The sequence below is a fragment of the Rathayibacter sp. AY1A2 genome, from assembly GCF_002930935.1.
Classification (GTDB): Bacteria; Actinomycetota; Actinomycetes; order Actinomycetales; family Microbacteriaceae; genus Rathayibacter.
This window is the reverse complement of sequence record NZ_PSTP01000009.1, coordinates 1-53,534: the sequence shown is the minus strand read 5'-3', so window position 1 is coordinate 53,534 and position 53,534 is coordinate 1. Positions and strand designations below refer to the sequence as shown.

Here is a 53,534-nt window from a genome sequence, read left to right as displayed (position 1 = left end):
CTGCTGCTCGGAGGTCTGCGCGAGCTCGACGGCGGCGCGGCGGAAGCGGTCGGCGGAGGAGGGCATGCCTCCATCCTGAGGGAGCGGCGGAACGGTGCCCGCATGCGGGCGGAGGACCTGCGCGCCGGGCAACGGCCCCGCCCCAGCGGATGTCGGTGGTCGCCGGTAGAACGGACTCATGTCCGACACCGCTCCGAACCCCGCGTCCGCGCCGGTCCGCGAGCGGCGCCTGCTCGACATCCGGCGGATCTACGCCGAGCCGGCCGCGCTCGAGCTGCCCCGCGGGCAGGAGGTCGTGGCGCGATGGCCGGGCGCCGAGATCGTTCCCGTCGAGTCGCACTGGCTGATCCCGGAGGTGCACGGCGACGAGGCGAACGTCGCGCGCTGGGTGCGCATCAAGACGGAGGCGCTCGTGCTCGGGGTGAAGAAGTCGCTCGTCACGCGCCCGAACGGCCGCTCGGCCGACTTCATCGCCCCCTCCACCGCCAACGGCTGCGCCATGGCGTGCGTCTACTGCTACGTGCCGCGGAGGAAGGGCTACAGCAACCCGATCACGCTCTTCACGAACATCGAGCAGATCCAGCGCCACCTCGCCCGGCACATCGCCAAGCAGGGCCCCAAGGCCGAGGCGAACCAGTGCGACCTGGAGGCCTGGGTCTACGACATCGGCGAGAACAGCGACTGCTCCGTCGACGCGCTGCTGAGCGAGAACGTCCGCGACCTCTGCGAGCTGTTCCGGATGTCGCCCACCGCCAAGGCGTCCTTCGCGACCAAGTACGTCAACCGCGAGCTCCTCGAGTGGGACCCGCTCGGGCGCACGCGCATCCGCTTCTCGCTGATGCCCGCCGAGACAGCGAAGGTCACCGACATCCGCACCTCGCCGATGGCCGAGCGGATCGCGGCGATCAACGACTTCGTCGACGCCGGCTACGAGGTGCACGTCAACTTCTCGCCGGTGATCCTCACCGAGACCTGGCAGCAGGACTGGACCGAGCTCTTCGACCAGCTCGACGCCGCCCTCCACCCGCGGGCGAAGGCGCAGCTCGCGGCCGAGGTGATCCTCCTCACCCACAACGAGGGCCTGCACGAGGTGAACCTCGGCTGGCACCCGAAGGCGGAGTCGCTGCTCTGGCAGCCGGGACGCCAGGAGCAGAAGGTCTCCGAGAACGGCGCCGTCAACATCCGCTACCGACGCGACCTCAAGCGCGCCGCCCTCGACCGCTTCCGCGCCCTCCTCGCCGAGCGCCTCCCCTACTGCCGCGTCCGCTACGCCTTCTGAGCTTCGGCACCCCCGCCGGAGCGGTGGCGCGACGACTCGCGCAGGAGCGCACCCTCCTCCTCCCGCACACGCCGAGACACCGCCGTCTCGCCGGGACACCACCGCCGAGGCGGCGTCTCGCGCACGAGCGCGCCGTCTCGACGCAGCCGCACCGCCCACCGGCGGCACCCCGCAACTGAGCCCCGGAGTCGCCCGGCTGGGAGTCCGCCCGGCGGCCGGGGCCACTGCTTCGCATTACGGATAGCGGCACGTGCCCTCCGAACGAGGGGCGTACTTTCGGAGAACAGCCGGAGGGACGGCCCGACCGCCCGACTCCACGGGCCTGCAGAGCAGGCGTCAGCGGGGATCGACGGCTCGGCGCGACGGCATCCGGACTCGACATCCCGGAGCCCGGCACCCCCGGCTCGACACTCCGGACACTCGACTCGGCGGCACAGCACACCCCGGGTCCTGCTCCCCACGAACACCCCCCACCATCTCGCACTCCCCCTCCCGGCGGCACTCGCCGGGGCACCTCACAGTCGCGGTCGGCACCCGCGACACAGCACAGAACGGCGGCACGCACCATGGGCGCTCTCCTCTACGGCACTCCCCCCACCTCGCACGAGATCGACGACCGCGCGCTCGCGCACCTCCAGATCGTCATGATCAACAAGTTCCGTCGCGACGAGGCGTTCGCCTTCCAGCTCGACGCCTCGAGCGCGCACGGCACCGGACGCCAGACGCTCTGGCTGCACCCGACCATCCCTCTCCAGTTCTCGTTCCACGGAAGCCGCATGCCGGCGATCAACGCCACCTGGGTGCGCGCACTGATGGAGGAGGCCAACAGCGGCCGGGGCCTGCGGATCGTCACCGAGCCGGCGCAGCAGCCCGAGTCCTCCGGGCTCACGCACGCTGCCTGAGCGCGCCGTGTCCAGGCGCGACGACGACGAGCCGATGGAGGTCACCGACTTCGTCGAGCTCGCCGGTGCGGTGCACGACGACGCGGGCTTCGAGTGCTCCTCCACTGTCGACGGTGTGACGGGCGCGCTCTGCGTGCTGCCCGACTCCCTGGTGCTGCGGAGCGCCGGCACCGGCGACTCGACCCGCGTCGGCACCCGCGACATCCGCTCCTGGCGGGCCACTCCGGCGGGCGCCACCTTCTCGCTCGCCGTGGAAGCCGGAGCGCGGCACACCGTGGTGCTGCTCACGCAGTTCCACGCGGCGACCGTCCAGGCCATGACCCGCGCCGCCGGACCCGCGACTGGTTTATCCGCTTAACGAATTCCCCGTTCGGGGCACGCGGCGAGGAGCGCTCCTCGTGCGACCCTGATCGGGATGAACGAGAAGGACGAGGTCATGCGCTCCGACATCGGCGGGCGTGACATCGAGCAGGCGCGGGCCCTCTTCGAGCAGTCGTACAACGGGCACCGCTTCGTCGTCGAGCCCGGCGAGGACTTCTCGTACCGCTACACCTCCGTCGGCGACGGCGACGTGACGCTCCGCGGCAGCCAGTTCGCCGGCTCCGTGCAGGGCTCGATCCAGACCGAGGGCGAGTACGTCGTCTCGTGGCTGACCGCCGGCGCGGGCGTCACCGATCTCGACGGCGACGCGGTGACCCTCGGATTCGGGCAGCCGGCGATCTTCGTCAACAACCGTCCCAGCCGGTTCGAGTTCCACGACTACCGCCAGAACCTCATCCACTTCGACGGCGCGTACCTCGAGGGCATCGCGGAGGAGGTCGAGGGCACCCGCGGCCCCCTCCTCTTCGACACGACCTCACGGCCCGAGGGCGCGGCGCTGCGGCGCTGGTCGGCGACCGTCGCGACGGTCGCCCGGGTGATCTACGACGCCGACAGCTCGCCGCTGCTGCGCCGCGAGGCCGACCGCGCGGTCGCCGTCGCCCTGCTCGAGACCTTCCCGCACTCGACGCTGGACACCCCCGGCGACCTCCGAGTACCCCGCTCGGGGCGCCTCCGCCAGGCTATCGAGTACATGTACGAGCACGCCCACGAGCCGCTCCGGACCGAGCAGATCGCCGACGCGGCGGGCATCGGCCTGCGGACGCTGCAGACCGAGTTCCGGCGCGAGTTCGGCTTCACCGCGGTCGACTACCTGCGGCGGATCCGGCTGGACGGCGTGCAGAAGGAGCTGCGGGCGGGCGAGTCCAGAGTCGTCAGCGTCAGCGAGGTCGCACGGCGCTGGGGCTTCGCGCACCTCGGCCGGTTCTCGGCCTCGTACGCCCACCGCTTCGGCGAGCGCCCCAGCACCACGCTCGACACCTGAGGCGTCAGAGGTAGTCGGTCCCGCCGTCGTCCTCGCTGTCGTCGCCCTCGCCGCGCGGCTGCACGGTCGGCCGCGCGGGCTGGAGCCGTCGGGTCTTCTCGCGCATCGACTCCACCGCCTCCGGGTCGTCGAGGTCGACGCCGCGGTCGAGCGCCGGGCTGGTGAAGAGCTGGCTGGCCGGTCCGACCAGGAGACGGGTCTCGCCTCGCAGCCCCTCGTCCGAGAGCGACGGCACCACGACCAGGTCCGACTTCCCCACGTTCGCCAGCGCCTGCGCGTACTCGACGACCGCCGAGCACACCTCGTCGCCCAGCAGCACGAATCCGCTCGCGTAGTACAGCTTCTGCATCTCGCCCTCCCCTGGATCCCGGACCGCCCCTCCGGTCGGCCCGTCCCCGACGCTAGGACGGCGCCGACCGGGCGCCCCACCCCTTGACGGGGGTGGGGCGGAGGGGTCAGAGTCCGCGCGGAACGGGCAGTCGCAGCGCGGTCGCGAGCGCCTCGACGACGCGGGTCGCGCGCACGTCGCCGACCCCCTCCATCCGGTTGGTGAGGAACGCGAAGCCGACTCCCGCGTCCGGGTCGGCGAAGGCGACCTGTCCGCCCGCGCCGTCGTGCCCGAAGCCGCTCGGAGTGAGGCGGCCTACCAGGCGGTCGCGGAGGCGGGGCTCTCGATCCCCGGCGACGTCGCCGTGGTGTCGTTCGACGACGACGAGCTGGCCGCCTACCTCCGCCCCGGGCTGACGACCGTGGCGCTGCCGCACGAGGAGATGGGCCGCCGGGCGGTCGAGCTGCTGCTGAGCGGCGCGCTGGGCGAGCGGGTGCTGGTGCCGATGCCGCTGGTGGAGCGGGCGTCGACGCGGGCGGCACCGGAGTCGCCCTGGTAGTCGTCGGGCGAGAGGGTCATGCCGCTCGCGACGAAGTCGGCGGTCGCCGCGCAGTCCGTGACGACGACGTCGCCGTCGGAACGCGCGAGCCCGTAGAGGCAGACGGACTCGTCGGCGAGCTCCGCGGCCGAGAAGGAGTCGAGGCTGAGGGTGGCGAAGTAGTCGACTCCGGCGATGCTGCCCAGGTAGCGCGTCGGCCCCCAGTGGAAGACGCGGAGGCTCGCGAGGGTCGACAGCGGGCGCGTGGCGACGTCGTCGGGGACGGCCCAGGGCTCGGTGAAGACCTCCAGCGACGGGCGAGGGGCCAGCGCGACGGAGGCGGCCGTGCCGAGGGCGGCGAGCCCGAGCACGGCGACGAGGGCGGCGATCACCCCGAGGCGGCGGCGCGGGCGGGGCGTGGCGGAGGTGCGGGAGTCGGCGTCGTCGCCTCCGGTGGTCTCGCCGGTCTCGTCCCCACCGGTCCGGTCGCTCGCCGTCTCGCGGCCGATCCGGCCCTGGGCCGCTGCGGGCCCGACGGACGCGGCCAGTCCCGCGACCGCGGCGTCGAGCGCCTCCTCCCGCTCGCGGCGCTGCGCCCGCAGCAGTGCCAGCTCCTCGAGCGCCGCGGGGTCCGCCTCCGCGCTGAACGCCCGGCGCTCGAGCGCGGCCCGCTGCCTCCGCTCCTCCGGCGACGCGCCGTCGCGGCGCCGCTGCAGGGCGGCCCGGCCCCGACCGCGACCGCCCAGGGCCGCGTCGAGCGCCTCCTCCGTCGCGGGATCGAGCTCGTCGAGCAGAGTCGCCGCGCGCGCAGGCGTGACCGCGGTGCCGACGGACGCCGGCACGTCAGCCCCGGTCGCGGACGGCGCGCGCCAGCGACTCGAGGCGCTCCCGGTACTCCGGCCACCACTCCTCCGGCACCGGCGGGAGGTTGTCGCCGGGCGTCCGGAGCCCGACCCGCCCGTCGACCAGCTCGCGGACGATGTCGGCGTGGCCCGCGTGCCGGTGCGTCTCCGCGGTGATGTGGACGAGGATCCGGTGCAGCGTCACGTCGCGGTTCGTCCACCAGGGGACCTGCCCGGGAGCGTCGAGCGGGAGGGCCGCGACCGTCGCGTCGGAGTGGGCCCATACGCGGCGGTACAGCGCGACGACGTCGGCCAGGGACTCGTCGGCCGTCGCCCACATGTCCGAGTTCGGCTCCGACTCGTCCTCCATCCACGGCATCGGCTCCGGGAACGGCCGCCCGAACACGGCGCCGAGGTAGCCCGCCTCGGTGCCCGCCACGTGCTTCACCAGGCCGAGCAGGTTCGTGCCCGTCGAAACCAGCGGCCGCCGCACGTCGTACTCGTCGAGCCCGTCGAGCTTCTGCAGCAGGGCGTCGCGCCCCTCCTGCAGGTAGCGGAGGAGGGTCTGCTTCGCGTCGTCGCTCATCCCCCCAGCCTGCCGCGCCCGTCCGAGCCGCGCCAGAGCGGTACCGGAGCCGCGCCGTGCTCAGACCGCAGGAAGGATCGCCCCGCGGGCACCGGGATCCGCGGATCCACGGCCCGCCGGAGCGATCCTTCCAGCGTTGTGCACGGGTCAGGCCGGGACGCCCGCTCCCGCCCGCTGGACCCGCGTGCCGACGAGGCGCTGCGAGGAGGCGTCGACAGCGGCGGCCGGGCCGACCAGCTCGAGCGCCGCCTCCGTCTCGCGCGTCGCGCAGTCCGGGCCCACCCACAGCTCGACGCGGCCGGGCTCGACGATCCGCACGGCCTCGCGTCCGGTGAAGGCCAGGCGCGCGGCCGGGACCTCGAAGCGGACCTCCGCCTCCTCGCCGGGCTCGAGCGCGACCCGCGCGTAGCCGAGCAGCTGCGCCACCGGCCGGGTCACGCTCGCGAACACGTCGCGGGCGTACAGCTGCACCAGGTCGGTGCCCGCCCGCTCGCCCGTGTTGCGCACGCGCACGGTCGCCGTGAAGGAGCCGTCCGTCGGGGCGGACTCGTCGACCGCCAGCTCCGTCCGGGCGAAGGCCGTGTACGAGAGGCCGTGGCCGAACGGCCGCACCGGCGTGCTGTCGGCGGAGGTCACGTCCGACGGCCCGCCGAGGATCGGGTGCAGGTACGAGAACGGCTGCGCTCCGGCGGAGCGCGGCAGCGAGACCGGCAGGTGGCCGGAGGGGTCGACCCGTCCCGAGACGACGCCCGCGATCGCGCCGGCGCCCTCCTCCCCCGGGAAGAACGCCTGCAGCACGGCGGCGGGAGCCGACGGCCCGTCGAGCGCCCAGCCCACGGCGTAGGGGCGGCCGGTCAGCAGCACGAGCACGACCGGGGTCCCCGTCGCCACGACGGCCTCGACCAGCTCGCGCTGGCGGCCCGGGAGCTCGAGGCTCTCGACGTCGTTGCCCTCGCCGACCGTGCCGCGGCCGAACAGGCCCGCCCGATCGCCGACGACCACGATCGCCACCTCGGAGTCGGCGGCCGCCCGGACCGCCTCGGCGATCCCGGAGGCGTCGTCGCCCTCGACCGAGCAGCCCTCGGCGAGCAGCAGCTCGGCCGAGCCGAACTCGCCGGCCAGCGCGTCCGCGACCGTCGGGATCTCGAAGCCCAGCGGCACGCCCGGGTGGTGCGCCAGCACGTGGTTGGCGAAGGAGTAGCAGCCCATGAGCGCGGGCGCGCTGTCGGTGTTGGGACCGATCAGCGCGAGGCGGCGCGGCGCAGCGAGCGGCAGGACGCCGTCGTTGGCGAGCAGCACCACCGACTCCTCGGCCAGGCGGCGGGCGATGTCGCGGTGGGCCGGCGAGTCGAGGTCGATCGACTCGGGGGCGTCGTCGAAGCGCGCGTCGAGCAGTCCGAGCCGCTCCTTCTGCGCGAGCACCCGCAGCACGGCCCGGTCGACGAGCGCCTCGTCGGCCTCCCCGGCCCGGATCCGCGCGGCCAGCGGAGCGAGGAACGCGTCGCCCGTGGGCAGCTCCACGTCGATCCCCGCGGCGAGCGCCAGCTCGGCCGCCTCGCCCAGATCGGCGGCGACCGCGTGCATGAGGTGGAGGAACGCGACCGAGAAGTAGTCGGCGACGACCACGCCGTCGAAGCCCCAGCGCTCGCGCAGCACGCCCGTGAGGTAAGCGGGCGTCGCTCCGACCGGGTCCCCGTCGATCTCGGCGTAGGAGTTCATCACCGAGCGGGCGCCCCCGTCGCGGATCGCCATCTCGAACGGCGGCAGCAGCACGTCCGCGATCTCGCGCGGTCCGGCGTGCACCGGCGCGTGGTTGCGGCCGCCGCGGGAGGCGGAGTAGCCGATGAAGTGCTTCAGCGTCGCGTCGACGCCGGTGGACTGCAGCCCCTGCACGTACGCGGTGCCGATCGTGCCGACGACGTACGGGTCCTCGGCGATGCACTCGTCGACCCGGCCCCAGCGGGGGTCGCGGATCACGTCGAGCACGGGCGCCAGGCCCTGGTGGATCCCGAGCTCGCGCATCGAACCGCCGATCACGGCGCCGAGCTCGGCCACGAGCTCCGGGTCGAAGGAGGCGCCCCAGGCGAGCGGAGTCGGGAACGTCGCGGCCTGCCAGGCGGCGAGCCCGGTCAGGCACTCCTCGTGGACGATCGCCGGGATGCCCAGCCGCGTCTCCTCGACGAGTCGGCGCTGCTCCGCCCACAGCCAGCGGGCGCGCTCGAGCGGATCGACGGGGCGCGTGCCGTAGACGCGGGTCAGCTGGCCGATCCCCTCGCGGGTCGCCTCGGCGTACCCGGTCGAGGTGGCCATCTCTCCGGCGAGCGGGGCGACGACCTCGCCGCCCTGGTCGACCCAGTAGCCGACCAGCTGGGAGAGCTTCTCCTCCAGCGTCATCCGGCCCAGCAGCTCGGTGGTGCGGGCGGACGGGGCCTGGGGATCCTCTGGTGCGTGCGGTGCGGTCACGGTGCGACCCTCTCTGCGGGTGGGGCGACGGGTGCGGGCGGGACGGGGGACGCGGCGGACGGGCGGAGCGATCCGCTCATCCCTTCACCGCCCCCGTCAGCCCGCCGACGATGCGGCGCTCGAAGACGCTGAAGAAGATCAGCGCCGGGATCATCGACAGCGACACGAAGGCGAGCACCTTCGCCGTGTCGACCGAGTACTGCGACGAGAACGCCTGGACTCCGAGCGGGAGCGTGAAGGTGGACTCGTTGTTGAGGATGAACAGGGGCAGCAGGTAGCTGTTCCAGCTCGCGATGAACGCGAGGATCCCCGTGGTGATCACGCCGGGCATCGCCAGGCGCACGACCATCCGGAAGAAGAAGCCGATCCGGCTGCAGCCGTCGATGAAGGCCGCCTCCTGGATCTCGTCCGGGATCGCGCGGAGGAACGGCACCAGGATGATGATCGTGGTCGGCAGGCCGAACGCGATCTGCGGCAGCACCACTCCGGCGAGCGAGTTCATCAGGCCGAGGCTCTTGATCACCAGGTAGAGAGGAGTGATCGCCACGGTCATCGGGAACATCAGGCCGGCGGCGAAGAGCGCGTAGAACACGCCGCGCCCGGTGAAGTCGTAGCGGGCCAGGACGTAGCTCGCCATCAGGCCGAGCACGACCACGCCGAGCGTCGTCGCGAGGCCGGCGATGGTGGAGTTGCCGACCTCCTGCCAGAAGACGCCGCCGGTGATCACGTCGAGGTAGTTCTGCACGTTCCACGGCGAGGGCAGGCCCGCCGGGTCGGTGGTGATCTGCGCGTTCGTGCGGAAGCCGCCGAGGATGATGTACGCCACCGGGGCGAGCATCAGCGCGATCACGACGATCGCCACGACGTAGGCGATCGTGGTGCCGCGGCCCAGGGGCTGCCGGCGCTGCTTCACCGCGAGAGGCCGAGGGGTCTCCGGAGTGATCGGCGGGGCCGTCATCGTCGTGCCGGTCATCGCTTGTCTCCCGTCAGTGCGCCCGCCGTGTCGCGCCGGAGCACGAAGCGCTGGTAGAGCAGCGCCACCACGAGCGAGATCAGGAACAGGACCACCGCGACGGCGTTCCCGTACCCGTAGTTGCCGGCGTTGCGGCCGTTGGTGACCAGGTAGATCGCCATGGTCGAGGTGCCCGCGGTCGAGGACACGTACTGGCCCCAGATGATGTAGACGAGGTCGAACAGCTGCAGTGCGCCGATGATCGACAGGAACGCCCAGATCCGCAGGGTCGGCGCGAGCAGGGGCAGGGTGATCCGCCGCTGCACCTGCCAGTAGGAGGCGCCGTCGATGGCCGCGGCCTCGGACAGCTCCTCGGGGATGCCCTGCAGACCCGCGAGGAAGAGGATCACGGCGAAGCCGATGTACTTCCACGTGATGATCAGCATCAGCGTCCAGATCGCGATCGCCGGATCCGAGAGCCAGTCCTGCTTCAGCGCGCCGAGGCCGACCTTCTCGAGCAGGCCGTTGACCGCGCCGCTGGTCTGGAGCATCAGGCTCCAGCCGGTGCCGACGACGACCTCCGAGATCACGTACGGCACGAAGATCAGGACGCGGATGATCGACTGCCCGCGCAGCTTGCGGTTCAGCAGCAGCCCCAGGAGGATCGCGACCGGCCCCTGGAGCACGAGCGAGAGCACCACGATGATGCCGTTGTGCGCGAGGGCGTCGTGGAAGGTGGGGTCCTGCAGGATCGTCAGGTAGTTGCGGAAGCCGACGAAGTCCGTCGGCACTCCGTAGCCCTGCCAGCTGAAGAAGCCGTAGTAGGCCGCCATCACGACCGGGAAGATCACGAAGGCGAGGAAGACGATCAGCGCCGGGCCGACCAGGAGCGCGATCTCGAAGCGCCCAGCCCAGCCCACGCTGCGGCGGCGGCGGCGCACCGGAGGCGTCGAGGTGACGCCTCCGGTGCGCGCGGTCCCGCGGGGCTCATCCACTCCGAGGAGCGGGCTCTCGCGGAGTGCCATGGTGGCTAGGCCTTCGCCGCGGCGGCGTTGACGGCCTCGACCAGCTGCTCGGGGTCGCTCTTGCCGGCCAGCAGGTCGACGACTCCGACGTTCAGCGCGTTGCCGACGTTGAGGCCGTAGACGGTGTCGAGCCACTGCGAGACGTACGGGGCCGAGTTGTAGGCCTCGAGGATCTGCTGCAGGTACGGCTCGGTGACCGCCTCCTGCGCCACGGTGTTCACCGGGGGCGCGTTGAAGGCCGCGTAGTACTCCTTCTGCACGTCGGAGGTGGCCAGGTAGTTGAGGAAGTCGACGCACTCGTCGGGAGCGCCCGCGGAGCAGGAGTAGCCGTCGACGCCGCCCATGATCGCGCCGGCCTCGCCGTCGCCGCCGTCGATCTCGGGGAACGGGAACCAGCCCAGGTCGGGCAGCGGCTTCTCGTCGGGGGTGAGGGAGGCGATCACGCCGGGGTTCCACGCGCCCATGAGCTCCATCGACGCCTGGTGGTTGGCGAGGAGTCCGGCCGAGCTGCCCGCGCCCTGCTGGGCGGCGGTGGTGAGGAAGCCCTCGTTGAACGGCTCGGTGGCCGAGAAGTCCTGCAGGTCCTCGCCCGCGCGGACCCAGCAGTCGTCCGAGAAGTCCTTGGTGTCGGCCGCCTCGGCCATGGTGTCGGCGCTGCACTCGCGGAGCGCGAAGAAGTAGTACCAGTGCGCGGCGGGCCAGGCGTCCTTCGCGCCGAGCGCGACGGCCTGGGCTCCGCTGCCCTTGATCTTGGTGATCGCGGAGTCGAGCTCGTCGATGGTCTTCGGGGTCTCGGTGACGCCCGCCGCCGTGAAGAGGTCCTGGCTGTAGAACAGGCCGCCCGGGAGGACGGCGACCGGCATCGCCCAGACCTTGTCGTCGAGCGTGTTCGCCGAGAACGAGCCCTCGGGGATCTCGCTGCGCGCCTGGTCCGAGATGCCGTCGGTGAGGTCCTTCAGCTGTCCGCCCGCGACCATGGCGGCGAGCTTGCCGCCTCCGCGCTGGAGGAAGACGTCGGGGGCGTCGCCCGAGTTGAGCGCCGTCTGGAGCTTGCCGTCGAGATCCTCGTTCTGGATGGCCTGCGACTCGATGGTCACTCCGGGGTTCGCGGCCTCGAAGTCCGCGATCGTCTTGTCCCAGAACTCCTGGCCGGGGCCCGTGGTCGAGTTCTGCCAGAGGGTCATCGCGACGGTGCCGTCGCTCGATCCCGAGTCCTGGGCCGAGCAGCCGGTGAGGGCCGCGACCGTGCCGAACAGGGCTGCTGTCGCCACTGCGATCTTCCTGAACTTCATCGTCCAACCGTTCTCTTCATCGAGGGCGCCGCCTGGTGCACCGGCGCCGTGGGGGTTCCCGCCTTCGCGGGTGGAGTCAGTGTCCGCAGTGCTTGCGAAAGTGGTCAAACGTTTTCGAAATGGTTTTCGAAGCACGGGTTACAGTCGGCCACATGACCACCCGACCGACCATCCACGACGTCGCCGCTGCCGCCGGCGTCTCGGTGGCGACGGTGTCCAAGGCCGTGAACGGCCGCTACGGCATCGCCCCGTCCACCGCCACCCGCGTGCTGGAGGTCGTGCGCGAGCTCGGCTACGAGTCGAGCCTGGTGGCGAGCAGCATGCGCTCCCGGCGCACGGGCGTGATCGGCGTGCTCGTCGCGGGGTTCGAGCCGTTCAGCGCCGAGATCCTGAAGGGCGTGGGGTCGGTGCTGGCGGAGTCGCGGTTCGACCTGCTCGCCTACTCCGGCTCCCACGAGGGCGAGCAGGAGGGCTGGGAGCGGCGCTCGCTCAGCCGGCTCAGCGGCACCCTCATCGACGGGGCGATCATGGTCACGCCGAGCGTGGTGAGCGCCCCCTCCGAGATCCCGCTCGTCGCCGTGGACCCGCACACCGGCCGCGCCGACCTGCCGACCGTCGAGTCCGACAACTTCGGCGGCGCCCTGCTCGCCACCCGCCACCTCGTCGCCCTCGGGCACCGCCGCATCGGCTTCGTCGCGGGCCGCGGCGACCTGCGCTCGGCGAGGCTGCGCGAGGCCGGCTACCGGGCGGCGCTGGCGGAGGCCGGCATCGCCTTCGACGAGCGCCTGCTGCGGGTGGGCAACTACCACCGCGACACCGCCCGGCGGCCCGCCTCCTCGCTCCTGTCGCTGCCCGACCGCCCGACCGCGGTCTTCGCCGCCAACGACGTCTCAGCGCTGGCGATCATCGAGACCGCCGCGCACCTGGGCCTCGCCGTGCCCCACGACCTGTCGGTGATCGGCTTCGACGACGTGCCCGAGGCCGCGCGCTTCGATCCGCCGCTGACCACCGTCCGCCAGCCGATGCAGACGCTCGGAGCGACCGCCGCCGAGATGCTGATCGCCCTGATGGCCGGGCGCGAGCCGCGCTCGCTGCACGTGCAGCTGCCGACGCAGCTCGTCCGCCGCGCGACGACGGGACCGCCGGCATGAGCGGCGACGGGACCGCCGGCACGGGCGACGAGCGGGAGGACGACGGCCCGACCGCGGTGCACGCCGCCCTCTTCGACGCGCTGGAGCTGGTGGACCTGCCCGCGCTCGAGGCGCTGCTCGACGAGCGCTTCGTGATCGAGCACCCGACCGGCCTGGTGCAGTCGCGGGAGGAGTGGCTCGCCGACATCGACGAGGCGCGCAAGGAGTACCACGAGATCGACCACGTCGAGAGCGCCCTCTCGGGCGGCGCCGCGCACCCGGTGCTCACCTCCCGCACCATCACCGAGGCGACCATCGGCCGCCTGCACGCGACCTGGCGGCTCCAGCTGACGAGCCGCCTCGTCCGCCGCGACGAGGGCTGGGTGATCACGCGGACCGTGGTGACGAGCTGGTGAGGCGGGCGGACCGGCGCGTCCGTGGCCGGCTGCAGGCGCGGCGGGCAGGATCGACACCGTGCTCCTCCAGGTCGTGACCCGCTCCGCCCGCCCGGCCGCCGAGATGTTCGACCGGGCGCGCGACATCGATCTGCACATGCGCTCGCAGGCCGGCGCTCGCGAGCGCGCGGTGTCCGGGACGACCACCGGGCTGATCGGGCTCGGCGAGCACGTGACCTGGAGCGCCCGGCACTTCGGCGTCCCGCTCCGGCTGACCAGCGCCGTCACCGCGCTCGACGCCCCGCACTCCTTCGTCGACGAGCAGACCCGCGGTCCCTTCGCGACCTTCCGGCACGAGCACCGCTTCGAGCCCGACGGCTCCGACTCCGGCTCCGGCTCCGGCTCCGGCTCCGGCTCCGGCTCCGGCTCCGTGATGATCGACCGGCTCGAGTACTCCGCCCCGCTCGGCGTCCTCGGGCGGATCGCGGAGCGGCTGGTGCTCGACCGGCACCTGCGGCGGCTGCTGGAGGAGCGCGGCGCGTTCCTCGCCGGAGGCGACCGGTGAGCGTCGCGGTCCGGACCCTGCTGACGCTCGTCGCCGTCGCCGGGGTCCTCTCGCTCGCGACGACCTCGGTCCTGTTCGCCCTGTCCTCCCTCGACACCGGCCGGGACCCCGGCGAGCTGCTCCTCCCGCTCGCTCGAGCACTCCTGGCGACCGCCGTGACGGCGGCCGTCGGCGGGCTCCCCTACTCCGCGGGACGGGGTCGCGCGCCCTGGCCGGTCCTCTGGTCGGCCTCCACGGTCTGCATCCTCGCGATCGCCTGGATCGTGGTCTCGATCGCCGCGTGGACCGAGGCGGGCGACGGGACGGACGCCGTCGTCGCGCTGCTGACCGTGGTGCCCGCCGCCTGCTGCTCGATCGCCGCGGTGCCGGTGACCGAGCTCGTCCTCCGGGTGGGAACGCGCAGGATCGACGCCCGCTAGCGGATCCGTCCCGCCGCTTGACCTTGACGTTGCGTCAACCCGTACCGTCGCTTCCATCGCCGCCGGAGTCCCCGGCGACGCGGAGACGGAGGGCGCTGTGGAGCAGGAGTGGACCGTGCACGAGGTGGCGCGGCTGGCCGGCACGACCAGCCGGACGCTGCGGCACTACGGGGCCGAGGGGCTGCTGCCGCCGAGCCGGGTGGGCGCGAGCGGCTACCGCTACTACGACGCCGCCGCGCTCGTGACGCTGCAGCGGATCCTGCTGCTGCGCGACCTCGGTCTCGGGCTGCCCGAGATCGGGCGGATCCTGCGGCGCGACGCGGAGCCGGTGGCCGCTCTCGAGCGGCACCTCGACGTGCTCCAGGAGGAGCGCCGACGGCTCGACCGCCGCATCCGGGCGGTCACCGGGACGATCACCACGATGAGAGAAGGGAACGGGCCGATGGCCGAGGAGATGTTCGACGGGTTCGACCACGCGGAGCACCGCGAGGAGGTGGAGCGCCGCTGGGGTGCCCCGGCGTACGCCGTCGGCGACCGCTGGTGGCGCTCGATGAGCGCGGAGGACCGCGAGCAGTGGCAGCGGCGGCAGGCGGACCTCGCCGATGCGTGGACCGCCGCGGCGGCGAGCGGGGCGGATCCGACCGGGGAGGAGGCGCTCGCGCTGGCCGAGCGGCACCGCGCCTGGCTCGCCGAGGTGCCGGGCACGCCCCGCGACGCGACCGGCGGCCCGAGCGACGATTACCTGCTCGGGCTCGGCGAGATGTACGTCGACGACGAGCGGTTCTCGGCGCACTACGGCGGAGTCGCCGGCGCCCGGTTCGTCCGCGACGCGCTGCGGGCGCTCGTCGAGCGGCGGGGATGACGGAGGTTCCGTCGGCCGGGCCGCGATCCCGCTCCGGAACGGCATGATCGCCTGATGGGACGCATCCGATTCAGCAGTCCGGGCTGGGACGAGGACACCGATCGGGGGCCCGCGCCCGACCCCGGCCGCGGCCGGTACTCCCGGGACGACGGGGCGAGGTTCACCGCGATCACGCTCACCTGCCTGTCGGTCCTCCCCGCGATCGTCCTCACGGCCGCGTTCCTCCTCGTGCGGCTCCCTCCGCTCGACCGCGACGACCAGCCCGACTGGACGGCGCCGGGCGCGGAGGTCCTGGCTCCGTGGCTGCTGCTGTTCCTGCTCCCGCCGCTGGTCACGGGGCTGCTCGCCCGTCTGGTCGGCGGGCGGGACTCCTCCCACGGGTTCGGTCGCTCCGCCGCGGTCTGCCTCGTGGTGATGGCGCCGTTCCTCGGGCTCTCGGCCCTCTCGCTCCTCGGTTAGGCGCCGCTGCCTCTCACGCCTGCAGGACCACCGCGCCGTAGTGGGTGCCGGCGCCCGTGCCCACCAGCAGCACCGACTCCCCCGGCTGCACGCGCGAGCGGTGCAGGGCCAGCGGGATCGCGCTGCCGATCGTGTTGCCGACCTCGCCGAGCGTGATCGTCATCCGGTCGCGACCCCAGAGGCGGGCCATGCCCTCGAGCCCGGCCGCGCTGGTCTGGTGCGGGACCACCCGGTCGATGCCGGGGAGCCCGCTCGAGAGGCCCGGCCGCACCTCCTCGAGGAACGCCGGGAAGTGCCGCAGCGCGTCGACGAGCAGCGCCTTGCCCTGCATGTCGAAGCGGAAGTCGGCGAGCCGGTCGGGCGCCTCCTCGATGCGGATGCGCGAGCCGAAGCCGCGCAGCTCCGCGTGGCGCACACCGCTCGGGCGGGTGCGGAAGTGCGTGGTGACCAGGCCCTGGCCCGGAGTCTCGGCGCGGCCGATCACGACGGCGGCGGCCGCGTCGCCGAAGAGCAGGGCGCTCTCGGGCTGGCCCGGGTCGATGCCGCGGCTGCCGCAGTCCGTCGAGACGATGAGCACGGTGTCCGCGCGACCCGTGGCGAGGAGGAACCCCGCCTCCTGCAGAGCGAAGAGGAACGACAGGCAGGTGGCGCCGACGCTGTACGCCGAGACGTCGTCCAGGCCGAGTCCCGCCGTGAGCAGCGCGCCTCCGTCCGGGATCGCCTGCAGCTGAGTGCCCGAGGCGTTGAGCACCACGTCGACCGTGTCGAGCCCGGCCGCCGCGAGCGCCCGGCGGGCGGCGAGCAAGCCGAGCTCCAGCGGGTCCTCGTCGTCGGTGACCCAGTGGCGGGTGCGCACGCCGGAGCGGCGCTCGGCCTCGTCGGCGGGCAGGCCGCAGAGCGCGGCGACCTCGGCGGTCGTGACGATCCGCTCGGGCAGCGCTTCGCCCGTGCCGAGGACGCGGAGCGGGAGGAGGTCGGGCACGTGGGCCCCTTCCTGCCCCGGGACGTGCGGAGCGAATCCCTGTATAGCGCGCCTCTGCACCTCCGCGCGCACTGTTCGGCGCGGTTTGACGGCACGGGCCCCCGCCGACACCATGGTCCCGGAGCGGGGGACGGATGGACGCGCGCGGTTTCTGGGTGGTCGTGCCCTTCCTCGACGAGGAGAAGCTGCTCGGCGGCGCCCTCGACGCGCTCGCCCGCCAGACCGATCCGGACTTCACCCTCCTGCTCGTCGACAACGGCAGCACCGACGGCTCGCGCGCCGTGATCGAGGAGTTCCGCCGCCGGTGCCCGGAGCGGCAGGTCGCCGTGATCGACGAGGCGCAGAAGGGCACGGGAGCCGCCTCCGACACCGGCTTCCGCCACGCGATCGCCGAGGGCGCGACGGCCGTCGCCCGCACGGACGCCGACTGCCTGCCGAGCGCCGACTGGGTGGCGCGCCTGAAGACCGACCTCCGCGGCGGCGCCCGCTTCGTCGGCGGCCGCCTGTCCCCGCGGCGGGACGAGGCCGTCTACCGCTGGTACGACGGCGTGCTCGGCACTGCGCTGATCCGCCTGATGGAGCACGCGCCGGGCGTCTTCTACCGCCGCCGCGGCCAGCGGTACCGGATGTTCATGGCCGCCGGCTGCAACCTCGCGATCGACGCCGCGCTGTACCTCCAGGTCGACGGCTTCCCGCGCTCGAGCATCGACGACACCGACGAGGACCTGGAGCTGCACCTGAAGGTCTGCCAGGTGATCGGGCGGAGCGAGGCGCTGCTCGACAAGGACGCGGTCGTGCTGATGTCGATCCGGAAGGGCAAGGCGCTCGGGTACCTGGGGATCCTGCTCTGGTACTGGGGCCGCAAGCGCGGGCTGGAGGTCGTCGATGTCCGATGAGCGCCGGCGCCGCGTGCTGATCACCGGGGCGACGGGCTTCCTCGGCGGCTACGCGGTGCGCGAGTTCCTGGCCGCGGGCGACGACGTGCTCGCCACCGGTCGCGCCCCCGAGGCGCTGGCGCGGCTGGAGGAGGAGGGCGCCACGGTCCTCCGCGCCGACCTCGCCGAGCTGGGCGCGACGACCGTCGAGGCCGACGTGCTCGTGCATGCAGCGGCGCTCTCGAGCCCGTGGGGCACGTGGAGCGAGTTCGAGCGCGCGAACGTCGCGGGGACGGAGTCGATGATCGCGCTGGCCGAGCGCTGCGGGATCCGCCGGTTCGTCTTCGTCTCGTCGCCGAGCATCTACTCCGCCCGGCGCCACCAGTACCTGGTGCGGGAGGAGGAGGTCGACGCCGGCAGCCGGATGAGCCTCTACATCCGCAGCAAGATCGAGGCGGAGCGGCTGCTGCAGGAGGCGCACCGCGCCGGCCGGATCCCCGAGCTCGTGATCCTGCGCCCCCGCGGCCTGATCGGCGTCGGCGACCCCAGCCTCCTCCCCCGCTTCGTCGCCGCGAGCCGCCGCCGCGGCATCCCCCTCTTCGACGGCGGTCGGAACCCCGTCGACATCACCTGCGTCGAGAACGCCGCGCACGCGCTGGTGCTCGCGGCCGACGCTCCTGTGGCCGACGGCGGCGTCTACAACATCACCAACGGCGAGCCCGCTCCGCTCGGCGACCTCCTCGAGCGCTTCTTCGCCGCGATGGGCGAGGAGCCGCGCTTCATCCGGGTGGACCTGCGCGTGCTGACCGGACTCGCCGAGATCCTGGAGCGGGTCTACCGGCTGCTGCCCGGCCGCGAGCCGCCGTTCACCCGCTACACCGTGGCGACCCTCGCCTACGCGCAGACCCTCGACATCTCGCGGGCGCGGACCGAGCTCGGCTACGAGCCGACCGTGCCGCTGGCCGAGGGCATCCGCCGGGTCGGCGAGCACCTGAGGGGGACGCGTGGCTGAGTCGTCGCTGCAGGTGATGGCGTGCGGGAGCACCGTCTTCCCGCTGTCCCGGGTGTTCCGCGGGAAGGGGCTCCCCCGCCGCGTCTTCCCCTCGAACGTCTTCCTGTACACGCACGCGAGCGGCCGACGGGTGCTCGTGGACACGGGCTACCCGCCGACGTTCCGCGGAACGGGCCTCGTCGGACGGCTGTACGAGCGGATCCTGCCCGCGACGGTGCCGGACGACGAGACCGTCGACCAGCGGCTGCTCGCTCTCGGCCTGACCCCGGCCGATGTGGAGTTCGTGGTGCTCACGCACCTGCACCCGGACCACGTGGGCGGCGTGCGCTGGTTCCCGGACGCGACGTTCGTGCTGTCGTCGGGCCAGGTCGCCTCCGTGCGGCGGAACCGCGTGCGCGAGGGGATCTTCCGCGCGCTGCTGCCGCCGTGGTTCGAGGCCGGGATCGTGGCGGACGAGCAGCCCGTGACGACGATCAAGGGGCTGACCGGATTCGACCTGTTCGGCGACGGGTCGCTGCTCGTGGTGCCGCTGCCGGGGCACGCACGCGGTCACCTGGGGGTGCTCGTCGAGGGGCGCGTGCTCGTGGCCGGAGACGCGGCGTGGGGGCGGGAGTTCCTCGGCTGGTCCGGGCGCCTGCGCCGGCTGCCGCGGTTCATCAGCGACGACGCGCGGGCGCACGAGCGGACGTCCGAGGTGCTCGAGCGTGTGGAGGCGGCGGGGGTGCGGCTGCGCTTCTCGCACGACGCGTATCCGGAGGGGGATGTGGCGCTGGGTGGGGCGGCGACTGGCCTGGCTTCACGCCACGTCCCCGAGGAGCTGGTCACTCGGAGGCTCGGAGCCGCGGCCTCGGTCGCGAAGAGTTAATCGCGGTCGCGGCGAAGTTCGTCGCCGCGACCGCGATAAAGGCTCCGCGCTGTCCTATTGCCGGACGCGCCGGATTCTCAGGAATTATTGCAACCGGGACGAGGTCGATTCTAAGGGGTGAGATTGTCGTAAACCGAGGCCGATTCAGACACACTGAGACGAAAAGTTATCAGCCATTCGCGAAATCGAAACAACTGAGAAGCACTGCAGAGGAGCACAAATTTTGAAACGTAGCAACACGACACCCAAAGAAGCTGGCCTCAGGGATGCATTGGCAGAAAACCTGAACGTCGTTGGCGAGGAGTTGTCTCTAATAAAGGTCGAATATCACTTGCGGAATACTAATGGCGCATCTGGATCGATCGATATTCTTGCTCGTGATGGACGCGGCGACCTTGTCATCATTGAGCTGAAACGAGCCGATCAAACCGCTCGCCAAGCCCTGCACGAACTTGAAAAATATGTCGCACTTCTCGCGCAAAATCACGGCATCCGTACAGACCAGTTACGTTGCATATTGATTTCAACTACCTGGCATGAACTTGCTGTTCCTTTTTCAAGATACCAAAGCCATGCCGATTTCTACCTTACTGGGCTTGAGCTCATTCTGGATAGTAGTGGCACTATTCTTCGTTGCGACCCTGTAATCCCTAGCAAATTATCTGCCGGCCTTGACCTATGCCCCTCCTATTTCGGAATGCTTTTCGAGAGCGCTGAAGCCCGTGATCTGTCCGTAAAGCAGGCCAAAGATGCACTCTTGCTCTCGGATGTGGAAGATTTTATTCTACTTAGCCTCGATTACTCCGGCTCGGACGAGCGCGTTATTTTCCCGTACGCTAATTTCTTAGCCCTGTCTAAATTTGACCAAGCAATGCGAGAGCATATTAGTCTTCATTTTTCAGAGGACGCGATCGATGAATTCGAACCGGAGGACTACTGGCAAGAAGAGTTGGTCCAAACTCATCTATCTAGGATCATTGAATGCGACGAAGTCTCAATAAGCACGCCCTACCAACTAGGAGTACTCGAAACATGGAGCCTGGTAGTCACAGAAGGATCGGGGGTATTTGCCGACCCGCTGGTATGGCCGAGCGAGCGTCTACTCGAACTCGTGTCGGGAAGTCGCAGCAGATATGCGATGAACTATTCGGACCAAGTCGTTCCTGCTAATCGTCCCGCGTGGCTCAAATTACTAGGGAACGTGGACCAGGTTACTCGGGGAACGGACCCCTGGCCCCAAATCATCCACAGCTGGCTTGAGGAGGCGGAGCATATCGGCGCAGAGGTTCGACTGAATATCTACTGTCCGCAGTCCATACTATATGGCTTGTTCAAAATTGCCCGCGACCGCGATGCATCCTTCATCCCAGAGATAACACTGGCTCGAAAGCATAGGGTTACCGGCACTCTTGTTCGAGGAAGCATTGCCTGGGACGGCATCGTTCGCGATATAAGCATCACGGAGCTTCTTTCAACGTTCGATCTTGATTTTCTGGACTACATGACCGCACATGGTCTCGGTGAGAATATTGAGCTTGAGCAGAAGATGCTGATAGCATTAGGCCTGCGATATGTTGCTCTCGAGCCGACAGGACTAAGCCGCAACGGCTTAGTCGACGAGTTACGCGAGCTTAGTGTAGAAGGCCACGGGTCTTTAGCGCGGTCGGTTCCTATTATCAAGGAGCATCGCAGTCCAGAAGAGTTTCTCGGAGCGCATCCTTTGTTCCGGGAAAGCCTCTTGTCTGCCTTCGGCACTAAGGTCATTGGAATTTGAGCCCTGCTCACGACCCCCTCCGCAGTTGACTGCCTGACGCGCCACCTCGGCGGATCTGGGAAGGCACCCGCTCGCGGAACATCTGCGATTCCCTCCGCCGACGCATCCCACCTGAGCGCACCTCCCCCTTCGGCGCGAGATGCCGCTCGGAGGCCTGTCGCACTGCTGCCGACTTCCTCCGCTACCCGGGCACCACCACGAAGGCGACCCCGACGACGACGCCCAGCACGAGAGCCACCGAGCCGAACCCGATCAGGAGGGCGGACGTCAGCGGACGGGTCTCGCGGAAGCTCATCGTTCCGGGGATCAGCTCGTTGATCTCGGAGGGGCTGAGCGTCTTCTCCAGGGCGGGCGGCGCCTCGATCTCCCGCCGGCGAGCGGCTCCGGTCAGGCGCGCCCACACGCTCCGGCCACCGGTGTGCACGCCACGCGCCGCCGGCAAGAGCGGCGTCGTCACGGCGGCGACGACGGCCCGCAGATCCTCGAGCTCCCAGTCCGCCCCGCGGAGCCGCAGCGACCGGCTCCCGTCCGACAGGAACAGGATCAGCGACGGGGGCAGATCGATCCCCTCACTGTTGGGGCCGGCGGGCACCCACGCGAGCAGCGCCTTCACCGACGGGTCGGCGCGGTCGAAGGTCACGACCCTGCCTCGAGCGTCCGTGCACTCGATCGTCCGGTCCGAGATCCGGAGGGACGCGGTGGCGAGGAACCGCCGGTTGCGGAGCGCCAGCACTCCGACGATCACCAGAGCCACCACGGTGGCGAACCCGAACAGCCCGAGGTAGACGGCCAGCGCGGCACCGCGGTCGTCGGCGATCACGACTCCCCAGACGCTCCCCGCCAGCAGGACCAGCGCGGGGAGGACGGCGACGGGCCTCAGCCGTCGCGACTCGTTCTTCTGCCGGGCCCTCGAGGGCCGGACCTCGCGAACCGGCTCCGAGCGGTCCGTCCGTCGCCGATCCATCAGACGGACGCGACGGCCGGGGAGCCGGCGCGGGCGCGATTCCGAGGAGGGTCGTCGAGGCTGCGGCGCATGGCGTCAGGGTAGCGGTGGCGTTTGGTCGGGCCGCGCAGGACGTCACCTGACGACAGGTCGACCTCTCCCGAGGTGCCGCCGCCGAGCACGATCATCCGAGCGAGGGCGCGTCCGGGGCGACAGACTGGGCTGGTGTCCTCACCGATGACGATCCGCGCCGTGCCGACCTCGGCCCAGCGTGAGGAGATGCACCTCAGGCTCCGTCGCACGGAGATCAGCCCCGCGCGAGGCCTCGCGGCCTTCCCCGGCGATCGGCCTCCTCAGGACGTCGCGTGCAGGACCGCGCACTCGACGCACGCGGGACGCCGCCCCCGGCGGCAGCCCGCCGGGGGCCGAGCGCCCTGACGCGACTCCCGCGCCGCCGGCGACACGACGCCCCCACTCGACGCACGCACCTACCCACTCCAGACAGGACCCGCCATGACCTCCTCCCTCTCCCACCCGGCGAGCCGCTGGGCTCTCGACCACATGCCCCTCACCGCGCAGGCCGTCCGGGAGCTTGCTCCGGTGCTCTCCGGGAAGAAGCTGGCGATCTGCCTCCACGTCGAGCCCAAGACCGCCGCGCTCGTGTCGCTCCTCGTCGAGGCCGGGATGGACATCGCTCTGACGGGCTCGCCCGGAACCACGAAGGACGACGTCGCCGACGACCTCCGCGCCCTCGGCGTGCACGTCCACACGAAGCAGAGCGACGGCGAGGCGGAGCACCTCCGCAACATCGAGGAGGTGCTCGAGCACGATCCCGATCTCACCCTCGACAACGGCGCCGACCTCACCCTCCGCCTGATCAATTCGGGCGTCCCGGACCACTACCTCGGCGGCACCGAGGAGACCACCACCGGCGGCATCCGCCTGCGGGAGAACAGCGCGACCCTCCCGCGACCGGTCGTCGTCATCAACGACTCCCCCCTCAAGCTGATCGTCGAGAACGAGTACGGGGTCGGCCAGAGCGTCGTCCAGGGCTTCATGAACGCCACGAACCTCATGATCCCGGGCACCCGCGCCGCGGTCATCGGCTACGGCCCGTGCGGACGCGGAGTCGCCGACACCCTCGCGCAGCTCGGAGCGCGGGTCTCCGTCGCCGACGTCGACCCGATCCGCTCGCTGCAGGCGATCCTCCGCGGCCACCGCGTCGGACCCGTCGCCGACGTCCTCTCGGACGCGCAGTTCGTCTTCACCGCTACCGGAGCACCCGGCGTCATCGGCGCGGCGGAGATCGACGCGTTCGCCGACGGCGCCGTGATCGCCGGCGTCGGCCACTTCCCGTGGGAGATCGACGAGGACGCCCTCGCGGCCGCCACGGAGTCGACCACCGAGTTCGCCGACGGACAGCGCCGGCAGGGCATCAGCCTGAAGAACGGCAAGCGGATCGTCCGCCTCGAGAACGGCCGGATGATCAACCTCACCGCGGCCGGCGGGAATCCGATCCAGGCGATGGACCTCGGCCTGACCCTGCAGGCCCGGAGCCTCGCCGCTGTCGTCACCGCGGACCTCGACGCCGCCGTGCAGCCCGTCCCGGCCGACGTCGAGCACCGCATCGCGACCGACCTCGTCGCCCTCCTCAGCCGCTGAGGGGCGCCGGGCAGGAGGGTCTCGCCGGGCGCAGCGGGTCGGGATCGCGACCCGGCTGCGCCGACGTCGGCGCGGTTGCCGGCAGCAGGAGCAGGCATCCGTGGCCGCTCCCGCGAGGCCGAACCAGCGGGCCCGCCCGGCTCACGGGACCGTCACTCGCGGCCGAGCCAGTCCGTGATCGCGCTGACGACGCGGTCGAGGTGGGACTCGAGCAGGAAGTGCCCGCCGTCGACGAGCTCGATGCGCGCGTGGGGGGCGTCGCGGAGGAACGCCTGGGCGCCGGCGGGGGCGAAGATCTCGTCGTTCCGGCCCCAGACGGCGAGGACGGGCACTCCGGACTCGCGGATCCACGCCTGCACGGCGGGGTACAGGGCGCGGTTGGTGGCGTAGTCGCGGAAGAGGGCCAGCTGCACGTCGTCCTGGCCGGGGCGGGCGAGGAGCGCGAGGTCGTGCTCCCAGGCGTCCGGGTCGACGGTGCTGGAGTCGGGGACACCGTGGGTGTACTGCCACTCGACGGCCTCCCGGCCGAGAGCCGGCCGGAGGGCGTCGCGCGTCTCGTCGGTCCGCTCGGCGGCGTCGGCCCAGATCGGGTCCCAGAAGCCGGGCACGAAGCCCTCCTCGTAGGCGTTGCCGTTCTGCGAGATCACGGCGACGACCGCGGACGGATCGGCGAGGGCGAGGCGCCAGCCGACGGGGGCGCCGTAGTCCTGCACGTAGATCGTGTACCGGGTCACCCCGATGGTCTCGAGGAAGCGGCCGGCCACCGCGGTCAGGGCGGCGAACGTGTAGTCGAAGTCGTCGACGGAGGGCGCGGACGAGCGTCCGAAGCCGATGTGGTCGGGGGCGATGACGCGGTAGTGGCCGGCGAGGGCGGGGAGGAGGTGGCGGAACATGTGCGAGCTGCTCGGGTACCCGTGCAGCAGCAGGAGGACGGGCGCGTCGACGGGCCCGGCCTCCCGCCAGAAGACGTCGAGTCCGTCGACGGACACGGTGCGGTGATGGACGACGACCATGGCTAACCCTTCAAATCAGATTTACTGGTTAGCCGGACGCTAGCATGGATCGAACGGGCCGCACGGCGCGGGAGGACGGGGAACGATGGATCGGGACGAGGAGCTGCTCCTGGCGGTGCTGAACAGCGCGCCCGTGGTGGACGGACAGCCGACGGACGACCTCGGCGACACGTCCGGTCGCGGGCTCGCCCGGCGGTGGGGCGGAGCCGGCACCGAGGACGAGCTCGAGCGGCTGCGCCGCGCCCGCGACGCGCTCCAGGCCGTCGTGCGCTCGGGCGCGCCCGCGGCCGTCGCGGAGCTCGCGGACCTGGTCGCGCACGCCGTGCGCACTCCGCGCGTCACCGGTGAGGGCGTCGTGTGGGAGCTGAGCGCTCCCGAGCCGGATCGACTCGCGGTGGAATCCGTCCTCGCCTGGTCCGCTGTGAACGCCCGGTTCCCCGGGCGGCTCCGCGCCTGCGCGAACGACGAGTGCAACCTCTTCCTCCTCGACCGCAGCCGCCCCGGCACCGCCAAGTGGTGCTCGATGGCGACGTGCGGCAACCGGATGAAGGCCCGCGCGCACGCGAGCCGGTCGCGGGTCTGAGGGCGGCCGGGAGGCACAGCGGCGAAGGCTAGGCGCAGCGCAGCCGGGCCGTCGATGCGGACGCCTGCGCTCGAGCCCGTTGCAGGGCCTCCTCGCGTCCGGCCGCGTCCAGGCGGGCGGGACCGTAGGTGACCACCGGGGGCAGGACGTCGTACCCGACGAACTCGAGCATCCCGCGATGGATGTGGAAGAGGAACGACTGCAGGTCGCCGTAGCCGTCGGCGGCGCCGGGCGCGAAGGCCGCTTCGCCGCCGCCCGTCGTCAGCAGGAGCATCGCGCTCCTGCCACGCAGGCCGCCTTCGGCGAAGACGCCGTGCTCGCCTCCGAACGTCGCGCCCATCACGAAGACGCGGTCGATCCAGCCCTTCATGATCGCCGGCATCGAGAACCACCACAGGGGGAACGAGAGCACCAGGAGATCCGCCTGCATCAGCTCGTCGAGGTCGCTCGTGACGGGCTCCCCGAGCGTCTTCTCGAGGACCGCGGTCATCTGCTGCGCCTGCGGCTTGAAGTAGCCTGAGCCGGGCGCGAACTGGTCGCGGTGCAGCACCGGGTCCCGGCCCTCGGCGTACAGGTCGAGCCGGCGCACCTCCATGCCGTCGGCCCTCAGCTGCTCGAGGACCGCGTCCGCCTGCGCCGAGGAGAAGGACCGCTCCTCGGGATGGGCGTGGACGAGCAGAGCGCGGCGAGCGGGAGCGGCCTCGGAAGCATCGGTCATGCCGCCGATCATATCGACGATTCGCGATACGTCGCTAGATCGAGGCTCCGAGCCGCTTGAGGAGCCCGTCGACGTCGGCGTCGCTCCTCCGGTAGTGGGTGTACTTCCCGACGCGCGTCGAGCGGACGAGGCCCGCGCGCTCCAGGGATCCCATGTACGACGAGATGGTCGACTGCGCGAGACCGCTCTTCGCGGCGAGATGCGTGACGCAGACCCCGAACTCGGCGCGGTCGGCGATCGGCTCGAACTCGCTGAACGACGCCTCGGGAGAGCGGAGCCACTCCATGATCTGCAGCCGCGTGGGATTGCCCAGCGCCTTCAGCACCTCGACCAGTCCCGTGTCCACCGCGCCATTCTCCTCTGCTCGCCGCCCGGGCGCCTCCGCACCGGAATCACCCTCCGCCCGGACGCACCCCGCTCACGGCAGCAGGATCACCTTGCCGTCGAGCGTCCGGGACTCGGCGAGCTCCATCGCCTCGACGATCCCCGTGAGCGGGAAGCGGGCGGCGATGTTGGCCGTCAGCGAGCCGTCGGCGAGGAGTCCGAGCACGCGGCCGAGGTCCTCCTCGAGCCGCGCACGGAAGCGCGCGGGGCGCAGCGAGTGGCCCGCCCAGAGGTCGTAGAAGACCGCGCGCCGGCCGTTGGGGGCGAGCTGGTAGGCCTGGATCCGCGCGAGCTGGCGGAGGAACGGGGGCCAGATGCTCCCGGTGCTCGCGCTGACGATCGCGTACGCGACGAGGGTGCCGCCGGGCGCGACCAGGGACCACGCCAGCCGGGTCGTCGCTCCGCCGACGTTGTCGAACACGGCCTGCACTCCGCCGGGAGCGAGCTCGCGCACGCGAGCGGCGAGGTCGGGATCGGCGTAGTCGACGGGCTCCACTCCGGCCGCTCGGAGGGCCTCGTGGTGGCGGGGCGAGGCGGCGCCGATCACGCGGATCCCCTCGAGGCGGGCGAGGCGGTGCACGAGGCCGCCGACTCCGCCGTTCGCGCCGAACAGGAGGATCGTGTCACCGCGGGAGACCCGGGCCGAGCGGTGCAGCATCTGCCACGCCGTCACTCCGTTGACCACGACGGCCTCGGCGTCCTCCGACGCGACTCCGTCGGGGACGAGAACGCAGTCGCGGGCGGCGACGCGGGCGTGACCCGTCCAGCCGCCGGTCTTGGTGAGGGCGGCGACACGGCGGCCCCCGAGCGACGCGTCGCCGCCGGGGCCGACCGCGAGGACCCGGCCGACGAGGTCGTAGCCGGGCGTGAAGGGGAACGGCGGCTGGGCGAAGTAGCGGCCGCGGCGCATCGACTGCTCGGCGAACGAGATGCCGGTGGCCTCGACGGCGACGAGCAGCTCGCCGGCCGCGGGAGGCTCGACCGGTGCCTGCTCGAGGAGCAGTCCGGACGGCTCGACGATCCCGGGGAGGACGACGCGGGTGGTGGTGCGGGGAAGGGTGGTGGACATGAGGGGCTCCTGGAATTTGTAGTGAGTGACTGGACAGTCACAACGGCGGGCATGAGAAAGAGGGTGGCGAAGAGGAGGAGGGGAGGAAGAAGAGGAGCAGGCGGGAGGACCGCGGGCTCAGTCGCGGTGCCGGATGCCGTCGGAGACGATGCGGGCCCACTCGGAGTCGACGCCGCCGAGGTCGGTCTGCACGATCAGGTGGCAGAGCTGCCCGTAGGCGACGAAGCGCTGCACGGCCGGGCCGTCGGCTCCGGAGACGACGGTGACCGTTCGGACGACCGCGGAGATCCCGCGGCGCACTGCCTCGCGGATCTCGGGGACCTCGCACGCGCTCTGCGCCTGTGACTGCAGCATGATCAGGTCGCGGTCGGCGATCAGGTCGATGTAGGCGACGGTCATCGCCTCGAGCCGGTCGGCCGGGTCCGAGGCCTCCCCCGCCGCCGCGAGCGTGGACGCCACCTGCTCGTAGCAGCGGTCGACCGCTGCGACGAAGACGCCGAGCTTGCCCGGGAACAGGCGGAAGACGTAGGCGGGCGAGACGCCGGCCTCGGCCGCGACCTCGGTGATCGGAGTCGCGGCGTAGCCGGTGCGCGCGAAGACGTGGAGCGCCGCCGCGGTGATCCGCTCGCGCTGCGCCTCGGCGGTGGAGCGGGTGGAGGGAGAAGGCATGTGACTGATCGAACACTTACTTCTCTCGTGTGTCAAGAGCGGCGGCCGGACGGATAGAGACAGCGGCCCCGCTCAGGGGCACCCCACGATCCGGTCCGGCACGCGGCAAGGGCAGGCCTACCGATCGTGGAGCCCGCCACACACCCCCTACCCCGCACCCCCACCCCGCCCCTAGGTTGGGGGGACCCGCATCGCCAACCGCGCACCACTGAGTTCCGATGGAGGAACGCCATGGCCACGACACCCGTGCTCCGCAGGATCGGGATCGCGCTGGTCGCGGTCGTCTCGGTGGGAGTGGCGGGTGCCGCACCGGCGTCCGCTCTCGACAGGCCCGTCTCCGGATACCTGAAGGACAGCGGGCTCACGCCCGAGAAGATCCGCGACTTCCTCGGCGGACCCCTCATCTCGCCCTCGACGCAGGTGGGCTACGGCGGAGCGGTCTCGAGCGTCGACGCGAACGCGAGCCGCGTGGGCATGGAGGTGCTGAAGCGCGGCGGCAACGCAGCTGACGCCGCGGTCGCCACGGCCGCCGCCCTCGGCGTGAGCGAGCCCTACAGCGCCGGTGTCGGCGGAGGCGGGTACTTCGTCTACTTCGACAAGGCCTCCGGCGAGGTCAGCACCATCGACGGACGCGAGACAGCGCCGGCCGGCATCACCTCGGACGCGTTCCTCGACCCCGCGACCGGAGCCCCGTACCCGTTCACCCCGGACCTCGTCTCCTCCGGCGTCGCGGTCGGCGTGCCCGGCACGGTGGCGACCTGGGACACCGCGGTCGACCGCTTCGGCACCCTGCCGCTCCCCGTCGTGCTGGCGCCCTCGATCGCGCTCGCGGCGAAGGGCTTCCGGGTGGACGAGACCTTCCGCAACCAGACGCTCGACAACCTCGAGCGGTTCCAGGCGTTCCCCGACACGGCCGAGCTCTTCCTCCCCGGTGGGGACGCGCCGAAGGTGGGCAGCACCTTCCGCAACCTCGACCTCGCGAAGACGCTGACCTCCATCGCCGTCCACGGGCCGGACGCGTTCTACGAGGGCGCGCTGGCCGCCGAGATCGCCGACACGGTCCAGAACCCGCGGATCGCCGAGGGGTCGGACCTCCCCGCCCCGGCCGGCACGATGACGGCCGCCGACCTCGCGGCCTACTCGGTCGCCGAGCAGGCGCCGACCCGCGTCTCCTACCGCGGACTCGACGTCTACGGGATGGCACCCTCCTCCTCCGGCGGGATCGCGGTCGGCGAGGCCCTCAACATCCTCGAGAACCACGACCTCGCGTCCGAGGACACCGGCAGCGCCCTGCACCTCTACCTCGAGGCGTCCGCCCGCGCCTTCGCCGACCGGGGCGCCTACGTCGGCGACCCGGCCTTCGTCGACGTGCCCACCGAGACGCTCCTCAGCCAGGAGTTCGCGGACTCGCGGGACTGCACGATCGACCCGGCGACCGCCTCCGTCCGCCCGGTCGCGCCCGGCGCTCTCGACGGCTCCGGATGCGCGACCGCCCCCGCCGCGGAGGAGTCGGACACCGAGAACATCTCCACCACCCACCTCTCGGTCGTCGACAAGTGGGGCAACGCCGCCTCCTACACGCTGACGATCGAGCAGACCGGCGGCTCGGCGATGACCGTCCCCGGCCGCGGCTTCCTCCTCAACAACGAGATGACCGACTTCTCCCCCACCTTCGTCGACGGGGACCCGAACCGGATCGAGCCGGGCAAGCGCCCGCGCTCGTCGATGTCGCCGACGATCGTGCTCGACGGCGGGGACGTGCGGTTCGTCGTCGGCTCGCCGGGCGGATCCACGATCATCACGACGGTCCTGCAGACCCTGGTCAATCGCATCGACCTCGGCATGACGCTCCCCGAGGCGGTGGCAGCGCCCCGCGCCTCCCAGCGCAACGGCGCGACGACCTCCGCCGAGCCCGAGTTCATCGAGGCGTACGCCGACGACCTCGCTCCCTTCGGCCAGCAGCTGGTCCCCTCGGGCGACACCTTCACCTCGGCCGCGCAGATCGGCGCGGTGGCCGCCATCGAGGTCGACCCCTCCGGCCGGATGACCGCGGTCGCCGAACCGGTGCGGCGCGGCGGCGGCGTCGGGCTGGTGGTCCGGCCCGAGAAGTGACGCACCGGAGCCTCCGCGGCCCGCTGAGAGGAACCGTCGGCCGGCCGCTCCTCTCGCCCGGGAGCGGTCCTCCGCGGGAAGGAGACGTCTGCGACACTGGGGAGATGTCGTCGTCGCGCCCGCTGCGCACCCTCCGGGGTGTCGTCGTGGCGACGGTGGCGACGCTCGTCGCGCTGTTCTCGCACGTGGCCGGCGGCGGCCAGATCCCGGGTCCGCTCGGTGTCGCGATGCCGCTCGTCCTGTCGGTCCTGGTGTGCGTGGCGCTCGCCGGGCGCAGGCTCTCCCTGGTCCGCCTGGCGGTCTCGGTGGGAGTCAGCCAGTTCCTGTTCCACACGCTCTTCACGATCGGGACCTTCGCGGGGCCGGTCGATGCGCCGACCCTGCACGCGCACCACGGTGCCGTGATCGACGTCAGCGCGGCGATGACGCACAGCGGGATGACCGGCTCCTCGATGTGGGCGGCGCACCTCGTCGCCGCCGTCGCGACGACCGCGGCGCTCCACCGCGGCGAGTCCCTCCTCGTCAGTGTCGCCGCGACGACGAGCCACCTCGTCACCCGCCTGGTGCGGGTCCTGCCGACTCCGGTGGCCGCTCCTCGACCCGCGCGACGCTCCTCCTTCGAGCTGCGCGACGTGCTCCCCCTCGCCTCGGGCGTCTTCCCCCAGGCGGCGCTGCGGCGCGGCCCCCTTCTGCAGCCCGCCTCCTGATCATCGACGCGAGCCGCGGCGAGGACCTCCCCGGAGGTCCCCGCAGCGTCTGACCGACCCGTCTCCTCCCTGGACCCTCGCGAACGGCGCGCCCCTCACCGGGACGGCGGAGGCCGACGAGCCCGACTTCGAGGCGACGACGACCATCGGCTTCCCGGTGATCCCGGAGTTCTCGCACATGAGGCGCGCCCGCTCGGAGAACACCGCCGAGCGCTTCCACCGCCGGGCCTACAACTACGACGACACCCCGACGGGCGAGGACATCTCGAACTCCGGGCTGATCTTCGCGGCGTTCCAGGCCGACGTCACCGCGCAGTTCGTGCCGATCCAGAAGCGCCTGGACGAGCTGGACCTGCTCAACGAGTGGACGACGCCGATCGGCTCCGCCGTCTTCGCGATCCCGCCGGGCTGCGTCGAGGGCGGCTACATCGGCGACACCCTCCTCTGACCCTCACCGGCACCCGCCACAGCACCGAAGGACCAGAAGCATGACCACCACCGCCACGAGACCCCGCGACTCCGCCGACACCCCGCCCCCGCCGCACAGAAGCAGCGCAGGCTGGCTCGGACAGCTGCTGCTCCGCCTGCACTTCTCCGCCGCCCTGTTCGTCGGGCCGTTCATCCTCGTCGCCGCGACCAGCGGAGCGCTCTACGCACTCACCCCGCAGCTCGAGCAGGTCGTCTACGCGCAGGAGCTGCACGCCCCGAAGCGGACACCTACGTGCCCCTGGCCGACCAGATCGACGCCGCCGACGCGTACACCGGAGGCGGGCAGAGCATCGTCGCCGTCCGCCCCGCACCGAACCCCGGCGACACCACCCGGGTGATGTACGCGGACCCGTCGCTCGGCGCCAGCGAGACCCGCGCGGTCTTCATCGACCCGGCCACCGCCGACGTCCGCGGCGACCTCACCGCCTACGGCACCAGCGGCGCCCTGCCGTTGCGGACCTGGATCAGCGACCTGCACCGGACGCTGCACCTCGGGGACGTGGGCCGCTCCTACAGCGAGCTCGCCGCCTCCTGGCTGGGGGTCGTCGCCCTCGCCGGCCTGGGCCTCTGGATCATCCGCCTCCGCCGCGCCCGCGTGAAGAGGGACCTGCTGCGCCCCGCGCCGAGGACCACCGGCTACAAGCGCCTGTTCTCCTGGCACGCCTCCACCGGCGTCTGGCTGCTCGTCGGCGCCCTGTTCCTCTCGACCACAGGCATCACCTGGTCGCTCTACGGAGGCGGGAACTTCGAGACCCTCCGCTCCGCAGTCGGCTGGACCACGCCCTCGCTGGGGACGACGCTCGGCGACCGGACCGGCGAGGTGGCCGACGAGCACGCCGGGCACGCCGGACACGGCGCGGCCACCGGCGACGCCGTCGAGTCGACGGCGGGCTACTCGCCGGCCGCCTACGACTCGGTGCTCTCGGTCGCCCGCGAGGTCAACGTGAACACGGGACTGGTCGAGATCCGGCCGCCCGCGGCGGAGGGCTCGGCCTGGGTCGTGCAGGAGATCCAGCGCAGCTTCCCGACCGAGGTCGACGGCGTCGCGATCGACGGGAGCACGATGCAGGTCGTCGACCGGGTCGACTTCGCCGACTTCGGCCTCGTCGCCAAGCTCTCCCGCTGGGGCATCGACACGCACATGGGCTCGATGTTCGGGCTGCCCAACCAGCTGCTGCTGTTCGTCACCGCGGCCGGCATCGCCACGATGGTCGTGCTCGGGTACCTGATGTGGTGGAAGCGCCGCCCCACCCGCGGTCCCCGACGGCTCGGCGGCACCCCGCCGGCCCGGGGAGCGCTCCGGCGCGCGCCGTGGTGGGGAGTCGCGTCCGTCCTGGTCGTCGCCGCCGCGCTCGGGCTGTTCCTCCCGCTCCTGGGGGCGAGCCTCGCGGCCTTCGTGATCGTCGACACGCTGCTGGGGCTCCGACCCGCGCACCGCTGAGCGCGCGGGCGCCGGCCCGGTGAGGTCCACCGGGCCGGCGTCACAGCCCCTTCGGGAAGCCGAGGGAGCGCAGCACGGGGTCGAGGCCCTCCCACTGCTGACGCCGCTCCGCGTCCCGGTCGGCGTCGCTCCCCCGGAGTCCGACCGCCTTCCTCACCGTTGTCTCCGTGGATTCGGGGCAGTTGTCGGCTCTGGAACGCGCCAGGGGTCCCGGGTACGGCTGACCGCCTTCAGCCGCCTGATGGCATGCCGTGATGAGCCGCCCGGGACCCCGCAACGGCAGGACCGCTCATGGAGAGACGCGACCAGATCGCCCCGTGATGACATGCCGGCGAGGTCGTTCACGGCGCACCGCACCCGCTGAACGGAAGGACCCTGCGTGCCCCGACTCCGGGCCGGAATCGACGCCGGCAAGGCCGACCACCACTGCCGGTGAGGGTGCATCGATGATGCTCATCGCGCGCCTCCGAGCCAGAGTCCTGTTGCTGCGGCGATGACGCTGAGGAGGAGCGTGCCGAGAGCGTTGATGGCGGAGGCGAGTTGGCGTCCTTCGGCGAGGAGACGGACGGTTTCGAGGCTGGCGGTGGAGAAGGTGGTGTAGCCGCCGAGGAAGCCGGTGCCGAGGACGAGTCGCCACGGCTCGGGGGCGATGCCTGCGAGGGCGAGGCCGGTGATCAGGCCGAGGAGGAGTGATCCGGTGACGTTGATGACGGTGGTGCCCCAGGGGTAGGCGCCGCCGGTGCGGGCCTTGATGAGCCCGTCGAGGAGGAGCCGTGTTGCGGCTCCGATTCCACCGGCGAGGGAGAGCGCGAGGAACAGTGCGGGTGTCATGCCGGCACCTTCCTCTGCGTGCGTCGCCGGTGGAGTGCTGCGGCGAGGGCGACTCCGGTCCAGGACGCGAGGGCGCCGAGCAGGACGGTGCCGAGCGCGTAGAGGGCGGCGGGTGCGGGGTGTCCTGTGGTGAGCAGGTGGGCGGTGTCGGTGGCGAGGGTGCTGTAGGTGGTGAAGCCTCCGAGCGCTCCGGTACCGAGCAGCAGCCGTGCGGTGCGGCGTCGGCCCTCGTCGCTGCCGGCTCTGGCGAGGCTCTCCAGGAGTACGCCGAGCAGGAGCGCGCCGACGATGTTGATGGCGAAGACGACGGTGTCGAAGGCGGGATCGGCGGGAAACGCGAGGGTCAGGCCCTCCCGCGCCCCGGTCCCGACCGTGCCGCCGGCGGCGACGAGGAGGAGGTATCGCGGACGCAGGTGCACGGGTCGTGGCGTCCCGTCGGGGGCGTCGTCGACGTCGAGGTCGCTGTCGACCGGCAGCTCGGGGTCGGGGTCCGGGGGGCGGTGACGGTGGCGGTCATCAGTCACGGGGAGTGGGACCTTTCGGGAGGGGGCGGGTCAGTGGGTGAGACCGTAGTGCAGCGTGGGGTCGAGGTGTTCGATGTCGACGAGGCGGTTGTACTTCGCGACCCTCTCGCCGCGCGCGGGGGCGCCGGATTTGATCTGCCCGACTCCGGTTCCCACCGAGAGGTCGGCGATGAAGGTGTCGAGGGTCTCGCCGGAGCGGTGGGAGACCATGCAGCGCATGCCGGCGTCGTGCGCGGCCGCGATCGCGTCGAGGGTGCCGGTGATGGTGCCGATCTGATTGGGCTTGATGAGTGCGGCGTTGGAGTAGCCGTTGCGGGCTCCGTCGCGGATGCGGTCGGCGTCGGTGACGTAGAGGTCGTCTCCCACGAGCTGCACCCGGTCGCTGATGGCGTGGGCGAGGAGGGCCCAGCCCTCGTGGTCGTCCTCGGCGAAGCCGTCCTCGATGCTGCGGATCGGGTAGTCGGCGATCAGCTTCTCGTAGTAGCGGGCGAGTGCGTCGCGGTCGAGATCGGTGCCGGCGACGGTGTAGTGGCCGTCGCCGTGGAAGAAGCCGTTCGCGGCGGGATCCATCGCGATCGCGATGTCACCGGTGCCGGGCTGGTATCCGGCGTCGGTGATCGCTGCGACGAGGAGGTCCAGGGCGTCTTCGGGCCGGTCGATGGGGGGCGCGAAGCCGCCCTCGTCGCCGAGCCCGGAGGTGCCGTAGGCGGTGCGGACGCGGGCGGCGAGGGCGTGATAGATCTCGGCGCCGACCTGCACGGCCTCCTCCTCGGTGCCGGCGGAGACGGGGGCGATCATGAACTCTTGGAAGTCGAGGCCGTTCGCGGCGTGCGCGCCGCCGTTGATGACGTTGAAGTGCGGGACGGGCAGGGAGGCGGTCGCCCCGGTGTGATCGGCGATCCACCGGTGCAGGGGCAGGCCGGTGCGCGCGGCGAAGGCGCGGGCGGCCGCGATGGAGACGGCGACGACGGAGTTCGCTCCGAGGCGGGCGAGGTTCGCGGTTCCATCCAGTGCTCGCAGCGCTTCGTCGATCTCGCGAAGCGAAGTCCAGGAGTGGTCGAGCAGGAGGGCGCGGATCTCGCCGTCGACGGCCGCGACAGCGGAGCGGACTCCGCGTCCGCCGAACGCGGGGCCGCCGTCGCGCAGCTCGACCGCTTCGAACGCGCCCGTCGAGGCGCCCGCGGGGGCGGAGGCGTCCAGGACGGTGTCGTCGTCCAGACGCAGGGTGACAGCGACGGTCGGGAAGCCGCGGGAGTCGAGGATCTGCCGTGCGGCGACGTCGGTGATGACCAGCGGGTGTCCGGCGGGGTGGGTGACGTACTCGCCCGTCCCGTGGATGCTGGTGCGGGTGTGGCTGATGTAGGCGTTCATCAGGTTCCTCCTTCGTGGGCGAGCGTGATCGCCGCCCGGTCGGCTCTTGCGGGGTCGAGGTAGCGTCCGCTCCTCGAGATCGGTGTCCCGGACGGCCCGGTGTCGTACAGGTACGGCTGACCGGTCGGGATGTTCAGATCGCGGACCGCGGCATCGCCGAGGTCCTCGAGAAGGGCGCGCAGCGCGCGCAGGGAGTTGCCGTGCCCGACGATGAGCACCGTCTCGCCCTCCTGGAGGGCGGGCAGGATTCGCTCCTCGAGGAGCGGCTGCAGTCGGTGGACGACGTCGCGCAACGACTCCGTCTCCGTCATCGCCTCGGCCGGCTGCCCACGGAACGCCGCGGACCTGTGCAGCTGCACGAAGGCGGCGGCGGACAGAGCAGGCGGGCGGACGTCCATCGACCGGCGCCACTCCAGGAAGGCGTCGGCCCCGTACCGGGCTCCGACGGCGCTTGTGGACAGGCCGGTGAGCGCTCCGTAGTTGCGCTCGTTCAGCCGCCACTGGGCCGCGACGATCCGCGGCCGCCCTGGAAGGGCGCCGGCGATGATCCGGGCCGATTCGGTGGAGCGTTGCAGGGTCGACGTGAGGATCAGATCGGGGTCGATCGATGCGTCCCTCAGTAGCGTCGCGGCCTGTCGCGCTTCGTCACGTCCGAGGTCGGTGAGGGGGACGTCGAGGACGCCGCAGAAGAGACCGTCGGCGTTGCCGGTGCTCTCGCCGTGGCACACGAGGACGAGCGGGGGATGCGCGGGCATGGGTCACCTACCTGGTCTCTGATCGAGAAGGTAGGAACCATCAGCCTCGGCGGCAGTTCGAGCTCACGCTCGGGCGGGATCCATCACCACTGCCGTCAGCCTACGCCCGCACCTCGGTCAGGACCAGGGCAGCGGCTCCGAATCATCGACCGGGGCGAGGAGGATCATGAGGGCCGGCCGGTGCTGACGGTGAGCGAGACGGGCGCCGACGGCACCGGAGAAGACCTCCTGCACGGTGCGACGCAGAGACGGCTCCTTCGTGCCGACAATGATCATGACCGCATCGACACGGTCCGCGAGCGTCGCCAGAGCGTGTGCAACGTCACCGGCCATCTGATGCGTCTGCCACGGGACACGGTCACCGACGATCCGGTCAAGCCGCTCGAGGATCGCAGGATCTGGAGCCAGTGGAGTGTCGCATATGCACTGCGGGCGACACCGGCCCCTTCCCAAGGGTCCGGTCCCCGCCAGCTGCCCGCGCGTACACGTGCGGACGCTGCGGCGTACCCGAATCGCCTGCTACTGACGAAGCGCGCCTCGGGAACGAACGGTGGGATCACGCTCGACCCGACGATCGGGGTGTCGTCGAGGATGGCACGCGGTCGAACCGATCACCACGGAGACCACCGCGCGCGAGGCGGTGAGAAGCAGCTCAGGCGCAAGGGGGTCGCGAATCGTCGTCGGCGCGGTTCACTCACTGCATGGATGGTCTGCCCTTCGTTGTTCTCGTCGTCGTCTTTCTCGCCGCCGCCGCAGTGGTGTGGGTCGCCGGCATCCAGTTGTCGAAGGCCACGGACGTTCTGGACGCGCGCCTGCACCTGGGGAGTGCGCTGGGCGGTCTGATCGTTCTCGCCGTCGCGACGAACCTGCCGGAGATCGCGATCACCGTGTCCGCCGCGCTCTCCGGGAACCTGGACGTCGCGGTCGGCAACATCCTCGGCGGCATCGCACTGCAGACCGTGGTCCTCGTCGTCCTCGACCTGTTCGGCAAGCGCGGAAAGGGTGCGAAGCCGCTCACCTACCGTGCCGCGTCCCTCACACTCGTGCTCGAGGGGCTCGTGGTCGTCGCGGTGCTCGCCGTCGTCATCGCCGGCAGCCAGCTGCCCTCCGGACTGGAAGTGCTGCGCCTGACCCCGGACGTCGTCCTCATCGCCGGCCTCTGGGTCGTCGGGCTGCTGCTCGTGCAACGCTCCGGCAAGCACCTCCCCTGGCACGAGGACGGGCGGGCCCCCGACGCGACAGCATCCCCCTCGAAGAAGAAGACGCACCCGATGAGCACACGCAAGGCGACCATCGTGTTCACGATCTCCGCCGCGGCGACCCTCCTCGCCGGTGTCGTGCTCGAGCGCGCCGGTGACGCGGCATCCTCGCAGCTCGGTCTCTCAGGAGTGCTGTTCGGAGCCACCGTGCTCGCTCTCGCCACCTCCCTCCCCGAGATCTCGACCGGGCTGCAAGCCATCAAGCAGGGCGACGACAACCTCGCCATCAGCGACATCTTCGGCGGCAACGCCTTCCTCCCCGTCCTGTTCCTCGTCGCCACCGTCCTCTCCGGCACCGCAGTCCTCCCGCAGGCGAACTCGTCCGACATCTACCTCACCGCTCTCGCCGCCCTGCTCACCCTCGTCTACATCGTCGGACTGATCTTCCGACCCACCCGCCGCATCGCCGGCATGGGAATCGACTCGTTGATCGTGCTCGCGCTCTACACCGTCGGCATCGCCGGGCTCTTCGCCATCACCGCGACATGACGTCCGTGCCGCCGTGTGCAGATCGACCGGATCGCTGTAGCTCGAGCAGACACGGCCGCTGGCGTGATCGGCGTTGCGACGAGCCGTGCACCGGTCAGCGCATCTCGTGCGCGATCTCCAGGAACGCCGCCGCGGACGACCCGATGCGATCGGACCAGATGGCGCGGAGGGGTCGCACGAGTGCTGGTCCGCGGAGGGGCACTCGTATCAGTGAGCGCGCGGCGAGATCTGTTTCGACGGTGAGGATGCTCATGACTGCGGGCGCGATGCCGGCGCGGGCGTTCGCTCGGATGATCGCCGTCGTTTCAAGGATCGCGGCGGGAGTCGTGGGTGCGAGCCCGGCGTCGTGGAGCCATGCTTCGAGGGTCGTCCGGGTGCCGGAGCCTTCTTCTCGTGTCAGCAGTGCGGTGCCGGCCAAGTCCTCGGCGCTGATACTCGCCGCGCGTGCCCAGGGGTGGTCCGGTGCTACGACGACAGCGAGTTCGTCCTCCGCGACCACGTCAGAGGAGAGCGTGGCCGTGGACGCCGGTGTCTCGACGAATCCGAGTTGCGCGGCACCGGATCTCACGAGCTCTGTGACCGTGGCTGAATTGCCGGCGATCAGTTGCACACTCACCTCGGGTGTGCGCTGTCGGAATTCGAGGAGCCAGCGTGGGAGCAGCAGTTCGGCGATGGTCTGCGACGCCGCGAGGACCAGTGAGCCGGTCGGCTGTCGCAGTGCCGCCGCGCCCGCCTCGAGGCGGCGGGACGCCTCGAGGACCGGGCCGGCCAGCTCGAGCACGAGCCGGCCCGCGTCGGTCATCAGGGAACCGGTCGGAGAGCGGCGCACGAGCGGCTGCCCGATGGCGCGCTCCGCTACCCGCAGACGCGCCGAGACGGCCTGCTGGGTGACGCCGAGGGCTTCGGCAGCGCGGGAGAGCGAGCCCGCCTCGGCGACGCGTTCGAGCACCTCCAGCGTGTCGAGATCCAGGATCCGGTCCGTCAATCGCCGCGTCGCCACAAGCACTCATTGTGCCCCGCCAACACGATCGCTGTATCGGCTGGGGACGGCGATGCTCAGGCTGGAATCATGACAACTCTCTCCCCCGCCCGCGCATCTTCCTCGATCGGGCATCCTCCGCGGTCGAGGCGCTTGTTCCGGGAGCTGGAGCATCCGGGACTGATCGTGTCGAACCTGACGCCGAACTGGTTCGCGTCGATCATGGGCACCGGCATCGTCGCGGTCGCCGCCGCGTCCCTGCCACTCCAGTTCCCCGGACTGCGGACCGGGGCCACCGTCGTCTGGGCGATCTCCGCACTGCTGCTCGTCGCGCTGACGGTCGCGACCGGGCTGCACTGGGTCCGCTACCGCGGTACAGCGATGAGGCACCACCTGAATCCGGTCCTCTCGCACTTCTACGGCGCGCCTCCCATGGCGTTCCTCACCGTCGGCGCGGGAACCCTCCTCCTCGGCAAGGACTGGATCGGCGTGCCGGCCGCTGTCACCATCGACTGGGTGCTCTGGGGTGCGGGGACTCTCGGCGGGCTGGCGACGGCGGTCCTGGTGCCCTACCTCGCGTTCACCCGGCATGAGAACAAGCCCGATTCGGCGTTCGGCGGCTGGCTGATGCCGATCGTTCCGCCGATGGTGTCCGCTTCCACCGGCGCATTGCTGCTGCCGTACGCGCCCGCCGGGCAAGCGCGGGAGACGCTCCTGTGGTCCTGCTACGGCTTCTTCGGCCTCAGCCTGATCGCGTCACTGGTGGTGATCACCCTGATCTGGAACCGGCTCGCGCAGCACAAGGTAGGAGCGGCGGGGATGGTGCCGACGCTGTGGATCGTCCTCGGTCCGGTCGGACAGTCGATCACCGCTGTGAATCTGCTCGCCTCGAACGCGCCCACCGTCGTGGACGCCGGCATGGCGCGTGCGCTGCTGGTCGTGGCTCTGGTGTACGGCTTCGCGATGCTCGGCTTCGCGCTGCTCTGGACCGTCATCGCCCTCGCGATCACCCTCCGCACCGCGAAGGAGCACCTGCCGTTCAGTCTGACGTGGTGGTCGTTCACGTTCCCCGTCGGCACCTGCGTCACCGGACTGAACGGCCTCGCCCTGCACTCCGGTCTCACGGTCGTCGCCGGCCTCGCCGTGCTCTACTACGTCGGCCTGGTCGCCGCGTGGATCATCGTCGCCGCCCGCACGTTCCACGGTTCCGTGATCCGCGGCACCCTGCTCGCACCACCGCGGCCGGCCTGACCGGGATCGAGGAGCATCGTGGATGTCCGAACCTTGAACGCCCTCGCCGAGACCTGGCGGAGTACCGCGGACGCGACCGGACGCTTCGTTCCGGGCTTCGATCCCCGCTCCGGCGGCACCGCCAGTCGCGTCCTGGTGCTGATGCAGTCACCCGGCCCTCGGACGATCGCCGCGGGATCCGCTGCCGTCTGCAGCGAAGACAACCTCGGGCCCACCGCCGCCGCGTTCCGGGCGGCCCGCATCGAGTCCGGACTCTCCCGCGACCACTACGTCCGGTGGAACCTCATCCCGTGGGAGATCCCTGGCCGCGTCCGCCCCGCGGACATCGAGCAGGGCCGGCTCGCGCTCGGTGAGCTGCTGGAGCTGCTGCCCGCGCTCGAAGCCGTCGTCACCTACGGGACCGTGGCGCTAGACGGGGTCATGCGCTATCTGACCCTGCACGATGATCCCCGTGTCGTCCCCGTCCTCGCGGCACCGCACCCCTCACCGGCCAACGGGCGTCACCGCGCCGACCAGCACCTCCGCTCCGTGAACGCGCTCCGCCTCGCGAATCGTCTCGGATCCGGTCGGCGAGTCGCAGACTGACGGCACTGAAGGGAGACGTCCGCGTCTCGGTCGTCACCGGTCGCCGTGACCGATGAGGTGTTGATCTCAGACGGCCCCCGTCCTCGAACCGCTGACGGGAACGGCCTGGTCGTCCACGACGTCGACGGTGTACGCCGCGCCGTGCTCGAGCGTGTGGCCGACGGTGCACTGGCGGTCGACCGCCCGGTGGGTGCGCTCGGACAGTGAGGCGATCCGCTCGGGATCGAGCGCCGACAGGTCGGCGCGGATCACGGCGGCGATCGAGTCGTAGCGGTCCTCCCCCTCGGGCTTGGTCGCGGTGATGTCGGTGGTCGCTTCGAAGTCGGCTCCGAGCCGGCTGGCGAGGATGTGGTCCGAGGAGAGCATGCCGCAGGCGGCGAGGGCGAGGTGCAGCAGCTCGCCGGGCGAGAACACGCCGTCGGCGTCCGACCCGCCGATGCGGACCTCGGCTCCTCGCGCGTTGCGGCCGATGAAGCTTCTCGGGCCCTCGCGGGTGATGTGCAGCGGCGTGGTCTCGGTGCTCATGGTCTGCTCCTGTCCGGTGCCCGCGGCACCGCGGGCAGTGACGGTGTCTCCTGCGGGTGGGCGGTGTCTCAGGTGTCGGTGCGGACGAGGGGGGAGTTCGTGCCGCGGACCCTGATGTCGACGCCGGTGATCTCCGACCGGGCGACGCCCGTGGACGCCGCCAGGTCGACGGCGCGCCGCCCGGCCGCCGTCCAGGTGGCGACGGTGATCGTGCTGCCGTCTGTGCGGGTGATCACGAGTTCGTACTCCGCGTCGGCGGGCGCATCACCACTGTAGGTGCAGCTCCACTCCAGCCGGGTGCCCCACGGCTTCCCCTCGACCTGGATGTCCGCAGCGAGAGCGGGATCGGCCGCGATCGGGTCCATCGGTTCGAGGGTCGCCTCGCTCGCCACGGGAGCGCCCGCGATGCCCGTGCCGAGAGCGACACCTCCGAAGACGGAGGCGGTGACGGCGGCCGCGACGGCGAGGGACGTCACCAGCCGGCGCCGACGTCGGCGCGTCCGGACACGGTGGGCGATGGCGGGCAGCGTCACCATCGACGGCGGCGCCTCCTCGCCGTCGTCCGATGCGCTGATGGCGAGACCGTCCTCGACGGAGAGGCGGCCGACGATGCCGGGCAGTCCTGCCAGCTCTGCCACGGCCGCGCGGCAGGCCGCGCAGCCGCTGAGGTGCTGCTCGTACTCGAGTCGCTGATCTGCGGGGAGAGCGCCGAGGACGTAGGACGCGTCCCAGTCGCGGTACTCGTCCTCCGTCGCAGAGCTTCCGTGGTGGTCGTTCATCGGGTGACGCCCCTTTCCTGCAGAGCCAGTCGCAGTCCGCGCAGTCCGTAGTGCAATCGAGATTTCGCTGTTCCCTCGGGGATGGAGTGCCGGCGGGCGATCTCGGGGACGGTGTGTCCGAGGAAGTACGCGTCCACCACGATCTGACGATGCTCCACCGACAGCGATGCGAGAGCGTCGGCGACCAGGATGCTGTCCAGGACCGCGTCGGTGCGATCGGGGACGGCGCCGCCGCCGTCCTCGTCCTTCGCCGGCACCTCGCGTCGGCTCCGAGCGGATCGGGCGTCGTCGATGACGAGGTTGCGGGCGACGGTGAACAGCCACGCGCGAGCGGCGTCGGCGTCGCGTTCGAGGACCTGCGGGCGCTGCCAGGCCCGGACCATCGTCTCCTGCACGACGTCCTCCGTCAGCGCCGCGTTCCGAGTGAGGTTCTGCACGAAGCGCCGCAAGGCCGGGCCGTGACTCTCGTACAGCGCCGCCAGGAGCTCATCGACGGGGCGGGGCACAACGCTCACCGCCTCGAAGCGCCACGGTGCGCTCCCTCATCACGGTTGCTGCGATCACTGCCGGTCATCCCTTCCGTCCATGCCTGTCGAGAACCGGCGACCCGGCCCGACGATGCGCTTCGCTGCGCGGGGACGGGTCGCCGTCGCATCAGGACGCCGGGGTGGCGGTGCTCATGGCCGCGGCTTCCTTGTTCATCGTGCCGTCAGGGAGGAGGACGTACCAGGCGTCCTTCACACCCTGCCCGTTGACCTGGCCCGGCGCGGTGTCCTTCGCGAACCGGTAGACCGGCCATCCGTCGACGGTCAGCTGGGTCGTCCCGTCGGTGCGCGTGATCGAGCCGACCTCTCCGGTGATCCCGTCCGCGGCGGTCGTGCTGGACGCCGACACGGCCGGCCAGGTCGTGGCGCACTCGTCGTAGCAGCTGCTGCTGCCCGAGTTCTGCGTGTCCTTGGCGAACGTGTAGACGGTGTAGCCGGCCTCGTCCGTGATGATCTCGCCCAGCGGCGAGGACGCCGTCGTGAGAGCCGCCGTCCCAGCGGAGGCGGTCGCGGTGGCGGAGGCCATCGCGGTGGCGGAGGGGCTGTCGGCCGGCGCTTCCGACGAGGCGGCCGAGCCGGCGGCCGTCGAGCATCCGGCGAGAAGGACGGCGGCGAACGCCGCAGTCGTCATAGTGGTCGCGATTCGCTTGAGCATGATGCCTCCTGTAGTGCGGGGGCCGAGGTGGTCCCACCGAGGACACGACACAGCAGTCGCGGACGTTCACCGACGCGAGAAGATCGCTGGGAGAGCATCCGCGCGGCGGGCGGATTCAGTGAGAGCGACGATCCGTTGCGCGCTCCTTCGCGTGAAGGCCCGAGGCTGCGCGCTGCTCTCCACGGCGGCGTGCGAGCAGTGATCGACCATGTGCGCGACGGCTGCGGCCTGCCCGGCCGCCCGCGCGGCAGCGGTGGCGGCCCGCTCGCCCGCCTGCGTCGAGGCGCGGGCTGCGGCGTGCGCCGTGAAGGCCGCCGCGCGGCACTCGGTCATCGGAGCCTCGCCCCGCCCCCAGGCGAGGAGGACGTCGAGCGCGCGCCGGGGCCGGGCATTGTCCGGGTCCCGCTCCTCGAACGCGGGGAGGGCGCGCTCCGCGCACTCCGCCGCCCACCGCGCGAGCGCCCGGTGGACCTCCGGCTCCGGATCCGCCCAGGCCGGCTCCTCCGCTCCGCTCACGGGTCTTCCTCCGATTCCGGAGCTCAGCTGGCTCTTCCCAGATGAGGGTGCAGGTCGGCCGGGAGCGTCGGTCCGCAGATAGACGTCGAGGTCTCCCGACGACGGAGGTTCCTACGCCATCCGTCCGAAAGACCTCGACGTGACCGACGCTACCCCGCCGGCCGGCTTCGGCCGCCCTGACCTGACCGCCTTCGCGTCTCATCCCAGTCGACCCTGATCGAGTCTGCTGACCCCCTCGACGAGAACGCAGCGACATCACAGCCACCCAACCCCGACCGTCCGGGAAGCCGGGACACGTCACATGACCTGTGCTGCGGGCGTGTCGAGTGGGTCGTCCAAGGGCGACGCAGGAGCGTCGACGCGACGTGCTGAGAGGTGGTTCCAGTCGAGCGCTAGGACACCGGCTACAGGCATGGCGATAGGTCAGGAACGGCGTCGCTCCCTGCGCAGGAGGGAGCGCAGAGTCTCGGCATTCGCGTAGCCGACCCGTAGCGCGATCTCGGCGGAGGTGAAGTCCGTGGTTGCTGAGAGGTGCCGAGCTCGTTCGATGCGAAGCCGTTGGACGAAGCCGAGCGGAGTGAGGTTGAGCGCCGCACGGACTCGTCGTTCGAGGGTGCGCCGGCTGGTGCCGAGCGACTGCGCGACGAAGGCGACGTTGAACGGTTCGTCCAGGCGGGCGCGCACGAAGCGTTCGAACTCGACGACGATCGGGTCCTCGTGCCGGAGATGTTCGTAGGCGACGAAGGCCGCCTGAGACGGACGCTCGTCGATGATGAGGAGCTTGGCGACATGTTGGGCCAGGTCGGGGCTGATCGATCGCACGAGTGAGAGCGCGAGGTCGATGTGGGCGAACGCGGCGCCGGCGGTTACGAGGTTCCCGTCGACCACGACCATGGTGTCGAGATCGAGGGCGACGGTCGGATAGCGCTTCAGGAACTCCGGCCCCAGGAACCAGCTGGTCGTCGCCCTCCGATGATGCATCCGTCCGGTCTCGGCGACAGCGAACACGCCGGTGCACGCCGCGGCGATCCGGGTGGTCGCCTCGTCGAGGCGCCCGAGCGAGGCGATGACCGAACGAGCATCTCGGCTCTGGAGGACGTCGTTGGTAGCGGCGGCCGTAAGGGTTCCAAGCGCAGGGACGACGACCACGTCGAACTCTCCGGACTCCGACAGCGGGTGGTCCACCGACAGGGTCATCGATGCCGTCGTGGTCACTCGCCGTTTCGGTCCGAGGATGGCGAGTTCGATCGGGTCGATCCGCGGGTCGACATCGCCGCGGGCTCCGTCGGCCACCCGCACGATGTCGATGATCGACGCGATAGCCGAACCGAAGCAGCCGTCGATCGCGATCAGTCCGATACGCATGACGTAAACAATAGCAATACTGCCGTATACGCCACTCCCCACCGGCCCTCGCTCGTCATACGCTGAACTCGTCCCACGAAGAACCCCGACGTCAAGGAGAGTCCCTCATGTCCACACCCGCATCACTTCCGTATGCCTTCGTCGCCAAGATCGTCGCGGCCGATGGACAGCACGACGCGGTCGCCGATCTGCTCGCCGGCGCTGTCGCACTCGCCAACGAAGAAGTAGGAACGATCGTCTGGTTCGCGGTCAGGACCCACGCCGACACCTTCTGGATCTTCGATGCATTCCCCGACGAAGCCGCTCGCAACGCCCACGCCAACGGCGCCATCGTCGCAGCCCTGATGGCCAACCAGCACCTCCTCGGCGCAGCACCCGAGATCCTGGCGGCCGACGTCCTCGCGTCCAAGCTCCCGTAGTCCGCCAACGCACGAGACGATCGCGCCCCGCCGAGCCGTCGCCAGGTCGCGACGCAACGCCACGCTGCGTTGCCGAGCGGTGCGAGGCCTATCGGCACACGGACAGGATGCCGGCCGCGAGCGCTCAGCCGGCGAGGGGTCCGTCGCAGAGGAGAGCGACGTCGGTGTCGGGCAGAGCCGTGAGGCCAGCGCATCGCGCGACCACCAGAACGGTTCGCCGGAGCCGCCTGTCGGAATCGAACGGACGACCTCATCACGTCGGCTTTGCGTCTAGCGCTTGATGCGCCCACTGGGCGAACGAGCCGCTGACCTGCGCAAACGCCGAGCGTGGAGGACGCCGCCATCCGGTGGTGACCGACCACGACCGACCAGTACCGACCGTTTCACCGGAGCTTGCGGCGGCGTCGAAGCCGAGCAAGCTCCATTCTTCTAGCTCACCGCGCCCTCCTCCTCGCCGGCCCCGTCGTCGGCGAAGACGTTTCAGGGGTCTTCTCAGATGACGGTGTAGGTCGGCCGGGAGCGTCGGTCCGCAGATAGACGTCGAGGTCTTCCGACGACGGAGGTTCCTCGGCCATCCGTCCGAAAGACCTCGACGTGACCGACGCTACCCCGCCGGCCGGCTTCGGCCGCCCTGATCTGACCGCCTTCGCTCGACTCGACGGCCTCGGTCTGCACACCGGCGCGGACCTGCTCACCGACAAGCAGAGCGACAGGCTACGCGCGCTGTTCGTTGATGACGCTCACGTCGAGGTCGAGGCGACCTGGGGTGTCCATCAGCGCATGATCGCCGCCTATCGCCACGAGGACCGGCAACGTGGCCGCGAGCTCATGGAGAAGCTGCTCACCGACCTCAGCGCCGGCGTCCCCAAGGTGCTCACCGAGCTCACCACCCTGGGCCGGACCCTGAAGAAGCGAGCCGCTGACGTGCTCGCCTACTTCGAACGACCCGGCACCAGCAACGGGCCGACCGAGGCGCTCAACGGACGGCTCGAACACCTGCGCGGCTCCGCACTCGGGTTCCGCAACCTGACCAACTACATCGCCCGAAGCCTGCTCGAGACCGGCGGCTTCAGACCCCAACTCCTACACCCCCGATTGGGATGAGCCGCTCAGCTCCGGCGCGGCCGCCCCGTGAAGTGCTTCACCCCGTAGACCAGGAGGAGCAGGATGCCGCTCAGCTGCAGGGCGAGCGAGAAGCCGGAGGCGAATTCACCGGCCGGCCACACCAGCCTCAGCACCAGCGCGACGAACATCGCTGTGACCCCGACGACGAACAGGACTCGATTCCGCATCCGTCGAGTCGACCATCCGCACGCGGGCCCTGGCCGACCGCCAGTGCTCAGCTCAGGCGCTCGGTCAGGTGGACGGTGACGACGTCGCCGAGGTCCTTGCCGATCGTCTTCCGCAGCTTCGCGCTGATCGACAGCATGTGACCGCCGGCGCCGGTCGGCAGCAGGCCCGCGGTCACCGGCTCGCCGTCGACGGTGGCGACCACCTTCACGGACCTCCCTGTGCCGAGCAGCTCGACGGAGCCGGGCACCTCGACGCACGACCAGAGGTCGCCCTTCACGGTGACGCCGATCGGAGCGGTGAAGGCGAGGTCCAGGGGGCCGGCGCTCATGCGCTCTCCTCCGCGGACGCCGCGCTCTCGCCGCGGGAGTCCTGCCCGCCGTACCGGTCGAGGATCTCGTCGTACATCGCGGCGTCGAGCAGACCATCGGACAGGGCCCGGCGGACCTCCTCGAACTCCCCGGGGTCGAGGGTCGTCCAGTCGAAGCCGTCGCTCGGCGACCCGGACCGGTAGCGCCAGCGGCCGAGCTCGTCGACGGCCTGCTCCCGCGTCAGCTCCCCCTCGGCGAAGCGCTGCGCGATCCCGTACGGTGTCGGGCCGGAGAAGCCGGAGCGCACGTGCGCCAGCGCGGCGGCCCCCTCGATCCCGTGGGACACCTCGTCGATCGACATGCGGACCCCTCCCGTCCGAGGGTCCACCGACCCTCCCGTCGACCCTACGACGAGACGTCGCATCCCGGTCGGGCCGGGCGAGGCGCACTGCCCTCGACAGGCGGCTACCGTTCCTCCATGACCGGACACGCCGCTACGTCCCGGCACGAGTTCCGCGTCGACTCGCGCACGCTCGTCGCCCACGACTTCCTCGGCACTCGAGCCCCCAGCGCTGCAGTCGTCTGGTGCGGAGGGACACCGCACACCGGCGCACTCCTCGCTCCCCACGTCGACGCCGCTGCGGCGCGCGGCATCCGGCTCGTCTCCGTCGCCCGTCCCGGCTTCGGCGGCTCGATGCGCGCTCCCGGACGGAGCATCGCGGATGCGGCCGCCGATGTGCTCCGCGTCGCCGACCTGCTCGGGATGGAGCGCTTCGTGGTGACGGGCTACTCCGGCGGCGGCCCGCACGCGCTGGCCGTCGGGGCTCTCGGAGGTGATCGCGTCCTGGGCGTCGCGACGTTCGGCAGCCCGGCGCCCTTCAGCGACGACGGAGCGTGGTTCGAGGGCATGCAGGATCCGGGCGCTCTCCGCAGCGCGCGCGACGGCCGGGCTGCGCGCGAGGAGTGGGAGGAGACGGCCCGCTTCGATCCGGAGCAGTTCACCGGTGACGACTACTCGGCCCTCGACGGCCCGCTGACGGCGCTCGGCGCAGAGGCCGGCCGCGCCTCGGAGCTCGAACAGGGCGGGAGCGTCGACGACGACCTCGCTCTCGTCATGCCCTGGGGAGTCGACCTCTCGCGCCTCACGGCGCCGGTCCTCCTCCACCACGGCGCGGCGGACAGGGTGGTCCCGGTCGCCCACGCGGAGCGGATCCGCCGCCTCCACCCGGCTGCGGAGCTCACGATCCGGCCCGGTCGAGGCCACATCGGCGTCCTGCTCGACTGGCCGGACGTCCTCGACCGCCTCCTCGCGGACGGGACCCCCGGGGACCGCCCCGGCAGCGGAGGCTGAGCGTCTCATCGCGGCCGGCAGCGGATCCGACGCGCAAGGTGGGCCTGGAAGGGCCACGCTTCGGGAGGGCTCCCTCCGCGAGGATCACGGCATGGCCCCCCACACGGATCCCCGCCGATGACTCTGCAGGACCTCGCCGACGAGCTCGCCCAGGCTCTCGACCGCCCGGTGACGATCGAGGACGCCTCGAGCCGGGTGCTGGCCGCGACGCGCGCGCGCGAGGAGGCGCCTCACGACGGGGTGTTCCCCGTCCAGGATCCGCGGGGCCGGCTCGCGACCCTCCTCCTCCCCCGGGAGCGGCCCGCGCCGCTCACTCCGGCCGAGTACTCGCTCATCGACGCGGCCGTCGGAGCGATCCGCCGCCTCCTCGGCCCCTCGACGCGGGCGGGCGGCAGCTCCCGGCGCGCAGACGTCCTCGCGGCGCTCCTGTCGGGCGACGGCGGCACCCGGCGCGCCTCCTTCGCCGAGGCGGTCGAGCGCCGCTGGCTGCGCCGGGACGCCCAGACCGTGGTCCGCGCGGTGCGGCTGACCGGCCCGACCGGCTCCCTGCAGCGGACGGCGCTGGCGCGGCGGATCGACGCGAGCGCCGCCTCCGGCCTGACGTTCCTCGGCGACCAGGAGGGCGTGCTGTTCTTCGTGAGCGTGGAGGCGCCCGAGGCCGCCGCGGAGGCGGACGACGTCCTGCGGGCGGAGGCGCGCGGCCGCGGCACGGCCGTCGACGCGATCGGCTCGGCGCGCTTCGACGTCCGCGACGACGACCTCCTGCCGACCGCCGAGCGGGCCGCTCTCGCGGCGACCATCGTCGGCTCCCTGCCCGACGGCCGTAGCCGGGCCGACATCGCCGAGCTCGGGGCCTGGGTGCTCCTCGCCTCGATCGGGGCGGACAGCTCGCAGCTCGCCATGCTCTCGCCGGCCGCGGCGACGCTGCTCGAGCGGGGCGACGAGGTGCAGCGGCGGACGGTCGAGGCCTACCTCGACGTGCGCGGCAGCGTGCGGGAGGCGTGCGGGCTCCTCCACATCCACCGCACCACGCTCTACTACCGCCTCGACAACCTGCCCGAGGCGGTCCGGGAGGCGCTCGACGACGGCCTCGCCCGCAGCACGCTGCACCTCTGCCTCAAGCTGATGAAGTTCCGCGACGGGCTCGAGCGGCGGCGGGCCTCGTGACCGTGGCCGGGGACCTCCCGCAGGTCCGCCTCTACGGGCGGCGCGAGAGCCGCGACGCGTGGGAGATCCGCGACCTCCTCTCGCGCAGCGTCGTCTCGTTCTCGTGGACGCCGATCGACACGGACGAGCAGTGCCTCGCCGTCGCCGGGCACCCGCTCGCCACCGCGTCGCTCCCCCTCGTGGTGTTCCCGGACGGCAGCCGCGCCTCCGATCCGACGCTCGCCGAGGTCGCGGCCCGGCTCGGCTGGGTCGGCTCGCCGCGGCTCGCGGAGTACGACCTCTCCATCTACGGAGCCGGTCCGGCCGGGCTCTCGGCCGCCGTGTACGCCGCCTCGGAGGGGCTGAAGGTCGTGGTCCTCGAGCGCTCGGCCATCGGCGGGCAGGCCGGCTCGAGCAGCCTGATCGAGAACTACCTCGGCTTCCCGCACGGGATAGCGGGAGCCGATCTGGCCGAGCGCGCGCGGCAGCAGGCCGTCTCGTTCGGCGCCGAGCTGCTGCGGATGCGCGAGGGGATCCGCGGGCGCTTCGCCGACGACCGGATCCACGCGCTGCTCGCCGACGGGACGACCGTCGTCGCCCGCACCAACATCTGCGCCACGGGCATCCAGTGGCGCCGGCTCGGCCTCGAGCGCGAGGACGAGCTGCTCGGCGTCGGCCTCTACTACGGTGCCGGCACGAGCGAGGCGCCGCTCTGCGAGGGCGAGGACGTCGTGGTCGTCGGAGGCGGCAACTCGGCCGGGCAGGCCGTGATGAACCTCTCGGCGCACGCGCGGCACGTGACCATGCTGGTCCGCGGCCCGGATCTGGCCGACAGCCTCTCCTCCTACCTCGCGGAGCGCGTCGTCCGGCAGCCGAACGTGACGATCCTGCTCGACTCGCGCGTCACCCGCCTGCACGGCGCCGACGCCCTCGAGTCGATCGAGGTCGAGAACTCGGCGACCGGCGCGCACGGGGCGCTGGCCACCTCCCACCTCTTCGTCTGCATAGGGGGCGAGCCGGATACGACGTGGGCGGCGGAGACCGCGATCGTCCGCGACTCCGGCGGCTACCTCGTGACGGGACCGGACCTCGCCGGCGAGCACGCGGCTCGCGACTGGCCGCTCGAGCGGGCGCCGTTCTACCTCGAGACGAGCGTCCCCGGCTCCTTCGCCGCGGGGGACGTGCGCCGCAGCTCGGTCAAGCGCGTCGCCTCCGCCGTCGGCGAGGGCGCGATGGCCGTCACCTTCGCCCACCGCCACCTGCAGGAGACCTCGTGAGCCGCCGGCTGCCGACGGTGCGCCACGGCGTCGGCTTCTGGATCGTCGCCGCGACCTTCCTGCTCGTGATGGCGTACTCCACAGTGCCGACTCCGCTCTACCCGCTCTACCAGCAGCTCGACGGCTTCCCGCCGTTCGTGATCACCGTCGTCTTCGCCGCCTACGCGGTCGGAGTGATCGTGAGCCTGTACCTCGCCGGTCACGTCAGCGACTGGCTCGGCCGCCGCCGAGTGCTGCTGATCGCGGTGCTCGTCTCGGCGATCTCGGCCGTGCTCTTCTCGCTGACGACGGAGGTGCCGGGGCTGATCGTCGCCCGCTTCGTCAACGGCGTCAGCATCGGGATGCTCACCGCCACCGCCACCGCGCACCTCGGCGAGCTGCGCGCCCGCGCCCGGCCGGACGAGAACACGATCGTCGCCGCGTCGATCTCGGGCGCGGTGAACCTCGGCGGACTCTCGCTGGGCCCGCTGCTCGGAGGGGTCTTCGCCGAGTTCCTGCCCGATCCGCTCCTCCTGCCGCACCAGGTGTTCCTGGTCGCGCTGCTCGTGGCGGGCCTGGCGCTGCTCCTCGTGCCCGAGACGGTCGACGTGCCGGAGACGGCGCCCCCCTACCGGCCGCAGCGGCTCTCGGTGCCGGCGGACGCGCGCCGGGCGTTCCTGCTCGCGGCGTTCGGAGCGTTCTCGGCCTTCTCCGTCCTCGGCCTCTTCACCTCGCTCGCACCGACGTTCCTGGTGCAGACCTTCCAGGTGCGCGACCACCTGCTGGCCGGCGCGACGTCCTTCGCCGTGTTCGCCTCCGCGGCCCTCGGCCAGCTGCTGCTCGTGAAGGTGGGGATGCGCCTGCAGCTCTCGATCGCGGTGGCGGGCTGCGCGGTCGGGCTGGCGGCGGTCGCGGCCGGAGCGATCGCTCCGCAGCTGGGAGTGTTCCTCGCCGGGGCCGTCGTCTCGGGCTTCGGGGTGGGGCTGCTCTTCAAGGGCTCGATCGGCACGGCGGTCGCCCTCGCGGATCCCGCCCGCCGGGGCGAGACCCTGGCGGTGGTGTTCCTGGTCGCGTACACGGGGCTCGCGGTGCCCGCACTGGCGGCGGGAGCGGCGCTCGACCTCGTCGCCGCGACGACGGTGCTGACGGTGTTCGCGGCGCTCGTGCTGGCGGCGACCGCGACGGCCGGCGTGCTGCTGCGCGCCCGCAGCGCGGCGGCCGGGCGATGAGCGGCGGAGCGGGGCGGCGCTGCGGGGTGCGGGCCGGCGGCCGTCCGGGTGCCGGCCGCGTGCACCCCGGACGGCCGCCCGCCGCATCAGAAGTCCTCGCGCCGCTCCTGCTCGGCCTCGGCGGCCGGCTCGAGCGCGGCGAGATCCCCGAGCGCGAGGCGCAGCTGGCGCAGCAGCCACTCCTCGGTCAGCGCACCCGCGTCGAGCGCGTCCAGCCGGCGGAGGCGCTCGGCGGCCGACCCGGTGAGGTCGGCGGGCGTCCCCGCGCTCATGCGCCGTACCCCGCTCCGCGGAGCAGGCTGCGCAGGTCGACGAGCTGCTGCTCGTCCACGTCCTTGTGGTGCGGCCGGTGGAGGGTCTCGGTCGTCGAGCCGACCGTCACCGAGAAGGCGCCGTCGTGCTTCTCGTGGACGGTGCCGACGGCCTCGAGCAGCGTCAGCACGTCCGCCCAGAGGACGTTGTGGCTCGGCGAGTCCTCGAGCAGCCGCTCGAGGGTGTCTCGCTGGTTCGAGTGGAGGTGGCGGGTGTCGGTCATGAACGGCCCTTCGGTGTCTGCGCACGCGCCCCGGTGGCGGTGCTCGGCGTCGCGTCCGACGGTAGGCGCGCGGGTGGAGCCGGTGCGCGAGTCGGATGACTCGAAGAGCGGACGCCGCGGGGCGTCCCCGCGAGAGGTGCGGCCGTGAATCCGGAGCCGGGCGACCGCCTCGACGAGGAGGACCCTCCCCGCACGCCCGCGCTGCCCGAGGCCGCCGTCTCCGCCGCGTCGCTCCCGGACCGGCCGGCCGCGTTCCTCAACGCCCTCCTGACCGAGCACTTCGTCCTGGAGTCGGCGCGCGGCATCACCGTGACGGAGTCGAGCAGCCGCGCCTCGCTCTACCTGACGATGCTCTCCAGCTCGCTCGTGGCCTTCGGCTTCCTCGCCCCGACCCGGTACGCGATGGGGTTCCTCGCGGTGATCATCCCGGTCGTCGTGCTGCTGGGGGTGTTCACCTACGAGCGGCTGGTGCAGACCTCGATGGAGGACATCGCCGCGCTGACGGCCATCCAGCGCATCCGCCGCTACTACGGGACGCTGCTGCCGGGCGCGGGCGCCTACTTCGCGGTGCCGCGCGGCCGCCACGCGCCGAACGAGCTGCTCGAGATCGGCCGGCGGCAGAGCTGGCGGGGCATCTTCTTCACGATGTCCTCGGCGATCGCGGTGGTCAACTCGATCGTGGCGGGCGCCGGAGTCGCGCTCGCGCTGACGCAGAGCGGCGCGGACGAGGTCTCCGCGATCGCGTGCGGGATGGCGGCCGCCGTCGTCCTCGCGGTGCTGCACGGGGTGTACCAGTTCCACCGCTACCGGCAGATGCGGCTGCGGATCGCCGAGGCGGAGGCGCTGGACGGGGTCGAGAGGGGGTGACGG

The 53,534-nt window shown here is 71.6% G+C and carries 60 protein-coding genes, 4 pseudogenes and 1 riboswitch (1 of these 65 running past the window's edge); of the genes and pseudogenes, 30 read left to right on the top strand and 34 right to left on the bottom strand.

The features are described from left to right. Positions 1-66, bottom strand: the 5' portion of a protein-coding gene (locus tag C5B93_RS09655; protein ID WP_104234092.1) for a DUF2332 family protein. Its footprint begins 900 nt before the window's first position; only the first 66 of its 966 coding nucleotides appear in the window; its start codon is at positions 64-66; the stop codon falls past the left edge of the window. Positions 67-178: 112 nt separating this feature from the next. Here C5B93_RS09655 and C5B93_RS09650 point away from each other — a divergent pair, with 112 nt between their 5' ends. The 4 genes from C5B93_RS09650 (at position 179) to C5B93_RS09635 (ending at position 3,544) form a co-directional block, all read left to right on the top strand. Continuing rightward, a complete protein-coding gene (locus C5B93_RS09650; protein WP_104292353.1) occupies positions 179-1,279 on the top strand; it encodes a spore photoproduct lyase family protein in 1,101 nt (366 codons plus the stop codon). A 566-nt stretch (positions 1,280-1,845) separates the two neighbouring features. Then, positions 1,846-2,181, top strand: coding sequence for an ATP-dependent DNA ligase (locus tag C5B93_RS09645; protein WP_104223411.1), 336 nt, complete (start codon positions 1,846-1,848; stop codon positions 2,179-2,181). A gap of 7 nt (positions 2,182-2,188) precedes the next feature. Next, a complete protein-coding gene (locus tag C5B93_RS09640) occupies positions 2,189-2,539 on the top strand; it encodes a hypothetical protein (protein WP_104258085.1) in 351 nt (116 codons plus the stop codon). 57 nt (positions 2,540-2,596) lie between these two features. Continuing rightward, the gene (locus C5B93_RS09635) at positions 2,597-3,544 is read left to right on the top strand and encodes an AraC family transcriptional regulator (RefSeq protein WP_104292352.1); all 948 of its coding nucleotides are present in this window, start codon (positions 2,597-2,599) and stop codon (positions 3,542-3,544) included. A 4-nt stretch (positions 3,545-3,548) separates the two neighbouring features. Here C5B93_RS09635 and C5B93_RS09630 read toward each other — a convergent pair whose 3' ends face one another. The 8 genes from C5B93_RS09630 to C5B93_RS09600 all read right to left on the bottom strand — a co-directional run bounded on the left by C5B93_RS09630 (position 3,549) and on the right by C5B93_RS09600 (position 11,570). Continuing rightward, on the bottom strand, positions 3,549-3,893 hold the full coding sequence (locus tag C5B93_RS09630) for a hypothetical protein (protein WP_104223414.1): 345 nt from the start codon (positions 3,891-3,893) through the stop codon (positions 3,549-3,551). Between the two features lie 106 nt (positions 3,894-3,999). Beyond that, complete coding sequence (locus tag C5B93_RS17890) at positions 4,000-4,308, bottom strand: serine hydrolase (RefSeq protein WP_146078844.1); 309 nt, start codon at positions 4,306-4,308, stop codon at positions 4,000-4,002. Then, on the bottom strand, positions 4,269-5,252 hold the full coding sequence (locus tag C5B93_RS17885; protein ID WP_374953140.1) for a hypothetical protein: 984 nt from the start codon (positions 5,250-5,252) through the stop codon (positions 4,269-4,271). Before C5B93_RS17885 ends, C5B93_RS17890 begins: the two co-directional genes overlap by 40 nt. A 1-nt stretch (position 5,253) precedes the next feature. Next, positions 5,254-5,838, bottom strand: coding sequence for a DinB family protein (locus C5B93_RS09620; RefSeq protein WP_104292350.1), 585 nt, complete (start codon positions 5,836-5,838; stop codon positions 5,254-5,256). Positions 5,839-5,985: 147 nt separating this feature from the next. Next, positions 5,986-8,232, bottom strand: coding sequence for a glycoside hydrolase family 3 N-terminal domain-containing protein (locus tag C5B93_RS09615; protein ID WP_104292349.1), 2,247 nt, complete (start codon positions 8,230-8,232; stop codon positions 5,986-5,988). A 145-nt stretch (positions 8,233-8,377) separates the two neighbouring features. Then, positions 8,378-9,259 (bottom strand): carbohydrate ABC transporter permease, encoded by an 882-nt coding sequence (locus C5B93_RS09610; protein ID WP_104292389.1) that lies wholly within the window; start codon positions 9,257-9,259, stop codon positions 8,378-8,380. 11 nt (positions 9,260-9,270) lie between these two features. Then, complete coding sequence (locus C5B93_RS09605; RefSeq protein WP_104292348.1) at positions 9,271-10,278, bottom strand: carbohydrate ABC transporter permease; 1,008 nt, start codon at positions 10,276-10,278, stop codon at positions 9,271-9,273. 5 nt (positions 10,279-10,283) lie between these two features. Further along, positions 10,284-11,570, bottom strand: coding sequence for an ABC transporter substrate-binding protein (locus C5B93_RS09600; protein WP_104292347.1), 1,287 nt, complete (start codon positions 11,568-11,570; stop codon positions 10,284-10,286). A gap of 152 nt (positions 11,571-11,722) precedes the next feature. Between C5B93_RS09600 and C5B93_RS09595 the strand changes: the two genes are divergently transcribed. The 6 genes from C5B93_RS09595 (at position 11,723) to C5B93_RS09570 (ending at position 15,400) form a co-directional block, all read left to right on the top strand. Then, entirely contained in the window at positions 11,723-12,721 is a 999-nt protein-coding gene (locus C5B93_RS09595) for a LacI family DNA-binding transcriptional regulator (RefSeq protein WP_104292346.1), read from the top strand. Next, the gene (locus C5B93_RS09590; protein ID WP_104292345.1) at positions 12,718-13,116 is read left to right on the top strand and encodes a nuclear transport factor 2 family protein; all 399 of its coding nucleotides are present in this window, start codon (positions 12,718-12,720) and stop codon (positions 13,114-13,116) included. Before C5B93_RS09595 ends, C5B93_RS09590 begins: the two co-directional genes overlap by 4 nt. Before the next feature lie 58 nt (positions 13,117-13,174). Beyond that, positions 13,175-13,660 carry an SRPBCC family protein gene (locus tag C5B93_RS17255; RefSeq protein ID WP_308471255.1) on the top strand — a complete coding sequence of 162 codons (486 nt, stop codon included), beginning with the start codon at positions 13,175-13,177 and terminating at the stop codon, positions 13,658-13,660. Continuing rightward, positions 13,657-14,079, top strand: coding sequence for a hypothetical protein (locus tag C5B93_RS09580; RefSeq protein WP_104292344.1), 423 nt, complete (start codon positions 13,657-13,659; stop codon positions 14,077-14,079). Before C5B93_RS17255 ends, C5B93_RS09580 begins: the two co-directional genes overlap by 4 nt. Positions 14,080-14,176: 97 nt before the next feature. After that, positions 14,177-14,941 carry a TipAS antibiotic-recognition domain-containing protein gene (locus tag C5B93_RS09575; RefSeq protein WP_104292343.1) on the top strand — a complete coding sequence of 255 codons (765 nt, stop codon included), beginning with the start codon at positions 14,177-14,179 and terminating at the stop codon, positions 14,939-14,941. A gap of 54 nt (positions 14,942-14,995) precedes the next feature. After that, positions 14,996-15,400, top strand: a complete 405-nt coding sequence (locus tag C5B93_RS09570) for a hypothetical protein (RefSeq protein WP_104292342.1) — start codon at positions 14,996-14,998, stop codon at positions 15,398-15,400. A gap of 13 nt (positions 15,401-15,413) precedes the next feature. Here the strand turns inward: C5B93_RS09570 and C5B93_RS09565 are convergent, their stop codons facing one another. After that, positions 15,414-16,382, bottom strand: a complete 969-nt coding sequence (locus C5B93_RS09565; protein WP_219814034.1) for a 3-oxoacyl-ACP synthase III family protein — start codon at positions 16,380-16,382, stop codon at positions 15,414-15,416. A 134-nt stretch (positions 16,383-16,516) separates the two neighbouring features. Here C5B93_RS09565 and C5B93_RS09560 point away from each other — a divergent pair, with 134 nt between their 5' ends. The 4 genes from C5B93_RS09560 (at position 16,517) to C5B93_RS09545 (ending at position 20,908) form a co-directional block, all read left to right on the top strand. After that, positions 16,517-17,278 carry a glycosyltransferase gene (locus tag C5B93_RS09560; protein WP_104292340.1) on the top strand — a complete coding sequence of 254 codons (762 nt, stop codon included), beginning with the start codon at positions 16,517-16,519 and terminating at the stop codon, positions 17,276-17,278. Continuing rightward, positions 17,268-18,269 carry an NAD(P)-dependent oxidoreductase gene (locus C5B93_RS09555; protein ID WP_104292339.1) on the top strand — a complete coding sequence of 334 codons (1,002 nt, stop codon included), beginning with the start codon at positions 17,268-17,270 and terminating at the stop codon, positions 18,267-18,269. The genes C5B93_RS09560 and C5B93_RS09555 overlap by 11 nt, the downstream gene beginning before the upstream one ends. Then, positions 18,262-19,134, top strand: a complete 873-nt coding sequence (locus tag C5B93_RS09550; protein WP_104292338.1) for an MBL fold metallo-hydrolase — start codon at positions 18,262-18,264, stop codon at positions 19,132-19,134. Before C5B93_RS09555 ends, C5B93_RS09550 begins: the two co-directional genes overlap by 8 nt. Positions 19,135-19,357: 223 nt before the next feature. Further along, complete coding sequence (locus C5B93_RS09545; RefSeq protein WP_181068373.1) at positions 19,358-20,908, top strand: endonuclease NucS domain-containing protein; 1,551 nt, start codon at positions 19,358-19,360, stop codon at positions 20,906-20,908. Between the two features lie 181 nt (positions 20,909-21,089). Here the strand turns inward: C5B93_RS09545 and C5B93_RS09540 are convergent, their stop codons facing one another. Then, entirely contained in the window at positions 21,090-21,872 is a 783-nt protein-coding gene (locus tag C5B93_RS09540; RefSeq protein ID WP_104292336.1) for a hypothetical protein, read from the bottom strand. Between the two features lie 492 nt (positions 21,873-22,364). On the opposite strand from C5B93_RS09540, the gene C5B93_RS09535 reads away from it, so the two are divergent. Further along, positions 22,365-23,513, top strand: a complete 1,149-nt coding sequence (locus C5B93_RS09535; protein ID WP_104292335.1) for an adenosylhomocysteinase — start codon at positions 22,365-22,367, stop codon at positions 23,511-23,513. Positions 23,514-23,665: 152 nt separating this feature from the next. Here the strand turns inward: C5B93_RS09535 and C5B93_RS09530 are convergent, their stop codons facing one another. Continuing rightward, positions 23,666-24,526: an alpha/beta fold hydrolase gene (locus C5B93_RS09530; protein WP_104267634.1), complete on the bottom strand. Its 861-nt coding sequence runs from the start codon at positions 24,524-24,526 to the stop codon at positions 23,666-23,668. Positions 24,527-24,611: 85 nt separating this feature from the next. Here C5B93_RS09530 and C5B93_RS09525 point away from each other — a divergent pair, with 85 nt between their 5' ends. Beyond that, positions 24,612-25,109 (top strand): CGNR zinc finger domain-containing protein, encoded by a 498-nt coding sequence (locus C5B93_RS09525; protein ID WP_104292334.1) that lies wholly within the window; start codon positions 24,612-24,614, stop codon positions 25,107-25,109. A gap of 28 nt (positions 25,110-25,137) precedes the next feature. On the opposite strand, the gene C5B93_RS09520 is transcribed toward C5B93_RS09525, so the two are convergent. From C5B93_RS09520 to C5B93_RS09505, 4 genes are all read right to left on the bottom strand, one after another. Further along, positions 25,138-25,827, bottom strand: a complete 690-nt coding sequence (locus C5B93_RS09520) for an NAD(P)H-dependent oxidoreductase (RefSeq protein WP_104292387.1) — start codon at positions 25,825-25,827, stop codon at positions 25,138-25,140. 34 nt (positions 25,828-25,861) lie between these two features. Beyond that, positions 25,862-26,173 (bottom strand): helix-turn-helix transcriptional regulator, encoded by a 312-nt coding sequence (locus tag C5B93_RS09515; protein ID WP_244230566.1) that lies wholly within the window; start codon positions 26,171-26,173, stop codon positions 25,862-25,864. A gap of 72 nt (positions 26,174-26,245) precedes the next feature. After that, positions 26,246-27,280, bottom strand: coding sequence for a medium chain dehydrogenase/reductase family protein (locus tag C5B93_RS09510; protein ID WP_104292333.1), 1,035 nt, complete (start codon positions 27,278-27,280; stop codon positions 26,246-26,248). Between the two features lie 117 nt (positions 27,281-27,397). After that, complete coding sequence (locus C5B93_RS09505) at positions 27,398-27,949, bottom strand: TetR/AcrR family transcriptional regulator (protein WP_104292332.1); 552 nt, start codon at positions 27,947-27,949, stop codon at positions 27,398-27,400. A gap of 231 nt (positions 27,950-28,180) precedes the next feature. On the opposite strand from C5B93_RS09505, the gene ggt reads away from it, so the two are divergent. The 4 genes and pseudogenes from ggt to C5B93_RS09485 all read left to right on the top strand — a co-directional run bounded on the left by ggt (position 28,181) and on the right by C5B93_RS09485 (position 32,698). Next, on the top strand, positions 28,181-30,061 hold the full coding sequence (gene ggt, locus C5B93_RS09500) for a gamma-glutamyltransferase (protein ID WP_104292331.1): 1,881 nt from the start codon (positions 28,181-28,183) through the stop codon (positions 30,059-30,061). Positions 30,062-30,165: 104 nt separating this feature from the next. Next, positions 30,166-30,768 (top strand): hypothetical protein, encoded by a 603-nt coding sequence (locus C5B93_RS09495; RefSeq protein WP_104292330.1) that lies wholly within the window; start codon positions 30,166-30,168, stop codon positions 30,766-30,768. 76 nt (positions 30,769-30,844) lie between these two features. After that, positions 30,845-31,216, top strand: a pseudogene (locus C5B93_RS09490) (Dyp-type peroxidase); the annotation flags it as partial. A gap of 40 nt (positions 31,217-31,256) precedes the next feature. Beyond that, positions 31,257-32,698, top strand: a pseudogene (locus C5B93_RS09485) (PepSY-associated TM helix domain-containing protein). A gap of 453 nt (positions 32,699-33,151) precedes the next feature. Here C5B93_RS09485 and crcB read toward each other — a convergent pair. The 5 genes from crcB to C5B93_RS09460 all read right to left on the bottom strand — a co-directional run bounded on the left by crcB (position 33,152) and on the right by C5B93_RS09460 (position 36,455). Beyond that, the gene (gene crcB / locus C5B93_RS09480; protein WP_104224798.1) at positions 33,152-33,529 is read right to left on the bottom strand and encodes a fluoride efflux transporter CrcB; all 378 of its coding nucleotides are present in this window, start codon (positions 33,527-33,529) and stop codon (positions 33,152-33,154) included. Next, entirely contained in the window at positions 33,526-34,053 is a 528-nt protein-coding gene (locus C5B93_RS09475; RefSeq protein ID WP_258062373.1) for a CrcB family protein, read from the bottom strand. The genes crcB and C5B93_RS09475 overlap by 4 nt, the downstream gene beginning before the upstream one ends. A 30-nt stretch (positions 34,054-34,083) precedes the next feature. Further along, complete coding sequence (gene eno, locus C5B93_RS09470) at positions 34,084-35,424, bottom strand: phosphopyruvate hydratase (RefSeq protein ID WP_104224797.1); 1,341 nt, start codon at positions 35,422-35,424, stop codon at positions 34,084-34,086. Beyond that, positions 35,424-36,179 carry a 2,3-diphosphoglycerate-dependent phosphoglycerate mutase gene (locus C5B93_RS09465; protein ID WP_104292329.1) on the bottom strand — a complete coding sequence of 252 codons (756 nt, stop codon included), beginning with the start codon at positions 36,177-36,179 and terminating at the stop codon, positions 35,424-35,426. The genes eno and C5B93_RS09465 overlap by 1 nt, the downstream gene beginning before the upstream one ends. A gap of 24 nt (positions 36,180-36,203) precedes the next feature. Further along, a riboswitch (Fluoride riboswitch) is annotated at positions 36,204-36,276 on the bottom strand. A gap of 20 nt (positions 36,277-36,296) precedes the next feature. Further along, positions 36,297-36,455, bottom strand: coding sequence for a hypothetical protein (locus C5B93_RS09460; protein ID WP_181068372.1), 159 nt, complete (start codon positions 36,453-36,455; stop codon positions 36,297-36,299). A 425-nt stretch (positions 36,456-36,880) separates the two neighbouring features. Between C5B93_RS09460 and C5B93_RS09455 the strand changes: the two genes are divergently transcribed. Then, a complete protein-coding gene (locus tag C5B93_RS09455; protein WP_104292327.1) occupies positions 36,881-37,927 on the top strand; it encodes a sodium:calcium antiporter in 1,047 nt (348 codons plus the stop codon). 94 nt (positions 37,928-38,021) lie between these two features. On the opposite strand, the gene C5B93_RS09450 is transcribed toward C5B93_RS09455, so the two are convergent. Continuing rightward, positions 38,022-38,708 (bottom strand): LysR substrate-binding domain-containing protein, encoded by a 687-nt coding sequence (locus tag C5B93_RS09450; RefSeq protein WP_258068193.1) that lies wholly within the window; start codon positions 38,706-38,708, stop codon positions 38,022-38,024. Positions 38,709-38,771: 63 nt separating this feature from the next. Beyond that, a pseudogene (locus C5B93_RS17880) lies at positions 38,772-38,876 on the bottom strand (LysR family transcriptional regulator); the annotation flags it as partial. A gap of 120 nt (positions 38,877-38,996) precedes the next feature. Between C5B93_RS17880 and C5B93_RS09445 the strand changes: the two are divergent. Next, positions 38,997-40,157 (top strand): TDT family transporter, encoded by a 1,161-nt coding sequence (locus tag C5B93_RS09445; RefSeq protein ID WP_104288701.1) that lies wholly within the window; start codon positions 38,997-38,999, stop codon positions 40,155-40,157. Between the two features lie 18 nt (positions 40,158-40,175). Next, positions 40,176-40,742, top strand: coding sequence for a uracil-DNA glycosylase family protein (locus C5B93_RS09440; RefSeq protein WP_258062371.1), 567 nt, complete (start codon positions 40,176-40,178; stop codon positions 40,740-40,742). 66 nt (positions 40,743-40,808) lie between these two features. Here the strand turns inward: C5B93_RS09440 and C5B93_RS09435 are convergent, their stop codons facing one another. From C5B93_RS09435 to C5B93_RS09410, 6 genes are all read right to left on the bottom strand, one after another. Further along, positions 40,809-41,267 (bottom strand): OsmC family protein, encoded by a 459-nt coding sequence (locus C5B93_RS09435; protein ID WP_104263392.1) that lies wholly within the window; start codon positions 41,265-41,267, stop codon positions 40,809-40,811. A gap of 68 nt (positions 41,268-41,335) precedes the next feature. Continuing rightward, entirely contained in the window at positions 41,336-42,046 is a 711-nt protein-coding gene (locus C5B93_RS09430; RefSeq protein ID WP_104292325.1) for an anti-sigma factor, read from the bottom strand. Then, entirely contained in the window at positions 42,043-42,561 is a 519-nt protein-coding gene (locus tag C5B93_RS09425; protein ID WP_104224788.1) for a sigma-70 family RNA polymerase sigma factor, read from the bottom strand. Before C5B93_RS09425 ends, C5B93_RS09430 begins: the two co-directional genes overlap by 4 nt. Before the next feature lie 139 nt (positions 42,562-42,700). Next, positions 42,701-43,246 carry a hypothetical protein gene (locus C5B93_RS09420; RefSeq protein WP_146076490.1) on the bottom strand — a complete coding sequence of 182 codons (546 nt, stop codon included), beginning with the start codon at positions 43,244-43,246 and terminating at the stop codon, positions 42,701-42,703. Positions 43,247-43,312: 66 nt separating this feature from the next. After that, positions 43,313-43,762 carry a putative immunity protein gene (locus C5B93_RS09415; protein WP_146078471.1) on the bottom strand — a complete coding sequence of 150 codons (450 nt, stop codon included), beginning with the start codon at positions 43,760-43,762 and terminating at the stop codon, positions 43,313-43,315. Between the two features lie 423 nt (positions 43,763-44,185). Then, a complete protein-coding gene (locus C5B93_RS09410; RefSeq protein WP_053548963.1) occupies positions 44,186-45,127 on the bottom strand; it encodes a GlxA family transcriptional regulator in 942 nt (313 codons plus the stop codon). Positions 45,128-45,234: 107 nt separating this feature from the next. On the opposite strand from C5B93_RS09410, the gene C5B93_RS09405 reads away from it, so the two are divergent. Both C5B93_RS09405 and C5B93_RS09395 read left to right on the top strand, forming a co-directional pair. Beyond that, positions 45,235-45,546, top strand: a complete 312-nt coding sequence (locus tag C5B93_RS09405; protein ID WP_104292323.1) for a putative quinol monooxygenase — start codon at positions 45,235-45,237, stop codon at positions 45,544-45,546. 669 nt (positions 45,547-46,215) lie between these two features. Then, positions 46,216-46,650: pseudogene (locus C5B93_RS09395) on the top strand (transposase); the annotation flags it as partial. Between the two features lie 5 nt (positions 46,651-46,655). On the opposite strand, the gene C5B93_RS09390 reads toward C5B93_RS09395, so the two are convergent. From C5B93_RS09390 to C5B93_RS09380, 3 genes are read right to left on the bottom strand one after another with little or no spacing between them, the layout of a single operon-like run. Further along, on the bottom strand, positions 46,656-46,838 hold the full coding sequence (locus tag C5B93_RS09390; protein ID WP_104224784.1) for a hypothetical protein: 183 nt from the start codon (positions 46,836-46,838) through the stop codon (positions 46,656-46,658). Positions 46,839-46,885: 47 nt separating this feature from the next. After that, positions 46,886-47,167 (bottom strand): DUF1905 domain-containing protein, encoded by a 282-nt coding sequence (locus C5B93_RS09385; RefSeq protein WP_104292322.1) that lies wholly within the window; start codon positions 47,165-47,167, stop codon positions 46,886-46,888. Then, the gene (locus C5B93_RS09380) at positions 47,164-47,508 is read right to left on the bottom strand and encodes a hypothetical protein (protein ID WP_104292321.1); all 345 of its coding nucleotides are present in this window, start codon (positions 47,506-47,508) and stop codon (positions 47,164-47,166) included. Before C5B93_RS09380 ends, C5B93_RS09385 begins: the two co-directional genes overlap by 4 nt. Before the next feature lie 117 nt (positions 47,509-47,625). On the opposite strand from C5B93_RS09380, the gene C5B93_RS09375 reads away from it, so the two are divergent. The 4 genes from C5B93_RS09375 (at position 47,626) to C5B93_RS09365 (ending at position 52,129) form a co-directional block, all read left to right on the top strand. Continuing rightward, entirely contained in the window at positions 47,626-48,498 is an 873-nt protein-coding gene (locus tag C5B93_RS09375) for an alpha/beta fold hydrolase (RefSeq protein WP_104292320.1), read from the top strand. Between the two features lie 117 nt (positions 48,499-48,615). Continuing rightward, the gene (locus C5B93_RS17495; RefSeq protein ID WP_219814033.1) at positions 48,616-49,665 is read left to right on the top strand and encodes a helix-turn-helix domain-containing protein; all 1,050 of its coding nucleotides are present in this window, start codon (positions 48,616-48,618) and stop codon (positions 49,663-49,665) included. Further along, positions 49,662-50,921, top strand: a complete 1,260-nt coding sequence (locus tag C5B93_RS09370; RefSeq protein WP_181133764.1) for an NAD(P)/FAD-dependent oxidoreductase — start codon at positions 49,662-49,664, stop codon at positions 50,919-50,921. Before C5B93_RS17495 ends, C5B93_RS09370 begins: the two co-directional genes overlap by 4 nt. Beyond that, positions 50,918-52,129, top strand: coding sequence for an MFS transporter (locus C5B93_RS09365; RefSeq protein ID WP_258068189.1), 1,212 nt, complete (start codon positions 50,918-50,920; stop codon positions 52,127-52,129). The genes C5B93_RS09370 and C5B93_RS09365 overlap by 4 nt, the downstream gene beginning before the upstream one ends. An 86-nt stretch (positions 52,130-52,215) precedes the next feature. Here C5B93_RS09365 and C5B93_RS09360 read toward each other — a convergent pair whose 3' ends face one another. Beyond that, the gene (locus C5B93_RS09360; RefSeq protein ID WP_104224778.1) at positions 52,216-52,401 is read right to left on the bottom strand and encodes a hypothetical protein; all 186 of its coding nucleotides are present in this window, start codon (positions 52,399-52,401) and stop codon (positions 52,216-52,218) included. Then, positions 52,398-52,664: a hypothetical protein gene (locus tag C5B93_RS09355; RefSeq protein WP_104261239.1), complete on the bottom strand. Its 267-nt coding sequence runs from the start codon at positions 52,662-52,664 to the stop codon at positions 52,398-52,400. The genes C5B93_RS09360 and C5B93_RS09355 overlap by 4 nt, the downstream gene beginning before the upstream one ends. A 144-nt stretch (positions 52,665-52,808) precedes the next feature. Here C5B93_RS09355 and C5B93_RS09350 point away from each other — a divergent pair, with 144 nt between their 5' ends. Further along, on the top strand, positions 52,809-53,531 hold the full coding sequence (locus tag C5B93_RS09350) for a hypothetical protein (RefSeq protein ID WP_104257442.1): 723 nt from the start codon (positions 52,809-52,811) through the stop codon (positions 53,529-53,531). The last annotated feature ends 3 nt before the right edge of the window (positions 53,532-53,534 follow it).

Excerpts from the sequence above, each read along its gene's own strand:
- C5B93_RS09645 (WP_104223411.1), top strand. The coding sequence starts at position 1,846 with ATGGGCGCTCTCCTCTACGGCACTCCCCCCACCTCGCACGAGATCGAC.
- C5B93_RS09570 (WP_104292342.1), top strand. The coding sequence starts at position 14,996 with ATGGGACGCATCCGATTCAGCAGTCCGGGCTGGGACGAGGACACCGAT.
- C5B93_RS09520 (WP_104292387.1), bottom strand. The coding sequence starts at position 25,827 with ATGACCGATGCTTCCGAGGCCGCTCCCGCTCGCCGCGCTCTGCTCGTC.
- C5B93_RS09380 (WP_104292321.1), bottom strand. The coding sequence starts at position 47,508 with ATGTCGATCGACGAGGTGTCCCACGGGATCGAGGGGGCCGCCGCGCTG.
- C5B93_RS09455 (WP_104292327.1), top strand. The coding sequence starts at position 36,881 with ATGGATGGTCTGCCCTTCGTTGTTCTCGTCGTCGTCTTTCTCGCCGCC.
- C5B93_RS09535 (WP_104292335.1), top strand. The coding sequence starts at position 22,365 with ATGACCTCCTCCCTCTCCCACCCGGCGAGCCGCTGGGCTCTCGACCAC.
- ggt (WP_104292331.1), top strand. The coding sequence starts at position 28,181 with ATGGCCACGACACCCGTGCTCCGCAGGATCGGGATCGCGCTGGTCGCG.
- C5B93_RS09530 (WP_104267634.1), bottom strand. The coding sequence starts at position 24,526 with ATGGTCGTCGTCCATCACCGCACCGTGTCCGTCGACGGACTCGACGTC.
- C5B93_RS09510 (WP_104292333.1), bottom strand. The coding sequence starts at position 27,280 with ATGTCCACCACCCTTCCCCGCACCACCACCCGCGTCGTCCTCCCCGGG.
- C5B93_RS09460 (WP_181068372.1), bottom strand. The coding sequence starts at position 36,455 with ATGATCATTGTCGGCACGAAGGAGCCGTCTCTGCGTCGCACCGTGCAG.
- C5B93_RS09595 (WP_104292346.1), top strand. The coding sequence starts at position 11,723 with ATGACCACCCGACCGACCATCCACGACGTCGCCGCTGCCGCCGGCGTC.
- C5B93_RS09555 (WP_104292339.1), top strand. The coding sequence starts at position 17,268 with ATGTCCGATGAGCGCCGGCGCCGCGTGCTGATCACCGGGGCGACGGGC.
- C5B93_RS09620 (WP_104292350.1), bottom strand. The coding sequence starts at position 5,838 with ATGAGCGACGACGCGAAGCAGACCCTCCTCCGCTACCTGCAGGAGGGG.
- C5B93_RS09540 (WP_104292336.1), bottom strand. The coding sequence starts at position 21,872 with ATGGATCGGCGACGGACGGACCGCTCGGAGCCGGTTCGCGAGGTCCGG.
- C5B93_RS09405 (WP_104292323.1), top strand. The coding sequence starts at position 45,235 with ATGTCCACACCCGCATCACTTCCGTATGCCTTCGTCGCCAAGATCGTC.
- C5B93_RS17495 (WP_219814033.1), top strand. The coding sequence starts at position 48,616 with ATGACTCTGCAGGACCTCGCCGACGAGCTCGCCCAGGCTCTCGACCGC.
- eno (WP_104224797.1), bottom strand. The coding sequence starts at position 35,424 with ATGAACGCCTACATCAGCCACACCCGCACCAGCATCCACGGGACGGGC.
- C5B93_RS09615 (WP_104292349.1), bottom strand. The coding sequence starts at position 8,232 with ATGACGCTGGAGGAGAAGCTCTCCCAGCTGGTCGGCTACTGGGTCGAC.
- C5B93_RS09525 (WP_104292334.1), top strand. The coding sequence starts at position 24,612 with ATGGATCGGGACGAGGAGCTGCTCCTGGCGGTGCTGAACAGCGCGCCC.
- C5B93_RS09445 (WP_104288701.1), top strand. The coding sequence starts at position 38,997 with ATGACAACTCTCTCCCCCGCCCGCGCATCTTCCTCGATCGGGCATCCT.
- C5B93_RS09375 (WP_104292320.1), top strand. The coding sequence starts at position 47,626 with ATGACCGGACACGCCGCTACGTCCCGGCACGAGTTCCGCGTCGACTCG.
- C5B93_RS09430 (WP_104292325.1), bottom strand. The coding sequence starts at position 42,046 with ATGAACGACCACCACGGAAGCTCTGCGACGGAGGACGAGTACCGCGAC.
- C5B93_RS09410 (WP_053548963.1), bottom strand. The coding sequence starts at position 45,127 with ATGCGTATCGGACTGATCGCGATCGACGGCTGCTTCGGTTCGGCTATC.
- C5B93_RS09650 (WP_104292353.1), top strand. The coding sequence starts at position 179 with ATGTCCGACACCGCTCCGAACCCCGCGTCCGCGCCGGTCCGCGAGCGG.
- C5B93_RS09495 (WP_104292330.1), top strand. The coding sequence starts at position 30,166 with ATGTCGTCGTCGCGCCCGCTGCGCACCCTCCGGGGTGTCGTCGTGGCG.
- C5B93_RS09505 (WP_104292332.1), bottom strand. The coding sequence starts at position 27,949 with ATGCCTTCTCCCTCCACCCGCTCCACCGCCGAGGCGCAGCGCGAGCGG.
- C5B93_RS09355 (WP_104261239.1), bottom strand. The coding sequence starts at position 52,664 with ATGACCGACACCCGCCACCTCCACTCGAACCAGCGAGACACCCTCGAG.
- crcB (WP_104224798.1), bottom strand. The coding sequence starts at position 33,529 with ATGACACCCGCACTGTTCCTCGCGCTCTCCCTCGCCGGTGGAATCGGA.
- C5B93_RS09385 (WP_104292322.1), bottom strand. The coding sequence starts at position 47,167 with ATGAGCGCCGGCCCCCTGGACCTCGCCTTCACCGCTCCGATCGGCGTC.
- C5B93_RS09605 (WP_104292348.1), bottom strand. The coding sequence starts at position 10,278 with ATGGCACTCCGCGAGAGCCCGCTCCTCGGAGTGGATGAGCCCCGCGGG.
- C5B93_RS09590 (WP_104292345.1), top strand. The coding sequence starts at position 12,718 with ATGAGCGGCGACGGGACCGCCGGCACGGGCGACGAGCGGGAGGACGAC.
- C5B93_RS09435 (WP_104263392.1), bottom strand. The coding sequence starts at position 41,267 with ATGAGCACCGAGACCACGCCGCTGCACATCACCCGCGAGGGCCCGAGA.
- C5B93_RS09360 (WP_104224778.1), bottom strand. The coding sequence starts at position 52,401 with ATGAGCGCGGGGACGCCCGCCGACCTCACCGGGTCGGCCGCCGAGCGC.
- C5B93_RS09600 (WP_104292347.1), bottom strand. The coding sequence starts at position 11,570 with ATGAAGTTCAGGAAGATCGCAGTGGCGACAGCAGCCCTGTTCGGCACG.
- C5B93_RS09420 (WP_146076490.1), bottom strand. The coding sequence starts at position 43,246 with ATGCTCAAGCGAATCGCGACCACTATGACGACTGCGGCGTTCGCCGCC.
- C5B93_RS09390 (WP_104224784.1), bottom strand. The coding sequence starts at position 46,838 with ATGCGGAATCGAGTCCTGTTCGTCGTCGGGGTCACAGCGATGTTCGTC.
- C5B93_RS09465 (WP_104292329.1), bottom strand. The coding sequence starts at position 36,179 with ATGCCCGCGCATCCCCCGCTCGTCCTCGTGTGCCACGGCGAGAGCACC.
- C5B93_RS09560 (WP_104292340.1), top strand. The coding sequence starts at position 16,517 with ATGGACGCGCGCGGTTTCTGGGTGGTCGTGCCCTTCCTCGACGAGGAG.
- C5B93_RS09635 (WP_104292352.1), top strand. The coding sequence starts at position 2,597 with ATGAACGAGAAGGACGAGGTCATGCGCTCCGACATCGGCGGGCGTGAC.
- C5B93_RS09630 (WP_104223414.1), bottom strand. The coding sequence starts at position 3,893 with ATGCAGAAGCTGTACTACGCGAGCGGATTCGTGCTGCTGGGCGACGAG.
- C5B93_RS09610 (WP_104292389.1), bottom strand. The coding sequence starts at position 9,259 with ATGACGGCCCCGCCGATCACTCCGGAGACCCCTCGGCCTCTCGCGGTG.